Origin of the sequence: Serratia plymuthica NBRC 102599 (assembly GCF_001590925.1) — a bacterium.
GTDB lineage: Bacteria > Pseudomonadota > Gammaproteobacteria > Enterobacterales > Enterobacteriaceae > Serratia > Serratia plymuthica.
The window spans coordinates 1-57,671 of record NZ_BCTU01000022.1; the positions used below are offsets into that span (position 1 = coordinate 1).

Genomic DNA, 57,671 nt, shown 5'->3' on the forward strand with positions numbered 1-57,671 from the left:
CGGGCGCCGCGGCGCCCGTTTTTTTATTCTTCGCTTTCCCCCGCCGCCTTGCGGCTGCTGAGGCCATACTCGCGCAGCTTGTTGGCAATCGCGGTATGCGAAACCCCCAGGCGTTTCGCCAGTTTTCGCGTGCTCGGGTAAGTGCGGTATAGCCGCGTCAGCACCGAGCGCTCGAAGCGCTTGCTGATATCGTCCAGCGAGCCGTCCAGCACTTCGTCGCCCAGCGACATCTCGACCTCAAATTCCGGCAGCACGATGTCCTGCGGGCGCAGCTCAAAGCCTTCCGTTTGCGTCAACGCACGGTAGATGGCGTTTTTCAACTGCCGCACATTGCCCGGCCAGCCATACTTGCTGAGGAAACTCCCCAGATCGTTCGCCAACTTCGGCCGCGCCACACCCTGTTCGTCGGCAAAGCGCGCCACAAACAGCTCGGTCAACGGCATGATGTCCTGCGGACGTTCGCGCAGCGGCGGAATAGTGATGGTCAGCACGTTAAGGCGATAATAGAGATCCTCGCGGAATTCACCGCGTTGCACCAGCTCCGTCAAGTTTTTCTGGGTGGCGCAGATGACCCGCACATCCACGTGTACTTCGTGTTCTTCCCCTACGCGGCGGAAAGTGCCGTCGTTAATGAAACGCAGCAGTTTGGTTTGCATGCGCGGCGACATTTCACCGATCTCATCCAGCAGCACCGAGCCACCGTGCGCCTGTTCGAAGAAGCCTTTCTTGCCTTCCAGCGCATTGGGGTAAGCGCCAGGCGCATGGCCGAACAGCTCGCTTTCCACCACGTCATCCGGCAGTGCGGCGCAATTCAGCGCCAGGAACGGCTGTTTGCCGCGCGGGCTGCGCAGGTGGCAGGCGCGAGCCAGAATGTCTTTGCCGGTGCCGGTGTCGCCGACCAGCAGCAACGGCGCATCCAGCATCGCCAGTTTACGCGCCTGTTCCAGCACCTGGCGCATTTTCGGGCTGACGGCCACGATATGATCGAATTCGGTATCGTCGTTCACCGACAGGTTCTGTAGTTGGCGCCCCATACGTGCAGTCGACTTGAGCATGACTACCGCGCCAACGGTGGCGTTCTGCTGGTTTTCGTCTTCCAGGTAGATGGGGGTGATATCCATCAGGAAATCCTGGCTGCGGATCACGACCCGTTCGGAGTGCGGCGCCGTTTGTTCGCTCTCCAGCCAGCGGCTGAAGTTATAGCGGCCAATCAGAGCCGTAGCCGTTTGATTGCGGATTTTATCTTCGCTGAAGCTGAACAGCACCTGTGCCGCCGGGTTGGCCAACTCGACCTTGCCCCGCATATCAATCGAAAATACCGGCTCCGGCATCGACTCAAGCAGCGCCCGCAACGCACGGTGTTCACGCTCGGACGGCATGAAGTTAACGGTGCGCACGTCAGTCACGCCTGCAATGCGGCGGATCTCCGCCATCAGCGCGCGGAAGGTGTCAAAATCCAGTTGGGAAAAATTGAGGTAAATGCGGCCGATGGGATCGATTTCGATACCCCGTAAATCGATGCTGCGCGATACCAAAAGATCGAGTAATTCTCGAGTCAGACCGAGCCGGTCTTCGCAAAATACTTCCAAACGCATCAGTGTTGGCCTTATCTCTGCAGGTGCGGGGATGACTGACGATGATGATACTCTCTCACCCCGAGCGGTAGAAGCAATCTGTCAGCAAAAGTTGACAGAACTCTGATTTATCGCCGTTGTTGATGATTTTAAACGCAAGTAAATAACACCATCGGCGTCATTTTAGTTCATTTGCAGAGAGTTATCATAACCGGCAATAATTTTTTAGATAAATATAATGTGATTGCAGGGGGATCGTCTTTCGTCAACCAGGGGTTACGTATTGAGCTGTGCGGTGGCTATTGATGCAGAAACAAACCACTGCGCCCAGGGCGGGCGCAGTGGGTGAGTTACTTGGCTTTATTGTCGCTTTTTTTCATGGCGTCTTTCAGTTGACCGACCAACTGGCTGCGGAAATCTCCGAGTTTGGGCTTCTCACCTTCCAGCCACGGAAGCGGCCGGCACAGCTCCATCGCCTTGATGCCCAGCCTGGCGGTCAGCAAACCGGCGCCAATGCCTTGGGCTGCGCGGGCGGACAGCCGTGCAGCCAGATCCTGTGACATCCAATCCATCCCCACCTCGCGTACCAGTTCGGACGCACCGGCAAAGGCGATATTCAACAGCACCAAACGGAACAGCCGCAGACGGCTGAAATAACCCAGTTCAATGCCGTACAACGCCGCAATGCGGTTGATCAACCGAATGTTACGCCAGGCGATAAATGCCATATCCACCAGCGCCAGCGGGCTGACGGCGATCATTAATGTGGATTCTGCCGCCGAACGGCTGATTTCACGACGCGCCTGGTTATCCAATACCGGTTGCACCAGCTTGGCATAAAGCGCTACCACTTCGCGGTCATTTTGAGTTTCATGCAAGGAAGCCTGCCAGCGCTGTAACGCCGGGTGCCCCTGATCGAGGCCGGCCTGCCGCGCCAGCTTCTCGCAGAATTCGCGCCCCTTGCCCAACCCGTGGCTATGCAACAGTTCCCGCGCTACGTCGCGCTCTTCCGCACGCTGGCGCAGACGATACAACCGGCGCCATTCGGTCACGACCGACCCTACCCCGGCAAACACGATCAAGCCGCCAGCCACGCCGCCGCCCATGGCAATCCAATCCTGCTGCACCCAGGCGGTATGCACCCACTGCACGCCCTGCGCCACCACGCTGACGCCGAACAACGCCAACCCGGCAGTAACCATTTTGCGCCACAGGCTGCGTTTGGGTTTCAAGGCGGCATTGATAATGCCTTCGGCGCGCCCTTCTTCCTCTTCTTGTTCCAACTCAGGCGCGGCCGGGAAAAAACGCTCCGCCTGCTGTTCATCAAAGGCGACGTTGGCGCGCAATATCGGTTCTTGCGGCGGCTGCAACGGCTCTTCAAAATCGATACGCGGCTTTATCGGTTCGCTCATCGCAATTTATCTCCCAGTAAAAACTCCATCACCGCGTCCAGACGGATGTGCGGCAACGGGCTGTCTACGCTCATGGCGCGGGGACGAAACTCATCAAAGTGGAAACCCTGGTTTTGCCAGAAAGCCGGCCCCGGCAAACGCGCCGGTACTTCGCCGGGGAACACCGTCAACGGCGCGCCATCGACGAGGCGATTGCCCTTCAAGGCCGGGATCCGCTGCCCCTGGTGATCGACGATGCCGCTTTCGGTCGCCTGTACGGAGGCCAACCCCACGCAATCCATGCTGATGCCCTCAAACGCCGCGTTCTGCCACGCTTCCTGCACCAACTGCTGCAACAACGACACCAGATTGGCGTGCTGGTCGGCGGTAATGTGATCCGCTTTGGTGGCGGCAAACATCAGCTTGTCGATGGTCGGCGAGAACAAGCGACGGAACAGCGTGCGCTTGCCGTAGTGGAAACTTTGCATCAATTGGGTCAGTGCCAGCCGCATATCGTTGAACGCCTGTGGACCGCTGTTGAGCGGTTGCAGACAGTCAACCAGCACAATTTGCCGATCGAAACGGACGAAATGTTCTTTATAGAAGTTTTTGACGATGGATTGGCAGTAGTAATTGAAACGCGCCCGCAGCATACCGATGTTGGTGTGCTTGTCAGCCTGCGCCAGCTTCGATTCGCCGAGGCTGTCGACATTGGGCCACGGGAAGAACTGCAGTGCCGGCGCACCGGCCAGATCGCCCGGCAACACGAAGCGGCCCGGCTGGATAAAGTGCAAGCCTTCGCTTTTGCAACGCAACAGATAATCGGTGTAGGCCTGAGCAATGGCCGCCAACTTGTTTTCGTCGGCCGGCGCGAGCGGATCGCAACCTTTGCACAGTTCTAGCCAAGGTTTGGCCCACTCGGCGCGATCGCCCTGCAACAGACCGGCCATCTGGCGCGACCAGGCCAGATAGTCCTGTTCCAGCATGGGCAAATCCAGCAACCATTCACCGGGATAATCGACGATTTCCAGATACAGCGTCGAGGTATCTTTAAAATGCCGCAGCAACGAGTCGTTGGAACGGTAGCGCAGCGCCAGGCGAATTTCGCTGACGCCGCGCGTCGGGGTCGGCCAGCTTGGCGGGGTGCCATAAAGCTGTGCCAACCCTTCGTCATAGGTAAAACGCTGAATGCCAAGATCGCGCTGCGGAATGCGTTTCACGCCCAGAAGCCGCTCTTCGCGCACTGGCGAAAACAACGGCATGCGCGCACCGCTGTGAACGTGCAGCAACTGATTGACGAAGGCGGTGATAAAGGCGGTTTTGCCGCTGCGGCTAAGGCCGGTCACCGCCAGACGCAAATGGCGATCCATCCCGCGGTTGACCAGCGAGGTTAACTCATTTTGCAGTCGTTTCATTTTGCGTAGAGTGACTTCCTTTTGTTATATAAAACATGGATTTATATAAAATTCGTTAATCTCGGTAGCCTATGAGCATTATTATAGTCATAAGCCAGATTATTTTATGTCATGGATAAGGTCTTTCGCACCTGCACCGCTTGCCATACATGTTATTCGTTGTGTGGTATATAGCCGAACGACCTAATATCGCACCTCATAAAAAACCAAGATAGCATTATCTTGCTGGGAATAATCTCAATATTGCACCTTCAATCCGACAAAATTTGGCGTCAAAGATGCTTTCCCTAACATTTAATACTACCCGGAGAACTCTATGAGTGCAATTAATTTAGAGCAAAACATAGCCGCAGCAAGCACTATGAATGCATTAAGAAACACCTTGCCAAAATATGATGGGCAACGTATTTTTTTAACGGAGTACTATGCGGGAAAAGGTAAAGGCGGTGGCGTATTTACAGGTTATCTTAACATTGCCAATGCAATTGATGACGGCGGATACTCCACTGTTATAGTTAATCAATCAACAGCAGTGTGGCGACGAAACGATTTAACGCAACTTTCTTTATATGATGGCGGTTGCGATCCTACCCTAAGTGATAACAGCTCATTTATTCAAAACATTTCACTGATACAAGGCGAACGCTCGGTAAAAATCCCAAGCGGTTACTGGAACATTGCAAAACCGGTCATTTTTCCAGCTAACAGAGGGATCGCGCTCTACGGCGAAAACAATTTTAACGGGCGTGCAGTGTTAACCTACTCTGGGCCAGATCTAACTGATATTTCAGATGTTAGTGGAGTTATTACCGTTTCTGCCAACGCAGGGGAAATGACGCATAGTGGGATCAACTTCAGAAACTTTCAAATACGTGGCAATAATAAAATCATTAGTGGATTAAGCATAAAATACGCTGGTTACGTGCAAGTACAGAATGTAAGCATCCTCTATTGCAAAGGTGCTGGTCTCTATCTTGATAAAGTTCAGGATAGTTACTTTAAATTCCTTGAGGTCCAAGGCTGCGGCAGAACCTCCGGTGATTATAACAGTTATACCGACATTACAGATTATGAGAAAATGCTATTGGCCCCCGTTCATTTAACCTCAACCATCAAGGACGATGATTGTAACATGTTGCGCTTTGAAGATTGCCAATGGGAAGCCAACCTGATCAGCCCAACTATTTACATTCATGGCGGCATTGGATTGTGGTTCACGAAATTGCATATGGAACATCGTAGCGGCCCATTGAAAACATTAATTGGAGAAAATACCAATGCCAGCCGATTATTACACATGAACTCTGGGGAAGTTTATCTTAATGAAATTCAGGCGTCGGAAGTAAATGATTTAGTTTACAGTACGGGGTATGGTGTTTTGTATGTAACCAATATTAACCGTGCGGGGAATATTACGCATGCCGCATCCGGGAAACGGTTCAATATTTTCATGAGCGGATGCTGGTTACAAGACATGAACTTTTCCTCCAGCGTAAAGGCCATGATCAGCAACAGTTGGTTAGCGAATCTGACGTGGAGCCACCCTTCTTATCCGAGTACTATTTCTGACACCTATTTCTCCGGCAACGTTGCCCTTACCGGAGATGGCGCAAATACCCGGATCGATCTGGCCGACTGTCAGTACGGCAGCGTAAACTGTAACACCAGTAATCTGCGCTTCCTTGGCGGCCGCTGCCTGAGCGACTTTCGTTATGCCTCACTATCTGGCGCAGGTTCGGTCATCGATGTCGATGTCGAAGGCGCGACAACTATCAGTACTAGCTATGGCAGTTCATATCAACCAGGAAAAAGCAGCTATAGCGTGGCGCGTGTCGCCGATGTTCCAAAAGAGCTAGGGAGTGTAATGCGCCCTATCGGCTCCGAATGGTTCAATACAGCGGTAACCGGGGACCAGGAAGGCGCGATTTACAGTTGGGTGAAAACCGCTGCCGGCTGGCGGCCTAACAGTCGCATCAGTCGCTTTGGTACCAATTTGTCGTCAATGACCTTTTCTCAGCTTCCCGCTGCGATCTCCTGCAAAGGCACCGTTATTTTCTGTACCAATACTGCAGCCTCTCCCTCGGCTCAGGCCATTATCAGCGACGGTGCAGACTGGATCTATCTGGCAACACCGGGGACGAAAGTGACCGCCGCCCATTAAAGTTTATGCCACCCTATCTGGGTGGCATTTTTGCACCCGCTACGTAACGCCCAAATACCTTGTTCAGGCCTTTGCGAAACAGGGGTTCCAGCACCAGCGCCAGCACAAAGCGAATCGGTTTGCGGCCAACGGTCCGCAGCAGCCAGCCAGCCGCGCCGGCAGGGCCGTAATTCAGTAACGCCATGATGATCACTTTAGACAATGTCTTCAACACTGTACCTGCTCCTTGTTTGATTCCAGCGGATTTAACGGCGTTTGCGGCATAGGTTTTATTCATTTATCAATGCCCTCCGGCACGGTTGCTTGAAAAAGGATGATGGCAGGCGCAATGCCTGACCTGCGCCACGCGCAGGTCATTGCACGCGAGGCAGGATTACAGCTTGCGGAAACGGCTCTGTACGCCGAAGGTGTCCGACGTGACATAACGTTCAACCTGACGCAGTTGCTGTTCGCCGCTGCCCAACTCATACTCCAGTTGATCGAGCAATTGGCGCGGCGTTTTGTAGTTCTCGCCTTCGAAACGGCTGGCCGGCGCTTCATCGAGCACGAAAACCAGCGCGAAATAGGCCACCAGCGTGAAGAAAAACAGGCCGAAAATCATCGACAGCACCACTATTACGCGGATCAGACGCACCGGCACGTCGAAATAATGGGCCAGCCCGGCGCAGACGCCCTTCACCATGCCTTCCTCAGGTACGCGATAAAGTTTTTTACTGCCCAGAGTATTGCTCATCAAGACTGTCTCCAGTTCGGGTGTTCCGCATCGAGGATTTCTTCCAGCGCCTGAATGCGTTCACGCATGCGCTTGGCATCGTCGGCCAACTGCGCCAGACGCTGCATTTCCTGATGGCTCAGTTGAATGCCGCTTTGTTGCCGATTGCTGTAATGCAGCCAAAGCCAAATCGGTGCGACAAACAACACGAAGATTGTCAACGGAATGGCAAGTAGTAGAGCACTCATTTCTTTTCCTTCTTATTGCGTCTTTAATAGGCGGCCACCTCGCCGTGGCCGCTGTCGCCTTACTCAGTGCGGTTCATTTTGGCTTTCAGCGCCGCCAGTTGTTCGCTGATGGCATCGTCGGCTTTCAGTTCGGCAAATTCCTGGTCCAGAGACTTCTTTTTACCGATGATGACGCTTTCCGCTTCGGCTTCCATATGATCGATTCGGCGCTCAAACTGTTCGAAACGCGCCATCGCCTCATCCAGTTTGCCGCTGTCGAGCTGGCGGCGCACGTCGCGGGAAGAGGATGCTGCCTGATGGCGCAGCGTTAACGCCTGCTGGCGCGCACGGGTTTCGGTCAGCTTGTTTTCCAGCTCGCCGATTTCGCTTTTCATCCGGGCCAATGTCTCTTCCACGGTAGACACTTCGTGGGTCAGCGTGGAGATCAGGTCAGCCACCTTCTGTTTTTCGATCAGCGCCGCACGGGCCAGGTCTTCTTTATCTTTGCGCAGCGCCAGTTCGGCCTTGTCCTGCCAATCATTGAGCTGATTTTCACCCTGCTCAATGCGGCGCAACAGTTGCTTTTTCTCCGCCAGCGCACGCGCCGAGGTGGAACGAACTTCAACCAGCGTGTCTTCCATCTCCTGGATCATCAGGCGCACCAGTTTTTGCGGATCTTCCGCCTTATCCAGCAGCGTATTGATGTTGGCGTTCACGATGTCGGCAAAACGAGAAAAAATACCCATAATTCACTTCCTCTTGGTTCTGATGGCGTCTGAAGCGCCGCGTTAAATAATACAGCTTGCCCAAAGACTTAATCAAAACTCGTGCCAACTTTTATTTCATTGAATAATAAAGATTATTTATTTTTGACACTCCGTCAACTTGCTGTAGAGTGATTATTTTCACCAAACATTGGCGAATTTCATCATGAGCGAACAGTTAGAAAACCTGCTGGGCGAAGCGAACGCCTTTGTCGAAGTATTGGAGCAAGTCTCGCAACTGGCAAAATTGAACAAACCGGTGCTGGTGATCGGTGAACGCGGCACCGGTAAGGAGCTTATCGCCCACCGTCTGCACTACCTTTCCAACCGCTGGCAAGGGCCGTTTATCTCGCTTAACTGCGCGGCTTTGAATGAAAACTTACTGGATTCCGAGCTGTTCGGCCATGAAGCGGGAGCCTTTACCGGCGCGCAGAAACGCCACCTGGGCCGCTTTGAGCGCGCCGACGGTGGCACGCTGTTTCTTGACGAACTGGCCACTGCCCCCATGCTGGTGCAGGAAAAACTGCTGCGGGTGATTGAATACGGGCATCTGGAGCGCGTAGGCGGCAGCCAACCGCTGCAGGTTGATGTGCGGTTGGTGTGCGCCACCAACGATGACTTGCCTGCGCTGGCGGCAGCGGGGAAATTCCGCGCCGATCTGTTGGACCGGCTGGCGTTCGACGTCGTTCAACTGCCGCCGCTGCGCCAGCGGCAGCAAGACATCATGTTGCTGGCTGAACACTTTGCGATTCAGATGTGCCGCGAGCTGTCGCTGCAGCTGTTCCCCGGCTTTACTGAACGCGCCAGGGATACGCTGCTCGCCTATAGCTGGCCGGGCAACGTGCGGGAATTGAAAAACGTGGTGGAACGTTCCGTATACCGGCACGGCACCAGCGCCAACGCGCTCGATGGGATCGTTATCAATCCCTTTGCCCAACGGGAAAGCCCCTTCCCACTGCCGGAGCGCGAAACGCGCAATGACCGACCGACGCTACCGCTGGATTTAAAAACCTGGCAGTTGGAACAGGAAAAATCGTTGATCGAAGCGGCGCTGCAACAAGGGAAATTTAACCAACGCAAGGCGGCGGACCTGCTGGGGCTGACCTATCATCAATTGCGGGGGATGCTGAAAAAACATGCTCTCCTGCAAAATGGAGCTGCGGAAGAAGACTAATGGGCAAAAAAAAAGCCAGCACCCGAGCTGGCTTAAAAAACACTGGAAGCAATGTGAGCAATGTCGTGCCTTTCACAACAGAGCCACTGAGCGTGGCCTTTCGTGAACGGCAAGCAAATGATAATAGTTATCACTATCAACTGTAAAGCGCTTTGTTGAGAATACTTCTCATCACCACACTAATGTTGTGTACTTACCACTCAGGGAAGGGATCGGCCATCCTCCGCCAATAGTCCACACCGGCCACCATTTCGTCATCGGTCAATAAGCAGGCATCCAGCAAGCGGGTAATCTCCGCCTGTCGCAAATTCTGGCCGATAAACACCAGCTCCTGACGCATATCGCCAAACGGCTCCACCCATTTCGCCTGAATCTGCGCCCGGGTTTCTTCATCTTGTGGCCAGCTCTCCTGCGACAGCGCGCGCCAGAAGGTGCCCGCCAGTCCATAATGAGCGATGCCACCGGCCTGACTCCACTGCCCCGCTTGTCTCGGGCGCGTAGCCAGCCAGAAGAACCCCTTTGAACGCAACAACTTGCCGCCCCCCCAGTCGCCGTTGATCATCCGATAAAATTTATCCGGCGCAAACGGCCGCCGCGCCTGATAGACAAAGCTGCTGATGCCATAGTTTTCCGTCTCCGGAACATGTTCGCCTCGCAACTCCTTCAGCCAGCCCGGTGCCTGTTGGGCCTTTTCGAAGCTGAAACTGCCGGTGTTCAATACCGCCTCCAGCGGCAATTTACCGGGGGAGATGGGGATAATATTGGCATCCGGGTTAAGGCTGGCGAGCAGCGCCATGATTTCTCCCTGCTGTTCTGGCGTCAGCAAGTCGGTTTTACTCACCAGCATCACATCACAAAATTCGATTTGCTCGATAAGCAGGTCCGCCACGCTGCGCAGATCGTCCTCGCCCAGGCTTTGCCCGGCCTCCTGCAACGTTTGAGCCTGCTGGTATTGCTGCATAAAATTCACGCCATCCACCACCGTGACCAGCGTATCCAGCCGGGCGAACTGCGACAGGCTTTCACCCTGTTCGTCTTCAAAGGTGAAAGTTTCCGCCACCGGCAGTGGCTCTGAGATCCCACTGGATTCAATCAGCAGATAATCGAAGCGACCGGCCTGCGCCAGTTCGCGCACCGAGATCAACAGATCTTCGCGCAGCGTGCAGCAAATACAGCCATTGCTCATTTCCACCAGTTTTTCCTGTCGGCGATCGAGCTGGACCTGGTTTTCGATCAGTGCGGCATCAATGTTCACTTCGCTCATGTCATTAACGATCACCGCAACGCGCATGCCCTGACGGTTATTCAGAATATGGTTGAGCACCGTGGTTTTACCGGCGCCGAGAAAACCGGAAAGTACGGTAACGGGTAACGGATTCATCAGGTTCCTCACTTAAAACTCATTACGTAATGCCTGGTAGCCGCGAACCAGTTCGACGTTAGTGGCGGCCACTTCTTCAGAAAATTGCAGCGCGCCGCGATCAACCTGGCGATACAACGACAGATCGCTGTCGGCGCCTACGCGCTCGGTCGATGGGATATACAGGTTCTCCGGCAGCGTGACGCCATCCACCACCGCGTTGTACCGCACCACGCAGCCGGAACGGATATGGCAGTTGAACAGCACGCTGTTGAACCCGATAAACACCCGATCCTCGATGCGGCACGGGCCGTGAACAATCGCGCGATGTGCGATGGAGCTGTAGCTGCCGATGGTGACCGCCGCGCCGCTTTTCGAGTGGATCACTACGCCGTCTTGAATATTCGAGTGAGAACCGATAACGATCGGTTCCATGTCGCCGAGCGCATTCAGTTCATCGGCGCGGATCACCGCGTAGGGGCCGACGTAGACAAAATCTTCGACAATCACCCGACCACAAATAATGGCGGTAGGATCGATATAGGCCTTTGGCGATACCTGCGGCAGGTGGCCACTGGGGTTTTTACGCAGCATCGCCTTCCTCCCGCCAGCTCAGTTCGGCCACCGCATTGTGGGCGTGCAGGCTTTCCTGATGCTCCACCCGCAACGAAAATCCTCGCAGGTCGCATTGGCTGCGCAGCATCCGGTACAGACGGCGCGCGGCGTCCTCGCAAAACATCAGGTTTTGGCCATTAGCCAGGGCGAAGGCCTGCTCATCGCAACGCTTTACCAACGTTTGCGACGGCGTACCCAGCGCATGCTCAATACGATCGATTAAATTGACCACCGGTAACGCCGGTTCACTGCCACCGAGCGTCAGCGTCACCCAGGCCCAACTGCGCTGACTGTGCGGGGTCGCGGGCATTCCCTGCTCACCCAGCCAATCGATCACCTGCTGCCGATCGACCCTGTCCGGCTCCTGTTCAAAATCAAACTGAAACTGCTGTTGCGCCAGTTGACGGCTGAGCGCCGCCGAGCTGGGACAGGTGGAGGAATAGGGCACGCCGATCGTCAACGACAGCGTCATAACCCTGGCCAAGGTAGCGTCAATGCGCAGCGGATAGGCTTTCCAGCCGCGGTGCGGCGAGAGTAGCGCCGGACGTGACACCAGCAGTTCGCCGCGGATGCTCAGGCTGGCATGGTCGCTGTGTTCAGGCTGCGAAGCCAAAAAAGCATCCAGCGTTCGCCCGATGCGCTGCGGCGTCAGTTCGCCTTGCGCCAATTCATCCAGCGCGAGATACAGCCGCGACATGTGTATTCCCCGCACACCCTGCCGACCGGCACGCAGATTGATCCCGGCATTAACCTTCGCCATCAGCGGTTTGCCCGCAAGCTCCAACGGCAGCGCTATCTCTTGCATCCCGACCCAATCGAGCCCGACGTCACTCATCTCACCCCGCCAGGCCTGGGCATCCGGCAATGGCTGGCGGGGTGGAAGTGCAATCTTGTTCATACGTCCCCTTGCTGTTATTGATATCGTACCTGGGGACGGTAACATGAAATTGTTATGTTATAACATATCATTTTAAAGATTTTTTGCTTGTGGCGGCAAAGTGTTCAATCAAGTCGCAGAAAACTCTGCCATTTTGCTCAATGGATTGGGCAGTTCGCCAGAGTGCGATACACTAACGCTATTGCTTATTAACCCATGAAGCGTCTATGCGTGGTTTACCCCTTTGGATACTGTCATTGTGCCTTACGAGTTCTGCCCTGGCCTCAACACCGCCCCCGCCTACCGCGGCGGCGCCGTTGCCGGACATCCGCCAGAGCGGCTTTGTCTATTGCGTCAGCGGCATACTGAACACCTTTAATCCGCAGATGGCCAGCAGCGGGCTGACGGTCGATACCCTGGCCGCACAGCTGTACGATCGCCTGCTGGATGTCGACCCTTATACCTACCGGCTGATCCCCGAACTGGCACAAAGTTGGGAAGTGCTGGATAACGGCGCAACCTACCGCTTCCACCTGCGCAAGGACGTGCCGTTCCAGACCACCGCCTGGTTTACGCCAACCCGCAAATTGAATGCCGACGACGTGGTGTTCAGCTTTGAACGCATGTTTAACCAAAAGCATCCGTATCATGACGTCAACGGCGGCGAGTATCCGTACTTCGACAGTCTGCAGTTTGGCGACTCGGTGCAAAGCGTGAAGAAGCTCGACGACTACACGGTCGAGATCCGCCTGCAGGCGCCGGACGCCTCGTTTTTGTGGCATATCGCCACCCATTACGCCCCGGTTATGTCGGCAGAATATGCGGAAAACCTGACGCGTGAAGGCCATCAGGAAATGATCGATCGCGAGCCGGTCGGCACCGGGCCCTTCCTGTTGAATGAATATCGTTCGGGGCAATATATCCGTCTGGCGCGCAATGACGTTTACTGGAAAGGCCAACCGCGCATGCCACAGGTGGTGATCGATCTGGGCGCCGGCGGCACTGGCCGGCTATCGAAGTTGTTGACCGGTGAGTGCGACGTGCTCGCTTATCCCGCGGCCAGCCAGCTCTCGATCCTGCGCGACGATCCGCGCCTGCGCCTCACGCTGCGGCCGGGCATGAACATCGCCTATCTGGCCTTCAACACCCGCAAACCGCCACTGAACAATTTAAAAGTGCGTCAGGCCATTTCGCTGGCAATCAACAACCAGCGCCTGATGCAGTCGATTTACTACGGCACGGCGGAAACCGCCGCCTCCATTCTGCCGCGCGCGTCGTGGGCCTATGACAACGAAGCGCACGTTACCGAATTTGATCCTGCAAAATCGCGCGAAATGCTCAAGCAAGCGGGCATTGAATCGTTGAATCTGAAGCTGTGGGTACCCACCGCCTCGCAATCTTATAACCCCAGCCCGCTGAAGACCGCCGAACTGATCCAGGCCGATTTGGGTCAGGTTGGCATTAACGTCACTATCGTGCCGGTCGAGGGCCGCTTCCAGGAGGCGCGCCTGATGGAGATGAACCACGATCTCACACTCACCGGCTGGGCCACCGACAGTAACGACCCGGACAGTTTCTTCCGGCCGCTATTGAGTTGCGCTGCAATCCGCTCGCAAACCAACTATGCTCACTGGTGTGACCCGGGGTTTGACGAGGTGCTGCAAAATGCCCTGCTGTCACAGCAGTTGGCGCAGCGCATCGAAAACTACCAGAAGGCGCAAAAAATTCTTGAGCAGCAACTGCCGGTGTTGCCGCTGGCCTCCTCATTGCGCCTGCAGGCTTACCGCTACGACATCAAAGGACTGGTATTGAGCCCGTTCGGCAACGCGTCATTTGCCGGGGTGTACCGTGAATCCGCGGAGGGGCCGAAAAAGTGATTATCTTTACCTTGCGCCGCATCTTGTTGCTGTTGATCACGCTGTTCCTCCTGACTCTGGTCAGCTTTAGTCTGAGCTATTTCACGCCGCGCGCGCCGCTGTACGGCGCCGCCCTGCTGGATGCCTACCACTTTTACTTCGTCAGCCTGCTGCATTGGGACTTTGGCGTTTCCAGCATTAACGGCCAGGCGATCAGCGAGCAACTGCGCGAAGTGTTCCCCGCCACCATGGAACTGTGCCTCCTTGCTTTCACTCTGGCGTTGTTTATCGGCATTCCGCTGGGGATTATCGCCGGCGTGATGCGCGGCAAATGGCAAGACACCGCCATCAGCACCTTTGCCCTGATCGGATTTTCGATGCCGGTTTTCTGGTTGGCGTTGCTGTTAATGCTGTTTTTCTCGCTGCACCTTGGCTGGTTACCGGTCTCCGGCCGTTTCGACCTGCTGTATCAGGTCAGGCCCATCACCGGTTTTGCACTGATTGATGCCTGGCTGTCGGATTCGCCGTACCGTTCCGAGATGATCGGCAGCGCGTTGCGCCATATGATATTGCCGATTACCGCGCTGGCGGTGGCCCCTACCACCGAAGTGGTGCGCCTGATGCGGATCAGCACCGACGACGTGCTCAGCCAAAACTACATCAAAGCCGCCGCTACCCGGGGCTTGTCCCGCTTTACCATTATCCGTCGCCATGTGCTGCATAACGCGCTGCCGCCTATCGTTCCCAAGCTGGGGTTGCAGTTCTCCACCATGCTGACGCTGGCGATGATCACCGAAGTGGTCTTCAATTGGCCGGGCCTGGGGCGCTGGATGATTAACGCCATCCGCCAGCAGGATTATGCGGCAATCTCCGCCGGCGTGATGGTGGTCGGCACCTTGGTGATCGCCATTAACGTCCTGGCCGATATTTTGGGCGCAGCAACCAACCCACTGAAACATAAGGAATGGTATGCCCTTAGATAACGTATACCGCGAAAAGAAAATGCCCAGCCCGCTGCTTTACACCTGGCGGATTTTTTACGGCGATGCCCTGGCGATGATCGGCTTCTACGGCGTGATCGCGCTGCTGTTGCTGTGCGTATTCGGCAGCCTGCTGGCGCCTTATGCGCTCGATCAACAGTTCCTGGGCTATCAGTTGCTGCCGCCTTCCTGGTCGCGTTACGGCAACGTTTCCTTCTTTCTCGGCACTGACGATCTCGGCCGCGATATCCTGAGCCGTCTGTTGACCGGTACCGCCGCCACTTATGGTTCGGCGTTGTTGGTTACCGTCGCCGCCGCCTTTTTCGGGGTGATCCTCGGCGTGTTTGCCGGCGTGACCCACGGCCTGCGCTCGGCGGTGCTGAACCACATTCTCGACACCCTGCTCTCCATTCCCTCTCTGCTTCTGGCGATTGTGGTGGTGGCGTTCCTTGGGCCAAAGCTCGAGCACGCGATGCTGGCGGTCTGGCTGGCGTTGTTGCCGCGCATGGTGCGCACCATCTACAGCGCAGTGCACGACGAACTGGAAAAAGAGTATGTGGTGGCGGTGCGACTCGACGGTGCCTCGACGCCGCAAATCCTGTGGTATGCCGTGATGCCGAACATTGCGGCGGTGCTGGTGACCGAATTTACCCGCGCGCTGTCGATGGCGATCCTGGACATCGCCGCACTCGGTTTCCTCGACCTCGGCGCACAGTTGCCCTCTCCTGAATGGGGCGCCATGCTCGGCGATTCGCTGGAGCTGGTGTACGTCGCGCCCTGGACGGTGATGCTGCCCGGTGCGGCAATCCTGATCAGCGTGTTGCTGGTTAACCTGTTGGGCGACGGCATGCGCCGCGCAATCAACGCAGGAGTGGAATAATGCCGTTACTTGATATCCGCAACCTGACGATTGAATTTATGACCGCCGACGGGCCGGTCAAGGCGGTCGATCGCGTCAGCATGACGCTGACCGAAGGTGAAGTACGGGGTTTGGTGGGCGAATCGGGCTCGGGCAAAAGCCTGATCGCCAAAGCGATTTGCGGCGTAACCAAAGACAACTGGCGCGTCACCGCCGACCGTTTCCGCTTTGATGATATCGATCTGCTGCAATTGACGCCGCGCGAGCGACGCAAGCTGGTCGGGCATAACGTCTCGATGATTTTCCAGGAACCGCAGTCGTGCCTGGACCCTTCGGAGAGCATCGGCCGCCAACTGGCGCAGGCGATCCCCGGTTGGACCTATAAGGGACGCTGGTGGCAGCGTTTCAACTGGCGCAAACGTCGTGCCATTGAGTTGCTGCACCGCGTTGGTATCAAAGACCATGTCGACATCATGGGCAGCTTTCCCTACGAACTGACCGAAGGCGAATGCCAGAAAGTGATGATCGCCATCGCTCTGGCCAACCAGCCGCGCCTGCTGATTGCCGATGAACCGACCAACGCCATGGAGCCCACCACTCAGGCGCAAATTTTCCGCCTGTTGGCCCGGCTTAATCAAAACAACAACACCACCATTTTGTTGATCAGCCATGATTTGCAGATGATGAGCAAATGGGCCGATCGGGTGAACGTGCTGTACTGTGGGCAAACGGTGGAAAGCGCGCAGTGTGAAGATCTGCTGGCTGCCCCTCACCATCCGTACACGCAGGCGCTGATCCGCTCAATGCCGGATTTTGGTCGTTCATTGCCGCATAAAAGCCGGCTCAATACGCTGCCGGGCGCCATTCCATCGCTGGAACATCTGCCGATCGGTTGCCGGCTGGGGCCTCGCTGCCCCTACGCGCAGAAAAAGTGCATCGAGACGCCGCGCCTGCGCCCGGTGAAAAACCACTTATTCGCCTGCCACTTCCCGTTGAACATGGAGGAGCAATAACATGGAAACGCTGTTGGAAGTGCGCAACCTGACCAAAACCTACCGTTACCGCACCGGGCTGTTCCGTCGCCAGCACGTTGAGGCGGTGAAATCGGTCAGCTTTACCCTGCGTGAACGGCAGACGCTGGCGATCATCGGTGAAAACGGTTCCGGCAAATCGACGCTGGCCAAAATGCTGTCCGGCATGGTTGAACCTTCATCCGGGGAACTGCTGATTGACGATCACCGGCTCGGCTACGGCGATTATCGCTATCGCAGCCAGCGTATCCGCATGATATTTCAAGATCCGAGTACGTCGCTTAACCCGCGTCAGCGCATCGGCCAACTGCTTGACGCCCCGCTGCGGCTGAATACCGATCTGGAAGGCCCAGAGCGTGAACAGCGCATCTATCAGACGCTGCGCCAGGTGGGGATGCTGCCGGACCACGCCTATTACTATCCGCATATGCTGGCCTCCGGCCAGAAACAACGTGTGGCGCTGGCCCGTGCGCTGATCCTGCAGCCCAAGGTCATCGTCGCCGATGAGGCACTGGCTTCGCTGGATATGTCGATGCGTTCGCAGATCATCAACCTGATGCTGGAACTGCAGGAGAAGCACGGCATCTCGTACATCTATGTGACTCAGCATCTGGGCATGATGAAGCACATCAGCGATCAGGTTATGGTGATGCACGAAGGGGAAATCGTTGAGCGTGGCAGCACCGCCGAAGTGCTGGCCGCGCCATTGCACGATCTGACCAAGCGCCTGATCGCCAGCCATTTCGGTGAAGCGCTGACCGCAGACGCCTGGCGGCGCGACGGCGGCCGATTCTGACGCTTGCAGAAAAGCCGCTTTCGAGCGGGTTGAGTTTGATGACAAAGTTGTCTTTGAACCCGAGATACCCGGGCCTAGCGCACCGAGGGGCCATTATGGGACACATCCCTGTGTCCCACCCTGCGGGCCGACATGGAGTCGTTCCAATTTGCTCCAGGCAAATTGGTCGGCGGGCAAGCCGCTACGACCCCTTCGGCACGCTCTCCCTAATAACGGGCTTTATCAGCAGTCTGAACCCGCTTTCGAGCGGGTTTTTTATTGCCGAACAGCCCGCCGCGCTTATCCAATAACCTCAAATACAAATTACAATTTTGTTATATATCATTATATTTTATTCCATTCAGTTATTGATTAGCACTTAACATTATTTTATCTCGCCTATCTAATCGGTGAGGATATCCCCTACGTTGAGCTTATTAAACGACAGGATATCGCACTGATGAACAGCCCCCGCAATCGCCGACTCGCGCAGTTTCTGCTCGCTTTAGCCGCAGGTTTCTCTGTTTATGATCACGCATTGTGTTGCGATGACCGCCGCTGATCCTGCCATTCGATGCCCGCCCAGGGTATGCACCTCTTTTGTCTTGCCGCCGCTGCCTGTCGCACCGGTGGCTGTTGCTCATGATTAAGGATTACCGCCCTATGGAACTACTACGTCGACAACATAATGCCCAGTGGTATCACGAAACCCAAAGCAGCGTTCGCGGAGACCAGCCGCTTGAGCCGCAGGCTGCCACCGTCCGCGACAGATTCTTGCTGGGGCTGGGCGCATTTGCCGACGAAGCGTTGAACACCGCACTGACCGCGCGCGCCGGGGTATTTAATGCCTCGCACGCCTGCTATCACGTGCTGTTCCCGGATCATGTGGCACTGACAAGAATGGTGACATTGTCACCTTATGATCGCCTCAGTACCGCGCTGACCGTGGCTCAGGTGACCGGCGTTCAATCCCTTTGTAGCCATTACGCTGCTCGCCTCGCCCCGCTGCACAGCCCCGACGCCTCACGCGAAAGCAACATCCGCCTCGCCCAAATCACGCAATACGCCCGGCAGCTCGCCAGCCAACCGACCCTGATTTGCAACAAAGCGCTGCAACAGCTCAGCGATGTCGGATTAAGCCCGGCGGATATCGTGACCTTCTCGCAGATTATCGGTTTTGTCAGTTACCAGGCGCGCGTCGTCGCCGGCGTGGCTGCGCTGGCCGGGCGGCCAACGGGAGTAGTGCCCGGTTTCCCGAACATAGAGGATGCTGAAGGAGTGGAGTTCACCGAAGAGGAACTGGCGTGGCAATCGCGATTACCGCCGATAACCCTGGAAGACGCTCGCGCTGAACAGCTCGACGTGCTCGACCAAAGCCACCCGGACGCTCGCAGCGAGCCTTATTATCTGCTGCTGGCCCACGATGCCCCCGCGCTGCGCGAACGCAACGGCGTCTTTAACAGCATCAACGCGGACGGTTACGGGCTGTCGGCGCGGTTGAAAGCGCTGGCGACGCTGGCCGTTTCGCGCATTAACGGCAGCCGCTATTGCGCATCGACCGTGGCCCAGGATATTCAGGACACCGCATTGGCAGACGCCATCTTCACCGACATTAACCGCGGGCTGGAAAGCAGCGATAATCCCGTAGCCCAGGCGGTGATCCGCGTTGCCGCAGACCTGACCCGCACGCCGGAAAAGTTCACCCCGCGCAGCGTACAGCCGCTGTTTAACAGCGGGCTGAATCAGGCTCAAGCCCTGGACGTGATCCTCACCGGTGCCCTCTACGCCTGGGAGAACCGTTTACGTCAGACCCTCGGCGATACACAGACGATAGGCGAAAGCCAACCGGCATAATTACTGCTGCAGCAACCAATTGCCGGCGGCGTCAAAAAAGTGCTGAGCCAGCGGCGTTGCCCGCCCCGGCTCGGCAATCACTACTGCCGCATGACGTGACATGGCGGGAATGGCGACTGGCCGCCGCTGCAAGTCCGGCGTCATGGCCGGCAGCAGGTTACCTTGCGGAAACAGGCCGCAGCCCAAGCCAACAAAAATGCCTTCCAATAGTTGGAAAATAGACGTGGTTTCCATGCGCGCATGCAACGTCAACCCGGCTTCACGGAAGTGTTGATCGAGGTAACGACGGAAGTAACGTGTAGGTTCAGCCAGGCACAGCGGCAGCGCGGTGACCTCCGCCAAGGTCAAAGGTTTATCCCCCACCAAGTGCGGGAAGTGCTGCGGATGGAAGACCAGCTCGACGCCGGCGTCAGCCAAAGGCTGCGACTGAAAATGCAGCTCTTTCAGCGTCGCCAACTCAAAGAAACCGATGCCGATATCCACGGTATGCGCCGTCAAGGCTTCCAGCAACTGATCGGCGCTCAACACCGCGACCCGATAGTCTAACTGCGGGAAACGCTCGCTGACCGCTTTCAGCATTTGCGCCAGTGAAATGCTGCACTGCGGCACAGCACCGATACGCAGGGTGCCGTTAAAGCCGTGCTTGAGCGATTCCACCTCCAGTTTCAACCCCTGATAAACCGATACAATCTCGCGCGCCCACGCCAACACACGCTCGCCTTCCGCGGTAAAACCTCCGAAGTTATTACCGCGGTTGATCAACGAAACACCCAATTCTTTTTCCAGGTTTTTCAACCGCATGGATAACGTTGGCTGGCTAACGAAACTGGCTTCCGCCGCCCGGCCAAAGTGGCGCTCTCGTTCCAGATTACACAGGTAGATCAGTTGTTTAATATCCATAAGGCAGCTCGGAAAATAATGACTGTCCTTAGTATATCACTGCGGGAACTTTTGGGCGCTGTGCTCGATGGATCAGAGTTTCAGCTTCGCATAGTCCATCAGGCGCGAGAACATACCGCCGTTGTTTACTGGCTGCAGCGCCACCAGCGGCAGAGTTTTCAACAGCTTGCCGTTATCGCTGATGCGGATCTCCCCAATCGGCTGCCCCTGTGCCAACGGGGCCTCAAGACGCGAAGGTTTTATCACATACTGGGCTTTCAACTTGTCCGCCTCGCGCTTTGGCAGGCTGAGGTATTGATCCTGCTCACTGCCCACCGGCACAAGGTGGCGATCGCCATACCACACTTTTTCCTGCCCCAGAGGTTGCCCGGCGCTAAACAGATGCACGGTGGCGAAATCTCGCAGACCCCAGGTCAGCAGTTTGCGGGCCTGATCTTCTCTCCCTTTGGCGCTTTTACCGCCCATCACGACGGCAATCAAACGCCGGTCGCCTTCGGTTGCGGAGGCAATAATGTTAAAACCGGCCGATGCGGTATGACCCGTTTTCAGGCCGTCCACCCGCAGGTTTTTATCCCACAGCAGCCCGTTGCGGTTCTGTTGGGTGATCCCGTTCCAGGACAGCGATTTTTCGCTGTACATATGATATTCCGCCGGTTCGCTCATGATGATGGCGCGTGAAATCACCGCCAAATCGCCGGCCGTAGTGAACTGGCCAGGTGCGTCCAGCCCGTGGACGGTTTCAAAATGCGTATTTTGCAGGCCAAGTTGAGTGCTTTTTTCATTCATCAATTTGACGAATGCGGCCTGGCTGCCCGCCACGTAGTCCGCCATCGCCACACAAGCATCGTTGCCGGAGTCAATAATAATGCCGCGACTGAGATCGCGCACCGTGACCCTGTCACCGGGTTTCAGGAACATCAGCGAGGAGCCCTTGAACACCGGATTGCCCTGCGCCCAGGCGTCTTTGCCCACGGTCACTACGTCATCCAGGCCAATTTTGTGCTGATCGAGCGCATGATCAATCACCAATCCGGTCATCAGTTTGGTCAGGCTGGCCGGATTGCGTCGCTCGTCCGCATTGTTCTCCGCCAGTACCTGGCCGGTGGTGTAATCCATCAATACGTAAGAGGCCGCGTCTATCGCCGGCGGTGTATTGAGAGGGAAACTGAGTGGCGCATCCGCCGCCTGTACTGCCAACGGCAGCAGAACTCCGGTTATCACAGACAATACTGAACGCTTCACTCACCCATCCTTAAATAAAATTCTAATATAATCCGCGAGATAGACTGCACTAAAGGCACAGTCAGCGGAATCATTAGTCTTTTTCAGGGAATAACATAGTGCAACCATTTGTATGTCCGGCCGAGGACCGGGATAGCGAGCGATAAATCTGCTCTATGCCGCGATTACCTAATTCTATTAGACGCTCATGCCCTACCCACCTAAACTTGCGACATAAATACCTATAACGATTAAAGAATCGTTTACTTTTTAGCTACAACACATGCGAAAACAATCATGAAATTCAAACCGTCAATAAAGCCGTATACCGGCGCGGCAGGCGGCTGGGGTTCACTCGAAGCCACCACGCGCTACGTGCTCGACAGCAAACAGACGCTGAAAAACCTGCGCAATCTGATGCGCGTGAATAAGGTCCGCGGCTTCGACTGTCCGGGCTGCGCCTGGGGCGACGACAATCACAGCACCTTCAGCTTCTGCGAAAACGGCGCCAAGGCGGTCAGTTGGGAAGCTACGCGCAATGCGGTTGAACCGGCATTTTTCGCCACCCACAGCGTCAGTACCCTGCAACAGCAAAGCGACTATTTCCTCGAGTATCAGGGCCGCATTACCCATCCGATGCGCTATAACGCCGAAACTGACCATTACCAGCCGATCAGTTGGCCGGACGCGCTGGCGCTGATCGCCCGGCACATCCAACAGATGGATAATCCGAACCAGATCGAACTTTATACCTCCGGCCGCGCCAGCAACGAAGCCTCTTATCTGTATCAGCTGTTCGGCCGCATGCTCGGCACCAGCAATTTCCCCGATTGCTCGAACATGTGCCATGAGGCCAGCGGCGTCGGGCTGAAACAAAGCATCGGCGTGGGTAAAGGCACCATTCGCATGGATGACTTCGAAAAAGCCGACGCCATCTTTGTGTTCGGCCAAAATCCCGGCACCAACCATCCACGCATGCTGCACAGCCTGAAAAACGCCGCCGCTCGTGGCGCACGCATCGTTAGCTTTAACACCCTGCGCGAACGCGGCCTGGAGCGCTTCGCCGATCCGCAAAACCCGATTCAGATGCTGACGCCAACATCGTCACCAATAAGTTCAGCTTATTTTCAGCCCAACCTCGGCGGGGATATGGCGGCGGTACGCGGCATGGTGAAAGCGCTGCTCGAGAGCCATCGCCGGCGTTTGGCGGCCGGTGAGCCTGGCCTGTTCGATTTGGCGTTCATTGAGCAGCACAGCGTCGGCGTGGAGCGCTACCTGGCGCAGGTGGATGCCACCTCCTGGGCCCACATCATCCAACAGTCCGGCCTCAGCGAAGCGCAACTGCGGCAGGCGGCGGCGATTTATCAGGGCGCCGAACGGGTGATTTGCACCTGGGCGATGGGCATCACGCAACATAAGCATTCGGTGCCGACGGTGCGCGAGATAACCAACCTGCAACTGCTGTTCGGCCAGTTGGGCAAACCGGGCGCCGGCCTGTGCCCGGTGCGCGGCCACAGCAATGTACAGGGCAACCGCACCATGGGCATTGACGAGAAATCACCCAAGGCGCTGCTCGACAGCCTGGAACAACATTTCAACTTCTCCCCACGACGCGAGCCGGGCCATAACACGGTAGAGGCCATCGAAGCGATGCTGCGCGGTGAAGTGAAGGTGCTGCTGGCGCTGGGCGGCAACCTGGCGGCGGCCGCACCGGATACCGAACGCACCGCCCGCGCCCTGCGCTGCTGCGATCTGACGGTACATATCAGCACCAAGCTCAACCGCAGCCATCTGGTCACCGGTAAAGACGCGCTGATCCTGCCGACGTTGGGGCGTACCGAGCAGGATCTGCAGGCCAGTGGCCCGCAGTACATCACGGTGGAGGATTCATTCAGCATGGTTCACGCCTCCGAAGGCGTCGGTAAACCGCTGGCGGATACCCAAAGGTCGGAAACCGCCATTGTCTGCGGTATCGCCGATGCGGTGCTGGGCAACAAGCTATTGGATTGGCTGGCACTGGCAGATGACTATTCGTTGATCCGTGACCATATCGCCGCCACCGTTCCCGGCTTCGAGGATTTCAACCGTCGCTGCGATCAACCCGGCGGTTTCTATCTGGGCAATGCCGCCGCCGAATTGCGTTTCGCCACGCCTAGCGGTAAAGCGGAATTCAGCGCAGCCCCGCTGCCAAAAAGCCTGCTCCCGGAGTTCGACGGCCAAAAAGCGCCGTTCACGCTGCAGACTCTGCGTTCCCACGATCAATACAACACCACCATCTACGGATTGGATGACCGCTATCGCGGCGTGTATGGCCAGCGTGAAGTGCTGTTTATCCACCCGGAAGACCTGGCGGCGTTGGACATGCAGGACGGTGAGTTTGTGGAGATCGAAACCCTGTGGAATGACGGCGTCATTCGCAAGGTGAGCGGTTTCAAACTGGTGAGCTACGATATTCCGCGCGGCAACCTGGCGGCCTACTATCCGGAAACCAACCCGCTGGTGCCACTGGCCAGTTTTGGCGACGGTACCGGCACGCCGACCTCCAAATCCATTCCGGTGACGATCCGCCGCTGCGCGGCGCAACCGACGCGGCGTATCGCCTGACCTGATGCGCCCGGTTTACGCCGGGCGCATGACGCTCTGCGGCCGCCTTGCGCACGGCGGTTTTCTTTCCCGCCTTTTGATCGCCGGATATTCAGTAAAATCGCGTGCCAACGCAGGAAAACCGTGACGTTAGGCTTGCCCGCAGCGGGTGATTCGCGTAAAACTGTCTGCCGCAAATCTTGCCACTCACAACCCATTCACTGGACGATATGTTTCAAGATAACCCGCTGCTGGCGCAGCTTAAACAGCAACTTCACTCTCAGACCCCGCGCGTTGAAGGCGTAGTAAAAGGGACTGAGAAAGGCTTTGGCTTTCTTGAGGTCGACGGTCAAAAGAGCTATTTCATCCCACCGCCGTACATGAAGAAAGTCATGCATGGGGATCGCGTGATCGCCACCCTGCACACCGAGAAAGAACGCGAAATCGCCGAGCCGGAAACCCTGGTCGAGCCATTCCTGTCGCGCTTTGTCGGCCGCGTGCAGAAGCGTGATGACCGCCTGTCCATCGTGCCCGACCATCCGTTGCTGAAAGACGCGATTCAGTGCCGCCCGGTGCGTGAGCTGACCCATAACTTCCAGGCCGGTGACTGGGCGGTAGCGGAAATGCGCCGCCACCCGTTGAAAGGCGATCGCGGCTTCAACGCCGATCTGACCCACTTCATCACCGACGGCGAAGATCATCTGGCTCCTTGGTGGGTCACCCTGGCTCGCCATAATCTGGAAAAAGAAGCGCCTGAGATGGTGGCTATCAGCGAGCCGGACGCCGCGCTGCCTCGTGAAGATCTGACCGCGCTGAATTTTGTCACCATTGACAGCGCCAGCACCGAGGATATGGACGATGCGTTGTTCGTTCAGGACAACGGCGACGGCTCGCTGCAACTGACCATCGCCATTGCCGATCCTACCGCTTACGTAGCGCAAGGCAGCCCGTTGGATGATATCGCCCGCAAGCGCGCCTTCACTAACTACCTGCCGGGCTTCAACATTCCGATGTTGCCGCGCGATCTGTCTGATAACCTGTGCTCGCTGCGCCCGAACGAACGCCGTCCGGTACTGGCTTGCCGCGTCACCATAGGTACCGATGGCGCGTTGGCTGACGACATTCGTTTCTTCGCCGCCGAGATCGAGTCGAAAGCCAAACTGGTTTATGACGAAGTCTCTGACTGGCTGGAGGGCATTGCCGGCTGGCAGCCGCCAAGCGACGAGATTGCACAGCAAATCACCCTGTTGAAACGCGTCTGCGATGCCCGCAACGCCTGGCGCCATCAGCATGCGCTGGTGTTCAAGGATCGCCCTGATTACCGCTTTGTACTGGGCGAAAAAGGCGAAGTGCTGGATATCATCACCGAACAACGCCGCAGCGCCAACCGTATCGTTGAAGAGTGCATGATTGCCTCCAACGTGTGCGCCGCCATCGTTCTGCGCGATCGCCTGGGCTTCGGGATTTACAACGTGCATACCGGTTTCGATCCGGCGCTGGTTGAGCAGGCGGTGACCGTGCTGCAAGCCAACGGTGTGGAAGCCGATGCCGAGAAACTGCTGACGCTGGACGGGTTCTGCGAACTGCGCCGTCATCTGGACTCGCAACCTACCCAGTTCCTCGACAGCCGTATCCGCCGTTCCCAGACTTATGCCGAGATCAGCACCACGCCAGGCCCGCATTTCGGCCTGGGGCTGGAAGCCTATGCCACCTGGACCTCGCCGATCCGTAAATACGGCGATATGGTCAACCACCGCCTGCTGAAAGCCATCATCGCCGAACAGCCTGCCGAAAAACCGCAGGACGACGTGACGGTCCAATTGGCGGAACGCCGTCGTCTTAACCGTATGGCGGAGCGTGACGTCGGTGACTGGCTGTATGCACGCTACCTGCAAGACAAAGCCGGCACCGATGAACGCTTCAATGCGGAAATCATCGACGTGACCCGAGGCGGTCTGCGCGTGCGCCTGCTGGACAATGGTGCGGTCGCCTTTATCCCTGCACCGTTTATTCACTCGGTGCGTGATGAAATGGTCTGCAGCCAGGATACCGGCACGGTGCAAGTGAAAGGCGAAGTCGTCTATCGTCAAAGCGATACTCTGCAGGTCAACATCGCCGAAGTGCGTATGGAAACCCGCAGCGTGATCGCCAAACCGGCGGCATAATCTTGCGCGAGTAGCCCAACGTAATGTAAACACCGGCAGGGAAACCTCCGGTGTTTTTTTTCGTCGGTCGACAGGCCATACCGGTGAAAAGATCCGGATGATGCGAGGCTTCGTTATCGCCCTCTTACGTCCCTTGCAGCTCTCCGCAACAGCGACATCACATTGTTTTTACGCTATTACTCAACCAGCATCACATTTCTCATCCGACCTGCTACTTTTCGCGCGCAAAACTCCTATTTTTAATCTGTATTCATTCTCCATAAGAACATCTCTTTCTTTATCTCTGCACACCAAGGAGTTGTTGATCATGAAAAACGTCAAGTCCGGGATCATCTGGCTGGTGGTGGCGTTAGTCGGTGCATTTGCCTTCGCCATGCTGGCGCTCAGCCGCGGAGAGCATGTTAACGCAGTCTGGCTGGTGGTGGCTGCCGTCGCCTGTTACAGCATCGCTTACCGTTTCTATAGCCTGTTCATCGCCAAGAAAGTGTTTGAGCTTGACGACCGCCGTATGACGCCGGCGGAACGTCGTAACGATGGCCTGGACTATGTCCCGACCAACAAGTGGGTGCTGTTTGGTCACCACTTTGCCGCCATCGCTGGCGCCGGGCCACTGGTGGGGCCGATTTTGGCCGCGCAGATGGGCTTTTTACCGGGCACCATCTGGATCCTGGTCGGCGTAATGCTGGCCGGTGCGGTGCAAGACTTCCTGATCCTGTTCATCTCTACCCGCCGCGACGGCCGCTCGCTGGGTGAAATGGCCAAACAGGAACTTGGCGCCTTCGCTGGGGTGATCACCATGCTTGGTGCTCTGGGCGTAATGATCATCATTTTGTCTGCACTGGCTTTGGTGGTGGTAAAGGCGCTGGCCGACAGCCCGTGGGGGCTGTTCACCATCGCCGCCACCATTCCTATCGCGCTGTTTATGGGCGTGTACATGCGTTTTATCCGGCCGGGGAAAATCGCCGAAATCTCGGTGGTCGGCTTCGTGCTGATGCTGCTGGCGATCATTTACGGCGGCAATGTGGCGCAACACCCTTACTGGGGCCCCTTCTTTACGCTGCATGGCACCACGCTGACCTGGGTGTTGGTGATCTACGGTTTCGTCGCTTCGGTGCTGCCGGTATGGCTGTTGTTGGCGCCCCGTGACTACCTTTCCACCTTTATGAAGATTGGCGTCATTATCGGGCTGGCGATAGGCATCGTCTTTGCCATGCCGGAAATGAAAATGCCTGCGGTATCGCGGTTTATCGACGGCAGCGGCCCGGTATTCGCCGGTTCACTGTTCCCGTTCCTGTTTATCACCATCGCCTGCGGCTCGATTTCCGGCTTCCATGCGCTGGTGTCCAGCGGCACTACGCCGAAACTGGTGGAGCGCGAAAGCCACATCCGTTTTATCGGCTATGGTGCCATGCTGATGGAGTCCTTCGTGGCCATCATGGCGCTGATTTGCGCCTCGGTGATCGACCCCGGAGTTTACTTCGCCATGAACTCTCCGGCGGCGCTGATTGGCACCACGGTGGAAAATGCTTCGCAGGTCATCAACAGCTGGGGCTTTATCATCACGCCGGAAACCCTGACGATGATCGCCAAAGACGTGGGTGAGCATTCGATCCTGTCGCGCGCTGGCGGCGCACCGACCTTTGCTGTGGGGATGGCTCACATCATCACCGAAGTGTTTAACAGCCGCGCTATGATGGCGTTCTGGTATCACTTCGCCATTTTGTTTGAGGCGCTGTTCATTTTGACCGCCGTCGATGCCGGCACCCGCGCCTGCCGTTTTATGGTGCAGGATCTGGTTGGCGTGGCGATCCCTCGGCTGGCCAACAACCGCTCATGGTTCGGTAATCTGGCAGGTACGACGGTGGCCGTCGCCGGTTGGGGTTTCTTTGTTTATCAAGGCGTGGTCGATCCGCTCGGCGGCATCAACACCCTGTGGCCGCTGTTCGGCATCGGCAACCAGATGCTGGCCTCAATGGCGTTGATCCTCGGTACCGTGGTGCTGTTTAAAATGAAAAAACAGCGCTACGCCTGGGTGACCATTCTGCCAACCGTCTGGTTGTTCATTACCTCGATGACCGCCGGCTGGCAAAAAATCTTCCACGAGAAACCCAGCATCGGCTTCCTGGCGCAGGCGAAGAAATTCTCCACCGGCATTGAACAAGGCACACTGATTGCCCCGGCCAAATCGCTGAAAGATATGGAAACCATTGTCTTCAGCAACCAGATTAACGCGGCTTTGTGTGCGTTCTTTATGCTGGTGGCGGTAACCATGCTGGTTTCTGCGTTCTTTGTGATCCGCCGGGCGCTGAATGCCAGCCGACCTACGGCAAATGAGTCGCCAGTCGTCTTGCGTGAAGAAACTAGTTAAGCAGGTTGGTGCCGAATGCTCCCTGCCAATCCTGTTCGAACTGTTCGACCGCCGCCTGTACCGCCGGAGCGGCAAGGAACTGTTCGGCCACATCGACAGGCAAGGTAATGGCCTGGCACCCCGCCAGCAGGCACGCCAGTGCCTGCCGCGGGGTCTTGAAACTGGCGGCCAGCACCCGGGAGCCCGGTGCATGCAACGTCAGCAATTGCTGCAGTTCATGCACCATTTCGATGCCGTCACCGCCCTGCGCGTCCAGCCGGTTAACGTAGGGGGCTACGTATTCCGCGCCGGCCAGCGCCGCCAACAACCCCTGGCCGGCACCGTAGACTGCGGTGCCCAGCGTTGGGATCGACATCGATTTCAGTTTTTTAATCGCCGCCAACCCTTCTGCGGTCGCCGGAATCTTGACCACCAACCCAGGCACTCGCTGATGAAGCAGCGCCGCCTCCGCCACCATGCGCTCGGCATCGTTGGCCATCACTTGGGCAAACAGCTTGCCGGTCCCACCCAGTGCATCACGCAGCGCCGGCAGTACCTCCCAAATGGGTTTCCCCTCTTTGGCGACAATGCTCGGATTGGTAGTGACGCCGTGCAGCGGCAGAATGCGTGCCAGGCGTTTTACAGCATTCACATCAGCGGTATCGAGATAAAGCTCCATTACGAACTCCTGAATCTTCTGTGGGCGAATTCAAACTCTCATCATAGTAGGACAAAAGAACTTATGATTTTTGATCGCAATCAAATCAATTTTCATTCAAAACACCTTTAATATGAAAAATGGCGTAGTTGAATGACGGGTCACTTGCGTTCCCCACTCTGCAGCGCTATTCAATCCCTGCCGATCCGAGCATTCGCAGCGTAGTCTGCTCGCATCGCTGGATATTCCGCTTTCTTTACCGCATCATCTTCTGACGCGCAGGATGGTATTATTGCGCGAACAGAACATACTATTTAAACAATAAATATTAGCGGCCGCACATTGGTAGCCGCACATCAGGTCGATATGAATTCAAGACAACAAACAATTCTGCAATTGGTGAACGAACGCCGAAGGATCAGCGTCAGCGATCTGTCGCGCACCACCGGTGTTTCAGAGGTCACTATCCGTCAGGATTTGAACCTGCTGGAGAAGCGCAGCTATCTGAAACGGGTGCATGGCTCTGCGTTGGCGCTGGAAAGCGACGACGTCGATGCCCGCATGATGTCCAATTTTTCTCTCAAGCAGAAGTTGGCGCGATTTGCCGCTGCGCAGGTTAACGACGGCGAAACCATCTTTATAGAAAGTGGCAGCACCAACGCCCTGTTGGCGCGCTATATCGCCGAGCGCAAAACCATCACGCTGATCACCGTCAGCCATTATATCGCCAACCTGCTAAAAGAGAGCGATTGCGAGGTAATAGTGCTGGGCGGCATGTATCAGAAAAAGAGCGAGACCGTGGTCGGGCCGCTGACGCGCATGTGCATTCAGCAAGTGCATTTCAGCAAGGCGTTCATCGGCATTGACGGTTACCATGCGGAAACCGGCTTTACCGGCCGCGATATGATGCGCGCCGACGTGGTCAACGCCGTGCTGGCGAAGGGCGTGGAAAATATCGTGCTGACAGACTCGTCTAAATTTGGTCAGATCCAGCCCAATCCTTTGGCATTGCATGGCAAGGTTGATCGGGTGATCACCGATTCACGCCTGGAATTGGAGTATCAACATCAGTTGAAACGCCAGGGAATACGGCTGGATAGGGTCGGCGATTAATCGCCTCGAGGAACGGCGGGCATGACTTGCCCGCCTGATGATCACTGTCCGTAATAAGCATTTTTACCGTGCTTGCGCAGGTAGTGCTTATCCAGCAGCGTTTGCTGCATGTTCGCCAGCCCTGGCGTCAACTGGCGTGAAAAAATCCCCATATAGGCAATCTCCTCCAGCACGACGGCATTGTGCACCGCGTTCTCCGCGTCTTTGCCCCAGGTAAACGGCCCGTGCGAATGTACCAGTACCGCCGGCATGCTGGCCGGATCCAATCGCCTTTCGCGGAAGGTTTCGACGATCACCCTGCCGGTCTCCCATTCATAACGCCCGGCGATTTCCTCATCCCGCATTGTTCGCGTACAAGGAATGTCACCGTAGAAGTAATCGGCATGAGTCGTGCCCCAGGCGGGAATATCCTGGCCGGCCTGCGCCCAGATGGTGGCATGTCGCGAATGGGTGTGCACGATGCCGCCGACCGCGTCGAACTCGAGATACAATGCCCGGTGGGTATCACTGTCTGAAGAGGGTTTTTTATTGCCCTCCACCACCTTGCCGCTTTCGAGCTCCACCACAACCATGTCGTCGCGGGTCATCACCCCATACTCCACCCCCGAAGGTTTGATCACCATCAGCCCTGCATGGCGATCAACGGCACTGACGTTGCCCCAGGTGAAGGTCACCAGATGATGGCGTGGCAATGCCAGATTAGCGTCCAATACCTGCTGTTTGAGATCGTTGAGCATTTGTCTTTCCCGGTTAAGCCTGTCTGCGAATATTGTCTGTAGGCCGGCGACGGGGCGGTATGGCATAAATCGCTAAAGACCGCGTAGGCTTCTGCTGGATGCGGAGTTCTGTGGGGTTAGCGGCGATTCGCTCATATCAACGAAGGAGAGGCATCTGGAATTTCGGACTATTTACCTGTTTATTGACCAACGGAAGCTTATAGTGAATTTGGGCAGAGAGACCGCTTTCAACTTTTTATTGTTCTGCCTTTAACAAATAATGCCATTTTTTATATCGATACTGTATGGGAGCCGATAGCAGGCCGAATTTATGGTTCACGCCTATACTTAAAGGGCACTTCCATATAGCCAATGCTAAGGAGAAGTCATTATGATGATTATCAATAAACGTTTCGCCACCGCCGCTCTGGCACTGACTCTGGCGTTTTCACTCAGCGCTTGTTCCAACATGTCCAAACGCGACCGTAACACCGCAATTGGTGCCGGCGCAGGGGCCGTAGGCGGCGCAGTGCTGACCGATGGCAGCGCATTGGGTACGCTTGGTGGGGCCGCCGTTGGGGGTATCATTGGTCATCAGGTAGGTAAATAACCTGCCCGGCCACTTCATCTACCTCTGCCGACAGGCTGGCAAAAGCGCTTTCGCTTTGACGTATTAAGCATAATAAAGATTATTTCAGGTCTGTTTTACCTTCAAGCCATGGCATTTTCGCCATCGACGGGCTCCGGTCCGACAGCTCGACCTAAGCCATGCCGCAGCTATTGCACCGCGGCATGGCACTCCGCCTGCGGCAGTTAACCGCCCGCCAGCTTGACCTTCATTCCTTTGGCTTCCAGCAACTGCTTAAGCAGATCGCGCTTATCGCCCTGGATCTCGATCACCGCGTCTTTGACCGAACCGCCACAGCCACATTTCTTCTTCAGCTCTGCCGCCAGCTTTTCCATCGCCGCATCGTCCAAATCAATTCCGGTGATCAGGCAAACGCCTTTCCCCTTGCGTCCGCTGGTCTGGCGCTGAATGCGCACGATGCCGTCTCCCTTGGCTCGCTGCGGTTTGGCCTCTTCTTGCTTGATACGTCCGCTGTCGGTGGAATAAACCAGCCGGCTATTGTCGTCATTCATCTCGAGCCCCTCAGACCAGGGAAGCGCGAATAGCGCTCAGCGTAGCGGCAGGATCGGCGGATTGGGTGATCGGACGCCCAATCACCATATAATCTACCCCGGCGGCCTGCGCCTGCACCGGCGTCATAATGCGGCGCTGATCGCCGGCTGCGCTGCCCTCTGGACGAATGCCTGGCGTGACCAGTTGGAACTGACGCCCGCAGGCCGCTTTCAACCGTTCAGCTTCATGCGCCGAACAGACAACGCCGTCCAGCCCGCAATCACGGGTCAAACGCGCCAGCCGCTCAGCCTGTTCAGCCGGGGAAATGTTGATGCCGATAGCTTGCAGATCCTCCGCCTCCATACTGGTAAGAACGGTAACGGCGATCAACAGCGGCGCCTCTGCGCCATAAGGCAGCAACGCTTCTTTAGCCGCGGTCATCATACGTGCGCCGCCGCTGGCGTGGACGTTAACCATCCATACGCCCAGTTCGGCCGCGGCCGCTACCGCATGGGCCGTGGTATTGGGGATATCGTGGAATTTTAAATCCAGGAATACGTCGAAGCCACGAGCGTGCAAGTCACGCACCAATTGCGGCCCAAACAGGGTGAACATTTCTTTGCCCACTTTTAACCGGCAGTCCTGTGGATTAATGCGATCGACAAACGCCAATGCGGCGCCAATATCTGCGTAATCCAACGCAACGATGATTGGAGATGATCTTAAGTCATTGTTATTAATGTTATTTTCAGACTTCATTTCTTCTACCTTCTTTAAAATGGACATAACCAGGTAACAACCCACCAAACTGACCGCCGCATTCTACATGCCGGCCGGCAGAAATCCCAGCCGCAGCGCACCCTGCCGTTAAGTAATGTTAATCCATCGTTCGTCATCAAGCGTCAATAAAGCCTCAAAACCAATAGCGCAGGCTGCGTAAAGCGCCGTAAAGATGCGTAAATTATCAATCAGATATTTTGAACAAGATACTCAGCATTATCAGATTTTAAATCCTCATGGATGCTTTATTATTCAACTCATCGGAAGCGAACTGCTTCCAACCTAAAAAAACTGACTGGAGTCACCCATGAAAACCATCAAATATTTTGCAACTGCTGCCGCCATCGCCCTGACCTCTTTCGCTACCTTCGCCGCTGAGCCGGTTAATTTGCAGCAGGCTAACGACCTGGCCCCTGCCGGCGTAGTCTCCGCAGGCCACGCGACGACCCTGAGCGGTCTGGAAGCCAAACTGGCGGCGAAAGCAGAAGCCCAGGGCGCCAGCAGCTACCGTATTATCTCCGCCGGTGGTAACAACTTGCTGAGCGGTACTGCCATCATTTACAAGTAATTCTCTTCGCTATAGGGCCCGGCACGCCGGGCTCTGCCTATTTCCCCGCCATTACGTTCATTATTCCCGCGCTCAATGTTACATAAATATTAAATTTTTATTACACTCTAGACTCTTACTCATTACTGGCTTAGCTTGAAGGTATCTTCCCGCAGAAAGGCTTCAAAATGAGCGAGATATCTACACTAACCATCAAAATCCCTCTGGAACTCAAAGAGAAAATTCGTGCTATTGCCGCTGATAACCAACTCTCTCTGAGTGCTGAGGTGTGTCAACGCCTTGAAAGCAGCTTCGAAGCGCCGGTTAAAGCGGAAAAAACCGCTAAAAAATCGGATGAGCTGCACCACGGCGAAATCGATAATCAGGGGATTGAAGAAGAAATCGAACAGCCTCTGAATCAAAAAGAATTGAAAAAGCTGCGTCAGTTGCTGAAAGGCGGCGTGAAAGCAGGCAAGAAAAAGTAATTCCGTCTACTACGAAAAACGGGGCGTTCATCGCCCCGTTTTTTATTGCCCATCCAGCCCTCGAATCGGCTTAACCGATGCCCAGGCCCGACATGACGGGCAATGCCAATAAAGTGAATGCGCGGTAAAACCGCATTTATGGCAACGATAGCGCGGCTTGGTGCGGATTTGCTCACCCACCATGTCCCGCAGCAGCAGCAGGCTCTCTTTTGCGCGCCCATCTTCGGCGTCCGCAAGGTGGTAATCCATCAGGCGGTAAAACACGCGCATGGTCGGATGACGCTGTAACTGACGGTTGATATACACCTGAACTACGTCGCGCCCTTCATGCTGTTCGATGATCTCCGCCAGCATCAGTTCGGCGGTCGCGCCCGTATTTTCCTCAACGCAACGTTTGAGGAACTCCGCCCAATCCTGCTGGTTTTCCAAATGCTGATAACATTCATGCAGCATAGGCAGCGTTTCGCTTACCAGCTCTTTATCCTGATTCAGCACCCGCTGCAGAGACTCGACCGCTTTGGCGTATTCAGCCTGCGCCATGTAAATGCGGCCGACCATAATCGACACACGGGCGCACTGTTTATCCGCCGAGGCCGCACGTTTCAGCAGGCTCATCGCCTTATCGAGATCGTCACTGCCCATTGCCTGGAGCGCCAGCTCACAGTAGAAATGCGCGATCTCGATACGTTGTTTGTCTTTACCCAGCTTGACCAGTTTTTCCGCCACGTCGATCGCTTTCAGCCAGTCGCTGGTTGCCTGGTGGATAACCAGTAATTGCTGCAGCGCCGAGATACGGAAATCCTCTTCACCGACCAACTGGCCAAACATGTCTTCCGCGCGATCGTACATGCCGGCGGCCATATAGTCGCGGCCCAGCTGTTGTACCGCCAGCAGGCGTTGTTCGAAAGTGAGAGAAGCGCTTTCCATCAGCGCCTGATGGATGCGTATTGCGCGGTCGACCTCGCCGCGCGAGCGGAACAGGTTACCCAGCGTCAGGTGGGCCTCAACGGTGGTGCTGTCCTCTTTCAACATATCGAGGAACAGATCGACCGCTTTATCCTGCTGATTGGAAAGCAGGAAGTTAACCCCGGCCACGTACTCACGCGACAGGCGGTTGGCTTCCTGTTGTTTATCCTGTTGAGCACTTCTGCGCCCCATGTACCAACCGTACGCGGCAGCCACGGGCAGCAACAGAAACAACAGCTCTAACATAGAAGATTATTCCTTGCTGACAACGGACTGAGCTGCCGGCTCAGCAGGTTGTTCAAGCTGCAGTTCCAGCCTCTTGATTTTGCGTTCGGCTCGCCCCAACGCAATGCGGGTACGCAGATAAAACAGGCCGCAAATGACCCAGCCGAGAACAAAACCGGCGCCAAACAACGCAGCCAACAGGGTCGATATACGATAATCACCCTGCGCAACCAGGTAATTAAAACTCACAACCTGATCGTTATGCGCGCCCAACGTGACAGAAATCACGAAAACCACCAGAACCAACAAAAAAATCAGCAAATATTTCACATTCTTTCCCGCGATGCCGAGTTAATCGGATGAATTATACCCGATGTATTTCAAGTTGCCGCCTGGCGGCGACTTGAAAGACGAAAGGTATATGCCAATACGTGGCGTCCCTCCCATTAAGTTAGCATTTCCCATCGTGCCAGGGAAACCCTGCGGCACGATAAAACCAGATATCTGCCGGCATATTCGGCAGTAAATGGCGCTCCCGGGGAAATTAATGAGAAAGCTTCTCAAAATAATGAATTTATAAAGATATGGGGGCAATCATAGCAATTGCAATGATTGGCGAATGTAAGAGATTAATACGGCGCCTTATCGGCGCCGTATTAAGTGACAATGTCACCTAATGTTTCCTTCCGGACGTTCTTTCCACCACTTCCTGTTGCTCCTGAGGAGGCAGCGTCAGCGGGCCAAACCAGCGCTGCGCCAGCCAGCAGGCAATCGTCACCAGCAGCCAACTGATCAATGTCGCCATCGCCAGGTCGCGTGGCCAGTGCATGCCCAGCAGCAAACGGCTGCCCATCACGCCGCTCGCCCACAGCATCAGCAATGCGACGGTTTTGTAATGACGGCGCGGCCACAACAGCCCCACTCCCAGCAATGCCCAGGTGGCGGCGAACAGGGTATGCCCTGAAGGAAAGGCAAAGCCGGTTTCAAACTGCCAGTGCTTGCGCAGCCAGACGGGCACCAGCGGCTGATCATGCAACTGTTCCGCCACCAGCGCGCTGCGCTCTTTGCGAGGCAGCGAGTAAAAGTATTTTTCGTCCACGCCGTGATTTTGCTCCAGCCAGACGACAAAAGGCCGTGGCTCCTGTACACGATCCTTGATCATTGATTTAACGCCCTGGCCGATCAATACCGCGGCAGAGAGTAAAATGACCAGACCTATGGCTGCCTTGAGGCGAAAGCGCAGACACCAAAGAAACCAGGCGGAGAGAATGATGCTGGTGATGATTCCCCACGGCGAGGTCACGGTTTCGGTGATCCAATAAAGGCCTTTCAGCAAGGGGTCGTTACCGCCCGGCTGCCATTGCCAGCCGGATAACCACACGGCCAGCGGCATCAGCAACAGCACTATCGCCCCCGCTGCCGTACGTTTTGCTATCTCAAACATTCCAGGTTTCCTTTGTTTAAGCCAAAGGTCAGTGTAACAATCTTGCAATATCGATAACACTCGAAAAATTAAACAGATAACAAACCTGTCGCAATAATAATGAGCTGAAAACGCCGGATGCTGGTTTGCTGAGCACCTCAGGGCAAGAAGTTATGGCAAAATAACCGATAATTAACGAAATAGAGATCGTCGTTGCGCGTTTTAATACTGGTCAGGTCACTGCGTCGGACGTAGGATGCGCAACAATGATTGAATCGGATGTGTTTGTGGAGAGCAACATGCAGCTTAAACGGGTGGCAGAGGCAAAACTGCCAACACCTTGGGGCGATTTCCTGATGGTAGGATTCGAAGAACTGGCTACCGGGCACGATCATCTGGCGCTGGTCTTCGGTGATATTACCGGCGCGACGCCGGTACTCTCACGCGTACATTCTGAATGTCTGACCGGCGATGCGTTATTCAGCCTGCGCTGCGACTGCGGTTTCCAGCTGGAAGCGGCGTTGGAGCATATCGCAGAAGAAGGCCGCGGCATCCTGCTCTATCACCGCCAGGAAGGTCGCAATATCGGTTTGCTGAACAAGATCCGCGCTTATGCCTTGCAGGACAAGGGCGCCGATACCGTAGAGGCCAACCATCAACTCGGCTTTGCCGCTGATGAGCGTGATTTCACCCTGTGTGCGGACATGTTCAAATTGCTGGGCGTGGACGCGGTGCGTTTGTTGACCAACAACCCGAAAAAGGTTGAGATCCTGACCGAGGCGGGGATCAACATCACCGAGCGCGTGCCGTTGATCGTCGGCCGCAATCCAAAAAATGAACGCTACCTGGCGACCAAAGCCGCCAAAATGGGCCATTTGCTGGACCAGAAGTAATTTCCCTTCAAAAAATCAGGGCGCCATCAAAGGCGCCCTTTCTTATTACCCTACTCTTACAGCATTTTCCTGATCACATAGTGCAGAATGCCGTCGTTCTCGTAGTAGGTCAGCTCATTGCCGGTATCGATACGGCAGCGGGTATTGACCACGTCCTGACGACCATCCGCATAAGTGATATGCACCGGCACCGTCTGCCCCGGCTTCAGCGTTTGCAAGCCGCTTACGCTGATCTGCTCATCCCCGCTCAGCCCCAGTGTTTTGCGGTTGACGCCTGCCGGGAACTCCAGCGGCAGAATGCCCATACCGATCAGGTTCGAACGATGGATACGCTCGAAGGACTCGGCAATCACCACCCTCACGCCCAGCAGACGCGGCCCCTTCGCCGCCCAGTCACGGCTGGAGCCGGAGCCATACTCTTTCCCGGCAATGACCGCCAGCGGCACCTGCTCCTGCTGATACTGCATGGCGGCATCGTAGATCGACAGCTGATTTTGCGACGGAATATGGCGGGTGTAGCCTCCTTCAACCCCCGGCACCATTTCGTTGCGGATACGGATATTGGCAAAGGTGCCGCGCATCATCACTTCGTGGTTACCACGACGCGAACCGTATGAGTTGAAGTCCTGCGCCGCGACACCGCGATCGCTCAGGTAGCGCCCCGCGGGGCTGTCACGCTTGATATTCCCCGCCGGGGAGATGTGGTCGGTGGTCACAGAATCCGCCAGAATGGCAAGAATGCGCGCATTCTTGATATCCTGCACCGGATCCGGTTTCACCTGCATGGTGCTGAAGAACGGCGGGTGGCGGATATAGGTGGAATCAGCCTGCCATTGATAGGTGGCCGATCCGGTTACCTGAATCGCCTGCCAATTGGCGTCGCCGTCAAACACCGCGCCATATTCCTTGTGGAACATTTCGGTGCGAACCTGCTCCACCGCCAGAGCAATGTCCTGGCTACTCGGCCAGATATCCTTCAGATAAACCGGCTTGCCGTCACGCCCGTCACCTAGCGGCTCTTTGGTCAGATCAATCTTCATGCTGCCTGCCAGCGCATAGGCCACCACCAGCGGCGGCGAGGCCAGCCAGTTGGTTTTCACCAGTGGGTGGATGCGTCCTTCAAAGTTGCGGTTACCCGACAGCACCGCGCCCACGGTAAGATCGCCCTCTTTGATCGCCTGCTCGATGGGCTCAGGCAATGGCCCTGAGTTGCCGATACAGGTGGTGCATCCATAACCCACCAGATTAAAACCCAGCTCTTCAAGGTATGGCGTCAGTTTGGCGCTGTCGAAATAATCGGTGACGACCTTGGAGCCTGGCGCCAGAGAAGTCTTCACCCAAGGCTTGGTCCGCAACCCTTTGTTCACCGCATTCTTCGCCAACAGGCCGGCGGCCATCATCACGCTGGGGTTGGAGGTATTGGTGCATGAGGTGATCGCCGCGATCACGACCGCACCATTGTGCAGTTCGTGCTCCCGGCCACTGAGGGTAAAGGATTTGAATTCCGACTTGCTCTTCTGGCTGGCGATGTCCAATTCGGTTGCAGCATTAAACGCCTTCGGCACATCCGGTAGCGCCACCCGATCCTGCGGGCGTTTCGGCCCGGCGAGGCTGGCTACCACCGTCGACATATCTAAAGCCAAGGTACTGGTAAATACCGGTTCGTCGCCCGGATGGCGCCACATGCCCTGCACTTTGGCGTAGGTTTCCACCAGCACAATTTGCTCATCGCTACGGCCGCTCAATTTCATGTAGCCGAGTGTGACTTCATCCACCGGGAAGAAACCGCAGGTGGCGCCAAACTCCGGCGACATATTGGCGATGGTCGCCCGATCGGCCAACGGCAAGCTGGCCAGCCCATCACCGTAGAATTCAACGAATTTGCCGACCACGCCGTGCTTGCGCAGCATTTGGGTCACCGTCAACACCAGGTCAGTAGCGGTGATGCCTTCGCTGAGTTTGCCCGTCAGCTTGAAACCCACCACATCTGGGATCAGCATGGATACAGGCTGGCCGAGCATCGCCGCTTCAGCCTCAATGCCGCCAACGCCCCAACCGAGAATACCCAGACCGTTAATCATGGTGGTGTGAGAGTCGGTGCCGACCAGGGTGTCCGGGTAGGCAACGTGCCTGCCGCTTTCGTCAGTGTGCCACACCGTCTGGCCGAGATATTCCAGGTTAACCTGGTGACAGATGCCGGTGCCTGGCGGCACCACGCGGAAGCGGTTGAAGGCTTTCTGCCCCCAACGCAGGAAAGTGTAGCGCTCGTGATTGCGCTCCATTTCGATACGCACGTTTTCTTCAAACGCATCGTCGTCACCGAACTCATCCACGGTGACCGAGTGGTCAATCACCAGATCAACCGGCGACAGCGGGTTAACCTGGTCAACATTGCCCCCCAACCGCTGCACCGCTTCGCGCATGGCGGCCAGATCCACCACCGCAGGCACGCCGGTAAAGTCCTGCATCAAGACGCGCGCCGGGCGGTAGGCAATTTCGCGATCGGCATGGCCGGTTTGCAACCAATCGACGATGGCTTGCAGATCCTCAACCTGCACGGTGTCGCCATCCACATGACGCAGCAGGTTTTCCAACAGCACTTTCATTGATTTTGGCAGCCGGTCGATATCACCCAACTGTTTCGCCGCCAATGGCAGACTGTAGTAGTAATACTCGCTGTTCAACGCAACCAGCTTATCCAGACTCGTTTCTCTAAGATCGGACGACATAGCTCCTCCATTTCTTATTATGACTAAAACAGGGTAATCACTGAGGTCTTGTTTAAAGATACCACATAGAGAAATTAACGTTTTGATAACAACACGTTTTGATCAGAACGATAGGCAGAAGCAATCAAGTGAGCGAAGTGACGTTGGCTCAACAAGTTAATCGCCAATGTTTATTGAACCCTGACAGGGCCCGAACAAAGTGCCTCTCCTTTCCCCCGACGCTACTCTTCACAGGCAAAGTCATGCAGCAGGTACAACCATCTGGCCCCCCTGCCTTGCATGTCAATTTTTCATTACATGGGAAGAAAAATATGGCCGAGACTAAAATCAATACGCTTGCAGATGTGGCTGCATTAAGGGCTACCGAACCAGAATCAGAAGGTCAGGTGATTTTGTTACGCGGCACTGCCGATCGCGTGCTTTTCTATGTTTATAAAGCAGGCGACAACACGGCTGATGACGGTACATTGACGGTAGTCACTCAGGCGGGCAAACGCTGGCGTTTGGTTCGAGACGGTAATACGCTCGAACTTGTCTGGTTTAAGACCGTCAATAACAGTTGGGACCAAGCAATGGAGACATTGCTCAACCATGCCTCGACGATCAATGGGAATGCAGCCAAAATTGTGTTTCCGCGTGGAACAGTGAATTTTAAAAAACCTATAGTGCTGGATTACAGCAAAGATTGGTTTTTGGAAGGGCAAGGCGGCCACGGCGCTTCAGGTACCGTGCTCGACTTTAATATTCCGCGCAGCGCAGGCTATGGTGATTACGGTGCTATCCATTGCTGGGGCGAACCTTTTGGATTCCAACAGCTCACTCTGCGCAACCTGATGGTACAAGGGATTGGTACCAGCATCGTTGATCCCACCCAAGACGAAAAAGGTCGGGCATACTGCCACGGCGTCTATTGTCGTACCACTGCCACCATGTGGGAAGATGTCGCTATACAAAACTTCCGGGGTTCAGCGTTGTACCTCGACAATGCCTTCGATAACAACTTCAACCGGGTTTCCGTTTTTGCCTCTGGCCGTATGAAGGACGGTTACAGCTACACCAACCTTGACGATGTCGCCAACCCAGACGCTACCGCTTACCCACCCTTGTTAATCATGAGCACCCGCCCTGGCGATCAAAGTAATTTTAACCGCTTTTTTGATGGTTCTATCGAGCTGAACAACGTTACGCCGTTTGTTGAGGTCCGTGGCGGCATTCAAATGCACTTTACGCGAATGCACGCTGAACGCCCCGGTGGGGGTGACGCTGAAGGCCATTGGCCATTAGGGACCTTCATCAAAGTGGGGGGGGAGATTTGGCTAACCGAATGCGGCATTAGCAATTTCACGCGCGCCGTTTCTTACGGTCCATATGCTCAAATGGTGATCAATGGTTGTCACCGCCTTTCAGGGGATATTTATCCTTACGATACGACAACGATTGGCAACGGTCGTATCAAACTCGATAACACCCTCTGCAGCGGTTTGTATATATCAGGCAATATTCAGGGCGATTACCAGATCAGCAACAGCGTGCTGAATTACCTGAGGACAGTTGTGATATCGGGTTCAACTCTGGTTACCAACTGCAGGATCAACGGCGATGTGACGGTCGCTGCAGCAGCAGGCACACCGCTCGGTTCCGCTGGCGGAGTCAAAATTAGCAATAGTCAGATTACCGGTAGCCTTATCGCGGGCACCACGGCACAGCGAGTTAGCGTTGCCGGCTGCCATATTTTCGGCGATCTGACGTTACCGGGCGCCAATTGCAGCGCTGTACATAACGTGGTGATCGGGAAAGAATCCATTGCGGCTACGGGAAATAACATCAGCATCGGCAAAACCTCTCCGGCCATTATTTATGTTGATAACAGCTATACCGAAATCAGCGGCACCATTCAAAAAGGAGCACTAATTCTGAAGCGTGAGGCGTTGGCCAACCAGTCACCAGGCTGGGTGTGTACATTCAGCGGTGCTCAGGGTTCTGGACTGAAAGTGGCGCCATTAGCCACTTTGGGGGCAGAGGTTTGACATTTCAGCAGCCTTGTTATTCACGGGATTGCCCGTATGAACTGGAGACTTTTTGACCAGTTATGGTATTACCAACTTACTGATTGCTGATACGCGGTAAAAAGCAAAAACGGGAGGGGGAACCCTCCCGTTTCTCTAAGTGAAAGCGGGTATACGGCGTTTACTTAATCGGCAGCTTGATGTCTTTGAACATCGCTTCGATCTCTTCGTTGGATCGCAGTGCTACCGCGTTGTCGACCACGTCGCGAGTCAGGTGCGGTGCAAAGCGCTGGATAAAATCGTACATGTAGCTGCGCAGGAAGGTGCTGCGACGGAAGCCGATTTTGGTGGTGCTGTAAGTGAAGATATCACGCGCATCCACGGTCACCAGATCCGGATCCTGCACCGGATCCACCGCCATGCTGGCGATCACCCCGACCCCTAATCCCAGACGCACGTAAGTTTTGATCACATCGGCATCCGTTGCGGTGAATACGATGCGTGGCGTCAGGCCGGCACGGTTGAACGCCGTGTCCAACTCGGAGCGACCGGTAAAGCCGAAGGTATAGGTGACGATCGGGTACGCCGCCAATTCTTCAATGGTGATATGACTTTTGCCGGCCAATGGGTGATCGGGCTTCACTACCACCGCACGGTTCCAGTGGTAACAAGGCAGCATGATTAAGTCGTCGTAAAGATGCAGCGCTTCGGTGGCAATGGCAAAGTCTGCATTGCCTTTAGATACCGCTTCCGCTATTTGGGTCGGCGACCCCTGGTGCATGTGCAACGAAACGCGCGGATAACGCTCGATAAAGCCTTTGATGACGTTAGGCAACGCATAACGCGCCTGGGTATGGGTAGTCGCGACGTACAGCGAACCTTTATCCGGATAGGTGTGCTCGCCGGCGACGGCTTTGATCGCATCCACTTTGGACAGAACTTCACGCGCGATGCGGATGATTTCCTGGCCTGCGGGGGTAACCTGGGTAAGGTGTTTTCCGCTGCGAGCGAAAATCTGGATACCCAACTCATCTTCCAGCATTCGCACTTGCTTGCTGATACCGGGTTGTGAAGTGTAAAGCCCTTCTGCCGTCGAGGAGACATTCAGGTTGTGGTTAACCACTTCCACAATGTAACGAAGCTGCTGCAATTTCATATCTTATACCATCCTAGGTTAAACACTGCGGCTTACCCGCAGCCAGGTATATCGGTGTCGCCCCGGTATGCTGAAAACTAACAAGCCTTAACACAGTGTCTCACCCAGATGCTGAAGAAAACGCCGTTATTAATAAGCTTTAATCATAAAAAAACTTTTTATATAACCACTATATCACGTAGCAGCTTCAAGTATAGATCCACGTCACACCATGATAACGATTATTTTGCATTGCTATCAACGCGAAACCCCGGCCCAGTGAAGGAAAAACGGCAAAAAATAGACCCGCTACCGTTCAGGCAACAAAAAACCAGCCACAAGGGCTGGTTTTTATTATTGCATTCAGGCTGCAAACTTACTTTTTGCCTTCAACCCATTTGCCGTCAACGTAGAAAGCGGACCACCCCGTGGCCTTACCGTCTTTCTCTGAAGAGACATACTGCTGTTTGGTTTTACGGCTGAAACGCACCATCGTTTTGTTGCCTTCGCCATCCGCTACCGGCGCATCCGCCAGGTAACGCAGTTTTTCCGGCAGACGATCCTTGAAACGGGCCAGCTCTTCTACCAGCGGCGCACGAGTCTCGCGCGATTTAGGGAAGGTGTTGGCCGCCAAGAACACGCCGGCTGCACCGTCGCGCAGAACAAAGTAAGCGTCTGACTTTTCGCACGGCAATTCCGGTAATGGAACCGGATCTTCCTTCGGCGGCGCAACATCGCCGTTACGCAGGATTTTACGGGTGTTTTTGCACGTCTCGTTGGTGCAGCCCATGTACTTACCGAAGCGCCCCATTTTCAGGTGCATTTCGGAACCACATTTGTCGCACTCAACTACCGGGCCGTCATACCCTTTCAGGCGGAATTCGCCCTCTTCGATTTCATAGCCGTCACACGCAGGGTTATTACCGCAGACGTGCAGCTTACGCTGGTTATCGATCAGGTAGCTGTCCATCGCCGTGCCGCATTTTTGGCAACGATGGCGGGCACGCAACGCGTTGGTTTCTGCATCATCCCCTTCGAGGATATTCAGCACTTCCGTTTCCGGCACCAGGTTAATGGTGGTTTTGCAGCGCTCCTTCGGCGGCAGCGCATAACCGGAACAACCGAGGAACACGCCGGTACTGGCGGTACGGATGCCCATTTTACGGCCGCAGGTCGGGCAATCGATGCTGGTCATGACCATCTGATTCGGACGCATACCGCCGTCTTCAGGATCTTTCTCCGCCGTTTCCAACTGTTCGCTGAACTCGGCAAAAAACTCATCCAGCACCGCTTTCCACTCGGCGTGGTTATTGGCTACCTGGTCAAGGCCGTCTTCCATGCGCGCTGTAAAGTCATAGTTCATCAGCTCACGGAAGTTTTCTTCCAGACGGTCAGTAACGATCTCACCCATTTTCTCGGCGTAGAAACGGCGGCTTTCGACCCGCACATAGCCACGGTCCTGAATGGTCGAGATGATCGACGCATAGGTCGATGGGCGGCCGATGCCGCGTTTTTCCAGCTCTTTCACCAGCGAGGCTTCGCTGTAACGCGCAGGCGGCTTGGTGAAGTGCTGGCTCGGGATCAGCTTTTGCAGTTCCAGATCGCTGCCTACTTCAACATACGGCAGGGTGCGGTCTTCATCACCCTTGCGCAGAGCAGGCATCACTTTGGTCCAGCCATCGAAACGCAACGTACGGCCTTTGGCACGCAGTTGATAATCGCCGGCCTTCACTGACAGCGTAGTGGAATCGTACTGCGCAGGCGTCATCTGACAGGCCACGAACTGGCGCCAGATCAGCTGATACAGCTTTTGCGCATCTGCTTCCATATCTTTCAACTGCTCGGCCAGCACGTTCACGTCCGACGGACGGATAGCTTCGTGCGCTTCCTGCGAGTTTTCTTTGCTGCTGTACTGGTTTGGCGCTTTCGGCAAGTACTTGTCACCGAAATTGTCGCCGATATAGCCACGCACCATGTTGAGCGCATCCTGGCTCAGGTTGGTGGAGTCAGTACGCATGTAGGTGATGTGGCCGGCTTCATACAGCCGCTGAGCCATCATCATGGTTTTCTTCACGCCAAAACTCAGACGGGTGCTGGCCGCCTGTTGCAGCGTAGAGGTAATGAAAGGCGCGCCCGGCTTGCTGCTGGTAGGTTTGTCTTCGCGATCCAGCACCGTATAACGGGCTTTCTCCAGCAGTTTGAGGGCGGCGTGGGTCTGCTCACGGTTAACCGGTTTGAATGGCTTGTCGTGGGCATGCGTCACTTCCATCTGCAGCGCGGTATCATTCTTCGCCAGCAGATCGGCGTGCAGTTCCCAGTACTCTTCCGGCACGAAGGCTTTGATGTCGCGTTCGCGCTCCACCACCAACCGTACCGCAACGGATTGCACGCGCCCAGCGGACAGGCCGCGGGCAATTTTCTTCCACAGCAGCGGCGATACCATGTAACCCACCACGCGGTCCATAAAGCGACGCGCCTGCTGTGCGTTAACACGATCGATATTCAACTCGCCCGGTTGTTTAAAAGCCTGTTGGATCGCGTTCTTGGTGATTTCGTTGAACACCACGCGGCTAAAGCGTTTGTCGTCACCGCCGATCACTTCCCGCAGGTGCCAGGCAATGGCTTCCCCTTCGCGGTCAAGGTCCGTTGCGAGATAAATGTGGTCGGCGTTTTCCGCTAACGATTTTAACTCTGCGACAACTTTTTCTTTACCTGGCAGAATTTCGTAATCCGCTTTCCAGCCATGGTAAGGATCGACGCCCATTCGATTTACCAGCGCCGTTTTCTCATCTTTTTTAACTTTCTTCTTGGCTTTGTCTTCGGTTGAGTCAGCGCTCTTTTTGCTGGCTGAGCCACTGGTCGGCAAATCACGGATATGACCGACGCTGGACTTCACCACGTAGTCATTACCTAAGTATTTATTAATAGTTTTGGCTTTTGCCGGGGACTCAACTATTACGAGAGCTTTACCCATATTTACCTTTACCTAAATTTGTTTCTTCTAAAAAGAAGTCTTTTATCTCGCCGTGCCGCAGCGATTCATATCTCTTTTTTATATTGCGGCAGTCTGGCAAGAGATCAACATGTTTTTTTCTTTTGGTTGCTTAACTGCTCAACCTGAACGCAAGTTGTTGATCCCGCCAGCTAATCACCCATGCCCCAGAAGTATGGCCGTGTGAGACTCATTCATGGCGTAAACAAAACCTTCCACCTGACGCCGCAAAATCCCACACTGTACCTGATAAAAAGCGTCACGCAACCTAATTAGCACGGAAACAGCGATTTCGCCAATCGACAGATACCGCTAGCCATCCAGACGGCAAATAAACCTTAGTCTGTTTGCGGATAAATGCGAACCGGCGTTAGAATACGCGCAGAATTTATGATTGGAGTGTAATAATGTGCACTAATACTACCCCCATTGGCCGTGAGGCTCTGTTGCAAGAAGCAAATAATATTATCCGACAACATGAAGATTATCTGCAGGGCATGGTGGCTAACGACGTTGAACAAAAAGGCAGCGTTTTAGTTTTCCGCGGCGAATTCTTTTTGGATCAGGATGGATTACCTACGGTAAAAACCACTGCTGTATTTAATATGTTTAAACATTTGGCCCACGTGCTTTCCGAAAAATATCATTTGGTCGATTAAGAAAAAAACGGGGGTTTTTAGCCCCCGTTATGTTTAATCAAAACGCTTAAAGCAACGGTTTTTCACCGCGCTGCCACCAGCGCAGCAGCAAACGGTCGACGCTTTCCGCAGCGCTGCCGGTAAATCGATCCATCAGACGTTTACGACGCGTATAGCGCACCCCGACCACTTCGTGATTTTCCATTTCGGCGATCAGCAGATCGTCACTGGTGCCAATCGCATCAATCAGCCCTTTCTCTTTCGCCTGAGAGCCAAACCAGTGCTCGCCGGTCGCCACGCTGTCGATATCCAGCGAAGGCCGTTGCTGGTGTACAAATTCTTTGAACAGTTCATGGGTTTCATTCAGATCTTCGCGGAATTTCTCACGCCCCTGTTCGGTGTTTTCCCCAAACAGCGTCAGCGTCCGTTTGAACTGGCCTGCCGTATGCAACTCCACATCAATATCGTTCTTTTTCAGCAGGCGATGGAAGTTGGGGATTTGCGCCACGACGCCGATAGAGCCGATGATGGCAAAGGGTGCCGCGACGATGCGATCCGCCACGCAGGCCATCATATAGCCGCCGCTGGCCGCCACCTTGTCTACCGCTACCGTCAGGCGGATGCCGCCGGTACGCAGACGCGCCAACTGTGACGACGCCAGACCATAACCATGCACTACCCCGCCCGGGCTTTCCAGCCGTAGCAGTACTTCGTCCTGCGGCGTTGCCACTGCCAACACCGCCGAGATTTCTTCGCGCAGCGAAGTCACTTCATGGGCATCCATGCTGCCTTTGAAGTCCAGGACATACAGGCAGGGTTTGGTTGCTTCAACGGCACCGGCTTTAGCGCGTTGTTTCTTCAGTTTATCGTCGGCTTTGGTCTGTTTTTTAAACTGTTTACTCCAGGCTTTTTGTTCCGCTTCACCCATACGCGCCAGGCGCATGTCGCGTTGCATCTCGCGATATTGCTCCCCGAGATCAGTCAGCTGAAGCTCACCTTTCTGACGGGTCTTACGTTGCCCAATGCTGACCGCCAGCAACGCCAGCGCAGCGATGGCAATCACTACCGTCGCGACTTTGGCCAGAAACAGGCCGTAAATAGATATAAACTCCACAGATTCCGCCTTTATTTACAGGTTGTTAGTATGATCTCGTTCATTCTAGCCAACCGACGCGGTGGCTGTCGCGGCTAAATAAAAATTCCTTGTGATGCCTCTTTACTATGTGGGCGCATTTTGACTTAACCAAGCCGGCGCTGTTCCATTTTTGTTACAAAAGAATGCCGATTCTGCTGCCTAATCATTGAAAATACGATCCATTTGAGGCATATAACACGGATTATTCATCAACATGATGAGCCAAATTCGCTGCGGGGCCCTGCATGCGGTCGAGCCTTTGCTCCCGCCTGGGTCTCTTAATCCACACCACTCCCCGATGCAAGCGGGAGACAGCCACCACGGCGCGAGGAATTATTGTGCATTACCAACCTAAACATGACCTGCTGGAACAAAGAATCATCCTGGTCACCGGTGCCGGTGACGGCATCGGACGCGAAGCCGCACTTACCTATGCCAAATTTGGCGCACAACTGGTGCTGCTGGGCCGTACCGAAAGCAAGCTACGGGCGGTACAAAGCGAGATCGCGCGGCTGGGCGGCGCACCCAGTTTCACCGTTACGCTGGATTTGCTGCACACCACGCAGGAACAGTGCAAACAGGTTGCGGATGATCTGGCCACCCAGATCCCGCGCCTCGACGGTGTTTTGCATAACGCCGGGCTGTTGGGGGATATCGCTCCAATGGCTGACTTGTCGATGGAGATGTGGCACGACGTCATGCAGGTCAACGTCAATGCAACCTTTATGCTCACCCAGGCGCTGCTGCCGCTGCTGCTGAAATCCAACTCGGGATCGCTGGTATTTACCAGTTCCAGCGTGGGTCGTACGGGCCGCGCCAACTGGGGCGCCTACGCGGTGTCCAAATTTGCCACGGAGGGCATGATGCAGGTGTTGGCCGAAGAATACAAAAGCCGCCATCTTCGGGTAAATTGCATCAATCCTGGCGGAACGCGCACTCAAATGCGCGCATCGGCCTTCCCGAACGAAGATAAAAACAAGCTGAAAACACCGGCGGATATTATGCCGCTTTACCTCTATTTAATGGGCGATGACAGCCGCCGAAAAACCGGCATGAGCTTCGATGCTCAACCCAATCGTAAACCCGGCGCCGCTGAATAAAGGAGGCTTTATCATGGCCGAAGACCGCCATCAACAACGTCAGCAGCGCCTGAAAGAACAGGTCGACGCTCGTATCGCCGCCGCCCAGCAAGTCCGCGGTTTAGTGCTGGTATTCACCGGTAACGGTAAAGGCAAAACTACCGCGGCGTTCGGCACAGTAACGCGCGCCGTCGGCCACGGTATGAAAGCCGCCGTTATTCAGTTCATCAAAGGCGAGTGGCCGAACGGGGAGAAAAACCTGCTACAGCAACACGGGGTAGAATTCCAGGTAATGGCAACCGGCTTTACCTGGGAAACCCAGAATAAAGCCGGCGATACCGCAGCCTGTCAGGCGGTATGGCAGCACGGCAAACGCATGCTCGCCGACAGCAGCCTGGATCTGGTGCTGTTGGATGAGCTGACCTATATGGTCAGTTACGGCTATCTTGAGCTGGATGAACTGCTGGAAGCGTTGCGGCAGCGCCCTGCGCACCAAACGGTCATTATCACCGGGCGTGGCTGCCATCGCGATCTGCTGGAGCTGGCGGATACGGTGACGGAAATGCGGCCGGTAAAACATGCGTTCGACGCAGGTATCATGGCGCAACAGGGCATTGACTGGTAACGAAAAGAAAACGCCGCAGCCCAGAGAGGGTTGCGGCGTAATGATTAGCTGCGCTTGCTTGGTTTGCCGGACTTGCTGCCTGGCGCGCTGCGGCGGCCGCTGCCCGCCACCTGGGTATGGCGTTTGACCGCACGACGGATCTGATTCGCTTTCACGCGGCGACGCTCGCGCTCCACCGGCATCTTGCTGACCGTTTCCGGCTTCAGCTCAACCAATTCGCGCAGATAGTTAATCGCCGGCAGTTCCAGCTCGGTCCAACCGCCACGCGGCAGGCCTTTAGGCAGATCGATATCGCCGTAACGTACGCGGATCAGGCGACTGACCTGCACGCCAACCGCTTCCCAAAGACGACGCACCTCACGGTTACGCCCTTCGGTCAGGGTCACGTTGTACCATTGGTTAATGCCTTCGCCGCCCTGGAAAGTGATGGTGCGGAAGGCGGCCGGGCCATCTTCCAACTGAACGCCCTTGCTCAGTTGCTTCACTTTTTCATCGTCAATCTGGCCAAAGACACGCACCGCATATTCGCGTTCGACTTCACGGCTAGGGTGCATCAGGCGGTTTGCCAGCTCACCGTCGGTGGTGAACAGCAGCAGGCCTGAGGTATTGACGTCCAGACGCCCCACCGCTACCCAGCGAGAGCCACGCAGCTTAGGCAGGCGATCAAACACCGTCGGACGGCCTTCAGGATCGCTACGGGTACAGAGTTCACCTTCCGGCTTGTAATAAGCCAGCACGCGGCAAACCGTTTCTTCGGATTCTTTAATTGAAAGTACGTGACCATCCAGACGAATTTTCATCGAGGCAGTCACTTCAACGCGGTCGCCCAGTTTGGCGACTTTACCGTCAACGCTGACGCGGCCGGCTTCAATTATGGTTTCGATTTCACGACGCGAACCATGGCCGGCGCGCGCTAAAACTTTTTGTAACTTTTCGCTCATTGAGCAACCTCTAGTGTCGCCTTCACAGGCGTCGGGGGGATGACCACTGCGGCGACAGGCACCACAGCAGTAACAATACGTTTACTTGGATCGAACCGCGCATTATACAGGCTTTCTATAGTGTTGGAACCCACTTTATTAGCAGACCGATTATCGAAATCTATTAGCCGCGGGCTCAGACCCGCATCAGGTTAAGCCAGGCAAAAGGTTAATCGCCAAGAAAGTTAACCACCGCCCGATACACTTCATCCGGCCGCTCGAGGATCCCCAGGTGCGTTCGGGCATGTTCCAGCCGCAAGACCGAGAAGAACGGATGGTCGGTAGCAAAAGCCTGCTGTTGCCTCAGATAATTTTCATCACGATCCAGCGAGTAAATATGCCTGCACGGGAGCGGCGAGCCAAGTTCGCTCAACCGGTTAAGCGGCGATTGGTATTGCCGATAAGCGTGTTCTATCGCCACGCCGGCGGCTTGCCAGAGGCGAAAGTCCTCACGGGCCATTTCAACGGTCAGATGATGCTTCACCGGCTGATGGTCAACCCCGCCTTGCCAGAAGGCAAACAGGGCATCGCGCGCCGCCAGCCATTGCTCTGGCCGTTGCATTTGCTGCACCGACTGGAAAAATGCCGGCGCGGGTTGCGTCATGATCCAATCGAGAAATACCAGGCCTTTGACCTGCTGCGGCATGAGCTCTGCCAAGGCAACGGCAATCCAACTGGCGTGTGCCACCGAAAGCGTCACAAAGCTTTCCACCTGCAGGGCAACCAGCAACTGATGGATGTCCGCCAGTAAGTCTTCGGCGCCAAGCGTAAGCGCGTCATCACAGGAAGACAGGCCATGCCCACGCCAGTCGAAGCTAATCACCCGGTATCGCTCACTCGCCAGCGCGCTGAAGGGGGAAAATACCGTTTTTGGCTCACACCAGCCGGGCAGCAAGACCAGCGTCAACGGGCCGGAACCGGCATCATGATAATCGAGGGAGTGGGTACCAAAGTGAAACGCTGTCATTTTACCTCCTGAAGCGTCATGTCCTCAAAGCGGTTAAGAGGGCTTGTGCGCAGGAAGTAAACTGACAGCGTTTGGCGATTTAATCTATTGAAGAACGTGCTAAAAAACGGGGAGCGCACCAAATGAAAATATACGCACCAAACGAACGGATTTAGTGCCTTTCACAAGGATAAGCCGCGGTTAACGCCAACATGATCACTGAAGGTGCAGAATAATGCAGCTGTTCCGGGTGTTCATTTAAATAATGCATTACCGCATCGGAAGCCATGCCTACGCTCATGCCGGCGTCCGGGCAAATATTGCGGTTACCCTGCATCGAATAGGTGTCAAAGACGCCGGCCACATAGCCCATGAACATTCCGCCATCGAGCGCTTCCGCAACGGTAGCAGCCCCATTTTTGTTTTTCACATAGCCGCCCGTTTCAGACAGCAAGGCGTTACCGGAATAAAAACCGGCATTGGCCACAGAGGAAAACAATAAGACCGCTAAAAGAGAACCCCGTTTAATCATCGCTATGCATCCTGCCTATTTTCAGTTTTTGATTGTGTAGAATAGCGGCTTTCACGATAAATGACGTCGTTTCAGCCACTTTTCAGAAAATGAGCAACCGCCGCAGCGATACAATCAACGGAAAGGCGTTATGTCGCCCGCACCTTCGCGCACCACTTCCGGCGCCGACTCAGTCAGATCAATCACCGTGGTCGGCTGCTGGCCCAGGAAACCGCCGTGGATCACCAGATCCACTTGCTTGCCCAGATGCTCGCTGATCTCTTCCGGATCGGACTCGGCGAAATCGTTGCCTGGTAACATCAGCGTGGTCGACATCATCGGCTCGTTCAGCACTTCCAACAGCGCCAGTGCAATCGGGTTCGAGGGTACACGCAGGCCGATGGTTTTGCGTTTGTCATTCATCAGGCGGCGTGGCACTTCTTTGGTCGCTTTCAGGATGAAGGTGTAGTTGCCGGGCGTGTTGTTTTTGATCAAACGGAATGCGGTATTGTCGACATAGGCGTAAGTCGAAAGCTCGGACAAATCGCGGCACATCAGAGTAAAGTTGTGGTTACCGTCCAACTGGCGAATACGGCAAATACGTTCCATCGCCGATTTTTCTTCCAGCTTGCAGCCCAGCGCATAACCGGAATCTGTCGGGTAGACAATCACTCCGCCCTTGCGCAGCACGTCCACCGCCTGGTTGACCAAACGCGGTTGAGGATTATCTGGATGAATATAAAAAAGCTGACTCATGACTTGCTCCTAAAATGATGCACGCGGGCGCATCCGCCCCCGTTAAATCAATATACTGCAGCCTGCTGCGGTTGCGGCCAGTCACGCCACACCGGCTCAACGCCACCGGGTAACCACAGTTTACGGCCCAGTTCGATCCACGCGCAGGGCTGATGAAAATCAGACCCCTGCGATGCCAGTAATTGATACTCTTGCGCATACTTCGCCAGTAGCGAACGCTCATGCGGTGCTTGCTGACACTGGGCCACTTCCATCGCGTCGCCGCCGTGTTCGGCAAAATGCGCAAACAGCCGCTTCAGCCATTTGGCCGTCAGATCGTAACGGCCCGGATGCGCTATCACCGCCTGCCCGCCAGATTGATGAATCACATCAATGGCTTGTTTTATTGTACACCACTGTGGCGGAACATAACCGGTTTTGCCCTTGGCCAGATATTTCTTGAACACCTGCGCCATGTTGTCGGCAATGCCGATCTGCACCAGATAACGCGCAAAGTGCCCACGCGTCACCGCCCCGCCGTCCGCCAATTTTTGCGCGCCTTCGAAGGCGTCATCGATGCGTGCTTTTGCCAGCCGTACGCCAATCTCCTGCGCACGCAGGTTGCGACGTTCAGTCTGTTCGGCCAATAACTGCACCATCGCCGGATGGGCGATATCAATCCCCAGGCCGACGATATGAATTTCGTGGTTTTCCCACAGCGTGGAGATTTCTACCCCATTCACCAGTTGCAACGGCAGCGACAACTCGGCAATAGTGGCGGCGGCCGCAGCCAGCCCATCGGTGGTGTCGTGATCGGTGATCGCCAATACGCCAACCCGCATTTCAACCGCCCGCTGCACCAGTTGCGCCGGTGTCAGGTAGCCGTCAGAGGCGGTGGTATGGCTGTGGAGGTCGTAAAGGGTAAACGCGGAAGGCTGGGGGTTGCTGTCTGTCAAAAGAAATATCCGGCAATGGCTTGGCCTTCTATCATACCCGCGATCGTCGGCCGGACGGAAATCTATTCTGGCCCGCTCACATTCGCCCTGATGAAAATAACTCACGTTTGCCGCTAAAACATTGTGTAAAAAGAGGGTTGACTTTATTCCTGCGAACCAGTTAACTAGTACACAAGTTCAGGGGTATCCCCTGGTTGGATGATAATCGAGAGAGCAAAGATATGAACAAGCAAACTTCTCTTCTTCGTTGGTGGCGTACTTCCCTTTCGCGGGCGGTGTAATCACGCATACCTGTCATCTGACACTGCAGATTCCCTAAGCCCGCTGGTAATGCGGGCTTTTTTATGGACAAAATCTAACTGGAACCACCCATGATGAACATCAAACCACAACTCACACTGCTGAAGGCGGAAACCCACTACCGGGGCGATCCGACGACCATTTTCCATCAGTTGTGCGGCGCGCGCCCGGCCACCCTGCTGCTGGAGTCTGCCGAAATAAACAGCAAGCAAAACCTGCAAAGCCTGCTGGTGATCGACAGCGCCCTGCGCATCACCGCGCTGGGCCGCAGCGTCACGCTGCAGGCACTGACCGCCAACGGTGCGGCGATGCTGCCGCTGCTCGATGAAGCATTGCCGGCGGAAGTGCAGATTCAGGTTCGCCCAAACGGCCGCGAACTGACCTTCCCGGTCATCGATGCGGTGCAGGATGAGGATGCCCGTCTGCGCTCACTGTCAGTGTTTGACGCACTGCGCACTCTGCTGACACTGGTTGACGCCCCGGCGGACGAACGTGAAGCGGTCATGCTCGGCGGCCTGTTTGCCTATGATCTGGTTGCCGGTTTCGAAGATCTGCCGGCGCTGCGCCAGGATCAACGTTGCCCGGACTTCTGCTTCTACCTGGCGGAAACCCTGCTGGTGCTGGACCACCAGCGCGGCGTGGCTCGCCTGCAGGCCAGCGTGTTTACCGCCGATGCGGCGGAAGAACAGCGCCTGCAACAGCGTCTTGAGCAGTTGCAGACCCAGTTGAAGCAGACCCCGCAACCCATTCCGCATCAGAAGCTGGAAAACATGCAGTTGAGCTGCAACCAGACCGATGAGGAATACAGCGCCGTGGTCAGCGGACTGCAGCAGGCCATTCGCCAGGGCGAGATTTTCCAGGTAGTGCCGTCACGCCGCTTCTCGCTGCCATGCCCAGCCCCGCTGGCGGCCTACCAAACCTTGAAAGACAGCAACCCAAGCCCTTACATGTTCTTTATGCAGGACGACGAGTTCACCCTGTTCGGCGCCTCTCCGGAAAGCGCATTGAAATACGACGCAAGCAACCGTCAGATCGAAATTTACCCTATTGCCGGTACCCGTCCGCGTGGCCGCCGCGCTGATGGCTCGCTGGATCTGGATCTCGACAGCCGCATCGAATTGGAAATGCGCACCGATCACAAAGAACTGGCCGAGCATCTGATGCTGGTCGATCTGGCGCGCAACGATCTGGCGCGCATCTGCCAGGCCGGTAGCCGCTACGTGGCGGACCTGACCAAAGTGGACCGTTACTCTTTCGTGATGCACCTGGTTTCCCGAGTGATCGGTACCTTGCGCGCCGACCTTGACGTGCTGCACGCCTACCAGGCTTGCATGAACATGGGGACCCTGAGCGGCGCCCCCAAGGTTCGCGCCATGCAGTTGATCGCTGCCTCTGAAGGCTCCCGCCGCGGCAGCTACGGCGGTGCTGTGGGGTATTTCACCGCCACCGGCGATCTGGATACCTGTATTGTCATCCGCTCCGCATATGTTGAAGACGGTATTGCCACCGTGCAAGCCGGCGCCGGCGTGGTGCTGGATTCTGTTCCTCAGGCGGAAGCCGATGAAACCCGTAATAAGGCACGTGCCGTGCTGCGTGCCATTGCCAGCGCGCACCAAGCCAAGGAGGTGTTCTGATGGCCGATATCTTACTGCTCGACAACGTCGATTCCTTTACCTATAACCTGGTCGATCAACTGCGTGCCAGCGGCCACCAGGTGGTGATTTACCGCAACCAGATCTCTGCGGACGTGATTATCGAGCGCCTGCAACAGTTGGAGCAACCGGTGTTGATGCTGTCACCGGGCCCAGGTACGCCATCCGAAGCCGGCTGCATGCCGGAGTTGCTGCAACGCCTGCGCGGCCAGTTACCGATTATCGGCATCTGCCTGGGGCACCAGGCGATTGTAGAGGCCTACGGTGGGCACGTCGGCCAGGCGGGCGAGATCCTGCACGGTAAAGCCTCGGCCATTAGCCACGATGGCGAAGGCATGTTTGCCGGTATGGTGAACCCGCTGCCGGTGGCTCGCTACCATTCACTGGTCGGCAGCAATATCCCGGCCGAACTCACCGTTAACGCTCGCTTCGGCGACATGGTGATGGCAGTACGTAATGACCGGCACCGCGTATGTGGTTTCCAATTCCATCCGGAATCGATCCTCACCACCCACGGCGCACGTTTGCTTGAGCAAACTCTGGCCTGGGCGCTGGCGAAATAATAAGGGAAACGACGATGCAACCTATTCTTGAAAAACTGTACCGCTCAGAATCAATGAGCCAAGAGGAAAGCCAGCAGTTGTTCAGCGCCATCGTGCGAGGCGAGCTGGAACCCAGCCAACTGGCAGCGGCACTGATCAGCATGAAAATCCGCGGAGAGCGCCCGGAAGAGATTGCCGGTGCCGCCAAGGCCCTGCTGGCCGACGCCCTGCCGTTCCCACGCCCGGATTATCCGTTTGCCGATATCGTCGGCACCGGCGGCGACGGCACCAACAGCATCAATATCTCTACCGCCAGCGCCTTTGTGGCGGCGGCATGCGGTGCCAAAGTGGCAAAACACGGTAACCGCAGCGTCTCCAGCCGTTCCGGTTCTTCGGACCTGTTGGCGGCATTCGGCATCCGCCTGGATCTGCCGGCGGAAGAGTCCCGCCAGGCGCTGGATGAACTGGGCGTGTGTTTCCTGTTTGCACCGCAATATCACACCGGTTTCCGCCATGCGATGCCGGTACGCCAACAGTTGAAAACCCGTACGGTATTTAACGTGCTCGGCCCGTTGATCAACCCGGCACGTCCACCGCTGGCGCTGATCGGCGTTTACAGCCCGGAGCTGGTGCTGCCGATAGCCCAAACTCTGCGTGTGCTGGGTTATCAGCGTGCCGCCGTGGTGCACGGCGGTGGCATGGACGAAGTGGCAATTCACACCGCGACCCACGTGGCGGAGCTGAACAACGGTGAGATTGAAAGCTACCAATTAACGCCAGAGTCCTTTGGCCTGCAACGCTACCCGCTGGAAGCCCTGCAGGGCGGATCGCCGGAAGAAAACCGTGACATTCTGGCACGGTTGTTACAAGGTAAAGGCGACCCGGCGCACGCCGCAGCGGTAGCGGCTAACGTGGCGCTGTTACTGAAGTTATTCGGGCATGA

The 57,671-nt window shown here is 55.6% G+C and carries 49 protein-coding genes, 2 pseudogenes and 1 other annotated feature (1 of these 52 running past the window's edge); of the genes and pseudogenes, 23 read left to right on the forward strand and 28 right to left on the reverse strand.

The genetic code is table 11. The features are described 5' to 3' along the window. Nucleotides 1–23: 23 nt before the first annotated feature. From tyrR to SPL01S_RS15400, 3 genes are all read right to left on the reverse strand, one after another. Nucleotides 24–1,595, reverse strand: coding sequence for a transcriptional regulator TyrR (gene tyrR, locus SPL01S_RS15390; protein ID WP_063201018.1), 1,572 nt, complete (start codon nucleotides 1,593–1,595; stop codon nucleotides 24–26). 329 nt (nucleotides 1,596–1,924) lie between these two features. Then, nucleotides 1,925–2,986 carry a YcjF family protein gene (locus SPL01S_RS15395; RefSeq protein WP_062870999.1) on the reverse strand — a complete coding sequence of 354 codons (1,062 nt, stop codon included), beginning with the start codon at nucleotides 2,984–2,986 and terminating at the stop codon, nucleotides 1,925–1,927. Continuing rightward, nucleotides 2,983–4,380 carry a YcjX family GTP-binding protein gene (locus SPL01S_RS15400; protein WP_006325650.1) on the reverse strand — a complete coding sequence of 466 codons (1,398 nt, stop codon included), beginning with the start codon at nucleotides 4,378–4,380 and terminating at the stop codon, nucleotides 2,983–2,985. The genes SPL01S_RS15395 and SPL01S_RS15400 overlap by 4 nt, the downstream gene beginning before the upstream one ends. A gap of 316 nt (nucleotides 4,381–4,696) precedes the next feature. On the opposite strand from SPL01S_RS15400, the gene SPL01S_RS15405 reads away from it, so the two are divergent. Further along, nucleotides 4,697–6,541 carry a putative phage tail protein gene (locus tag SPL01S_RS15405; protein WP_063201019.1) on the forward strand — a complete coding sequence of 615 codons (1,845 nt, stop codon included), beginning with the start codon at nucleotides 4,697–4,699 and terminating at the stop codon, nucleotides 6,539–6,541. Nucleotides 6,542–6,554: 13 nt separating this feature from the next. Here the strand turns inward: SPL01S_RS15405 and pspD are convergent, their stop codons facing one another. From pspD to pspA, 4 genes are all read right to left on the reverse strand, one after another. Then, nucleotides 6,555–6,818, reverse strand: coding sequence for a phage shock protein PspD (pspD, locus tag SPL01S_RS15410; RefSeq protein ID WP_013813111.1), 264 nt, complete (start codon nucleotides 6,816–6,818; stop codon nucleotides 6,555–6,557). 96 nt (nucleotides 6,819–6,914) lie between these two features. Continuing rightward, nucleotides 6,915–7,274: an envelope stress response membrane protein PspC gene (gene pspC, locus SPL01S_RS15415; protein WP_004945110.1), complete on the reverse strand. Its 360-nt coding sequence runs from the start codon at nucleotides 7,272–7,274 to the stop codon at nucleotides 6,915–6,917. After that, the gene (gene pspB, locus SPL01S_RS15420; RefSeq protein ID WP_004945113.1) at nucleotides 7,274–7,501 is read right to left on the reverse strand and encodes an envelope stress response membrane protein PspB; all 228 of its coding nucleotides are present in this window, start codon (nucleotides 7,499–7,501) and stop codon (nucleotides 7,274–7,276) included. The genes pspC and pspB overlap by 1 nt, the downstream gene beginning before the upstream one ends. Nucleotides 7,502–7,560: 59 nt before the next feature. Then, the gene (gene pspA, locus SPL01S_RS15425) at nucleotides 7,561–8,226 is read right to left on the reverse strand and encodes a phage shock protein PspA (RefSeq protein WP_004945117.1); all 666 of its coding nucleotides are present in this window, start codon (nucleotides 8,224–8,226) and stop codon (nucleotides 7,561–7,563) included. 184 nt (nucleotides 8,227–8,410) lie between these two features. Between pspA and pspF the strand changes: the two genes are divergently transcribed. Then, nucleotides 8,411–9,418, forward strand: coding sequence for a phage shock protein operon transcriptional activator (pspF, locus tag SPL01S_RS15430; RefSeq protein WP_063201020.1), 1,008 nt, complete (start codon nucleotides 8,411–8,413; stop codon nucleotides 9,416–9,418). Between the two features lie 193 nt (nucleotides 9,419–9,611). On the opposite strand, the gene zigA is transcribed toward pspF, so the two are convergent. Genes zigA through folE2 form a run of 3 tightly spaced genes read right to left on the reverse strand, consistent with a single transcriptional unit; the run spans nucleotide 9,612 to nucleotide 12,291 of the window. Beyond that, nucleotides 9,612–10,799, reverse strand: a complete 1,188-nt coding sequence (gene zigA, locus SPL01S_RS15435; protein WP_063201021.1) for a zinc metallochaperone GTPase ZigA — start codon at nucleotides 10,797–10,799, stop codon at nucleotides 9,612–9,614. A 12-nt stretch (nucleotides 10,800–10,811) separates the two neighbouring features. After that, on the reverse strand, nucleotides 10,812–11,372 hold the full coding sequence (locus tag SPL01S_RS15440; protein ID WP_063201024.1) for an LbetaH domain-containing protein: 561 nt from the start codon (nucleotides 11,370–11,372) through the stop codon (nucleotides 10,812–10,814). Next, nucleotides 11,362–12,291, reverse strand: a complete 930-nt coding sequence (gene folE2, locus SPL01S_RS15445) for a GTP cyclohydrolase FolE2 (protein ID WP_063201029.1) — start codon at nucleotides 12,289–12,291, stop codon at nucleotides 11,362–11,364. The genes SPL01S_RS15440 and folE2 overlap by 11 nt, the downstream gene beginning before the upstream one ends. Before the next feature lie 206 nt (nucleotides 12,292–12,497). Here folE2 and sapA point away from each other — a divergent pair, with 206 nt between their 5' ends. The 6 genes from sapA (at nucleotide 12,498) to SPL01S_RS15475 (ending at nucleotide 19,625) form a co-directional block, all read left to right on the forward strand. Continuing rightward, nucleotides 12,498–14,147 (forward strand): ABC transporter substrate-binding protein SapA, encoded by a 1,650-nt coding sequence (sapA, locus tag SPL01S_RS15450; protein WP_063201032.1) that lies wholly within the window; start codon nucleotides 12,498–12,500, stop codon nucleotides 14,145–14,147. After that, complete coding sequence (sapB, locus tag SPL01S_RS15455; protein ID WP_004945135.1) at nucleotides 14,144–15,109, forward strand: putrescine export ABC transporter permease SapB; 966 nt, start codon at nucleotides 14,144–14,146, stop codon at nucleotides 15,107–15,109. Before sapA ends, sapB begins: the two co-directional genes overlap by 4 nt. Then, nucleotides 15,096–15,986, forward strand: coding sequence for a putrescine export ABC transporter permease SapC (gene sapC, locus SPL01S_RS15460; protein WP_006325668.1), 891 nt, complete (start codon nucleotides 15,096–15,098; stop codon nucleotides 15,984–15,986). Before sapB ends, sapC begins: the two co-directional genes overlap by 14 nt. Beyond that, a complete protein-coding gene (gene sapD / locus SPL01S_RS15465) occupies nucleotides 15,986–16,978 on the forward strand; it encodes a putrescine export ABC transporter ATP-binding protein SapD (protein WP_004945143.1) in 993 nt (330 codons plus the stop codon). The genes sapC and sapD overlap by 1 nt, the downstream gene beginning before the upstream one ends. 1 nt (nucleotide 16,979) lies before the next feature. After that, nucleotides 16,980–17,792 (forward strand): putrescine export ABC transporter ATP-binding protein SapF, encoded by an 813-nt coding sequence (sapF, locus tag SPL01S_RS15470; RefSeq protein WP_004945147.1) that lies wholly within the window; start codon nucleotides 16,980–16,982, stop codon nucleotides 17,790–17,792. Nucleotides 17,793–18,434: 642 nt separating this feature from the next. After that, the gene (locus tag SPL01S_RS15475) at nucleotides 18,435–19,625 is read left to right on the forward strand and encodes a CMD domain-containing protein (RefSeq protein WP_063201037.1); all 1,191 of its coding nucleotides are present in this window, start codon (nucleotides 18,435–18,437) and stop codon (nucleotides 19,623–19,625) included. Here the strand turns inward: SPL01S_RS15475 and SPL01S_RS15480 are convergent, their stop codons facing one another. After that, on the reverse strand, nucleotides 19,626–20,525 hold the full coding sequence (locus SPL01S_RS15480) for a LysR family transcriptional regulator (RefSeq protein ID WP_062871008.1): 900 nt from the start codon (nucleotides 20,523–20,525) through the stop codon (nucleotides 19,626–19,628). Between the two features lie 72 nt (nucleotides 20,526–20,597). Then, entirely contained in the window at nucleotides 20,598–21,767 is a 1,170-nt protein-coding gene (dacD, locus tag SPL01S_RS15485; protein WP_063201041.1) for a serine-type D-Ala-D-Ala carboxypeptidase DacD, read from the reverse strand. Between the two features lie 276 nt (nucleotides 21,768–22,043). Between dacD and SPL01S_RS15490 the strand changes: the two genes are divergently transcribed. The 3 genes from SPL01S_RS15490 to SPL01S_RS15500 all read left to right on the forward strand — a co-directional run bounded on the left by SPL01S_RS15490 (nucleotide 22,044) and on the right by SPL01S_RS15500 (nucleotide 28,862). Next, a complete protein-coding gene (locus SPL01S_RS15490; RefSeq protein WP_063201045.1) occupies nucleotides 22,044–24,350 on the forward strand; it encodes an FdhF/YdeP family oxidoreductase in 2,307 nt (768 codons plus the stop codon). A gap of 209 nt (nucleotides 24,351–24,559) precedes the next feature. Further along, on the forward strand, nucleotides 24,560–26,494 hold the full coding sequence (locus SPL01S_RS15495; RefSeq protein WP_063201048.1) for an exoribonuclease II: 1,935 nt from the start codon (nucleotides 24,560–24,562) through the stop codon (nucleotides 26,492–26,494). A gap of 307 nt (nucleotides 26,495–26,801) precedes the next feature. Next, nucleotides 26,802–28,862, forward strand: a complete 2,061-nt coding sequence (locus tag SPL01S_RS15500) for a carbon starvation CstA family protein (protein WP_062871012.1) — start codon at nucleotides 26,802–26,804, stop codon at nucleotides 28,860–28,862. Here SPL01S_RS15500 and fsa read toward each other — a convergent pair. Continuing rightward, the gene (gene fsa, locus SPL01S_RS15505; protein WP_004945165.1) at nucleotides 28,855–29,520 is read right to left on the reverse strand and encodes a fructose-6-phosphate aldolase; all 666 of its coding nucleotides are present in this window, start codon (nucleotides 29,518–29,520) and stop codon (nucleotides 28,855–28,857) included. The genes SPL01S_RS15500 and fsa overlap by 8 nt on opposite strands. 210 nt (nucleotides 29,521–29,730) lie before the next feature. On the opposite strand from fsa, the pseudogene SPL01S_RS25850 reads away from it, so the two are divergent. Together SPL01S_RS25850 and SPL01S_RS15510 are read left to right on the forward strand one after the other, a co-directional pair. Beyond that, nucleotides 29,731–29,817: pseudogene (locus SPL01S_RS25850) on the forward strand (hypothetical protein); the annotation flags it as partial. Nucleotides 29,818–29,865: 48 nt separating this feature from the next. Continuing rightward, complete coding sequence (locus SPL01S_RS15510; RefSeq protein ID WP_020439138.1) at nucleotides 29,866–30,612, forward strand: DeoR/GlpR family DNA-binding transcription regulator; 747 nt, start codon at nucleotides 29,866–29,868, stop codon at nucleotides 30,610–30,612. A 41-nt stretch (nucleotides 30,613–30,653) separates the two neighbouring features. On the opposite strand, the gene araD is transcribed toward SPL01S_RS15510, so the two are convergent. Further along, on the reverse strand, nucleotides 30,654–31,349 hold the full coding sequence (araD, locus tag SPL01S_RS15515; protein WP_063201051.1) for an L-ribulose-5-phosphate 4-epimerase: 696 nt from the start codon (nucleotides 31,347–31,349) through the stop codon (nucleotides 30,654–30,656). A 370-nt stretch (nucleotides 31,350–31,719) separates the two neighbouring features. Between araD and osmB the strand changes: the two genes are divergently transcribed. Beyond that, nucleotides 31,720–31,938 carry an osmotically-inducible lipoprotein OsmB gene (osmB, locus tag SPL01S_RS15520; RefSeq protein ID WP_004945176.1) on the forward strand — a complete coding sequence of 73 codons (219 nt, stop codon included), beginning with the start codon at nucleotides 31,720–31,722 and terminating at the stop codon, nucleotides 31,936–31,938. A 203-nt stretch (nucleotides 31,939–32,141) separates the two neighbouring features. On the opposite strand, the gene yciH is transcribed toward osmB, so the two are convergent. After that, the gene (gene yciH / locus SPL01S_RS15525) at nucleotides 32,142–32,468 is read right to left on the reverse strand and encodes a stress response translation initiation inhibitor YciH (RefSeq protein ID WP_063201055.1); all 327 of its coding nucleotides are present in this window, start codon (nucleotides 32,466–32,468) and stop codon (nucleotides 32,142–32,144) included. Nucleotides 32,469–32,478: 10 nt separating this feature from the next. After that, nucleotides 32,479–33,207 (reverse strand): orotidine-5'-phosphate decarboxylase, encoded by a 729-nt coding sequence (pyrF, locus tag SPL01S_RS15530; RefSeq protein ID WP_020439140.1) that lies wholly within the window; start codon nucleotides 33,205–33,207, stop codon nucleotides 32,479–32,481. Between the two features lie 328 nt (nucleotides 33,208–33,535). Between pyrF and bhsA the strand changes: the two genes are divergently transcribed. Both bhsA and SPL01S_RS15540 read left to right on the forward strand, forming a co-directional pair. Beyond that, nucleotides 33,536–33,796 (forward strand): multiple stress resistance protein BhsA, encoded by a 261-nt coding sequence (gene bhsA / locus SPL01S_RS15535; RefSeq protein WP_004945185.1) that lies wholly within the window; start codon nucleotides 33,536–33,538, stop codon nucleotides 33,794–33,796. 167 nt (nucleotides 33,797–33,963) lie between these two features. Beyond that, the gene (locus SPL01S_RS15540) at nucleotides 33,964–34,260 is read left to right on the forward strand and encodes an Arc family DNA-binding protein (protein ID WP_004945188.1); all 297 of its coding nucleotides are present in this window, start codon (nucleotides 33,964–33,966) and stop codon (nucleotides 34,258–34,260) included. A gap of 42 nt (nucleotides 34,261–34,302) precedes the next feature. Here SPL01S_RS15540 and lapB read toward each other — a convergent pair whose 3' ends face one another. From lapB to pgpB, 3 genes are all read right to left on the reverse strand, one after another. Further along, a complete protein-coding gene (lapB, locus tag SPL01S_RS15545) occupies nucleotides 34,303–35,472 on the reverse strand; it encodes a lipopolysaccharide assembly protein LapB (protein WP_004945190.1) in 1,170 nt (389 codons plus the stop codon). 6 nt (nucleotides 35,473–35,478) lie between these two features. Further along, nucleotides 35,479–35,781, reverse strand: coding sequence for a LapA family protein (locus SPL01S_RS15550; protein ID WP_020439141.1), 303 nt, complete (start codon nucleotides 35,779–35,781; stop codon nucleotides 35,479–35,481). Between the two features lie 343 nt (nucleotides 35,782–36,124). Beyond that, on the reverse strand, nucleotides 36,125–36,895 hold the full coding sequence (gene pgpB / locus SPL01S_RS15555) for a phosphatidylglycerophosphatase B (protein WP_063201058.1): 771 nt from the start codon (nucleotides 36,893–36,895) through the stop codon (nucleotides 36,125–36,127). A gap of 278 nt (nucleotides 36,896–37,173) precedes the next feature. Here pgpB and ribA point away from each other — a divergent pair, with 278 nt between their 5' ends. Continuing rightward, nucleotides 37,174–37,767: a GTP cyclohydrolase II gene (ribA, locus tag SPL01S_RS15560; RefSeq protein ID WP_006325706.1), complete on the forward strand. Its 594-nt coding sequence runs from the start codon at nucleotides 37,174–37,176 to the stop codon at nucleotides 37,765–37,767. Nucleotides 37,768–37,823: 56 nt separating this feature from the next. Here ribA and acnA read toward each other — a convergent pair whose 3' ends face one another. Beyond that, complete coding sequence (acnA, locus tag SPL01S_RS15565; RefSeq protein ID WP_063201061.1) at nucleotides 37,824–40,496, reverse strand: aconitate hydratase AcnA; 2,673 nt, start codon at nucleotides 40,494–40,496, stop codon at nucleotides 37,824–37,826. A 242-nt stretch (nucleotides 40,497–40,738) separates the two neighbouring features. Here acnA and SPL01S_RS15570 point away from each other — a divergent pair, with 242 nt between their 5' ends. Beyond that, complete coding sequence (locus tag SPL01S_RS15570; RefSeq protein WP_147424936.1) at nucleotides 40,739–42,523, forward strand: putative phage tail protein; 1,785 nt, start codon at nucleotides 40,739–40,741, stop codon at nucleotides 42,521–42,523. A 160-nt stretch (nucleotides 42,524–42,683) separates the two neighbouring features. Here SPL01S_RS15570 and cysB read toward each other — a convergent pair whose 3' ends face one another. Together cysB and topA are read right to left on the reverse strand one after the other, a co-directional pair. After that, nucleotides 42,684–43,658, reverse strand: coding sequence for an HTH-type transcriptional regulator CysB (cysB, locus tag SPL01S_RS15575; protein ID WP_004945202.1), 975 nt, complete (start codon nucleotides 43,656–43,658; stop codon nucleotides 42,684–42,686). A 355-nt stretch (nucleotides 43,659–44,013) separates the two neighbouring features. Then, nucleotides 44,014–46,611: a type I DNA topoisomerase gene (gene topA / locus SPL01S_RS15580; RefSeq protein ID WP_004945205.1), complete on the reverse strand. Its 2,598-nt coding sequence runs from the start codon at nucleotides 46,609–46,611 to the stop codon at nucleotides 44,014–44,016. Nucleotides 46,612–47,036: 425 nt separating this feature from the next. On the opposite strand from topA, the gene SPL01S_RS15585 reads away from it, so the two are divergent. Beyond that, nucleotides 47,037–47,288 (forward strand): YciN family protein, encoded by a 252-nt coding sequence (locus SPL01S_RS15585; RefSeq protein ID WP_063201068.1) that lies wholly within the window; start codon nucleotides 47,037–47,039, stop codon nucleotides 47,286–47,288. A gap of 46 nt (nucleotides 47,289–47,334) precedes the next feature. On the opposite strand, the gene sohB is transcribed toward SPL01S_RS15585, so the two are convergent. Next, nucleotides 47,335–48,381, reverse strand: coding sequence for a protease SohB (sohB, locus tag SPL01S_RS15590; RefSeq protein WP_062871018.1), 1,047 nt, complete (start codon nucleotides 48,379–48,381; stop codon nucleotides 47,335–47,337). A 359-nt stretch (nucleotides 48,382–48,740) separates the two neighbouring features. Between sohB and SPL01S_RS15595 the strand changes: the two genes are divergently transcribed. After that, on the forward strand, nucleotides 48,741–49,502 hold the full coding sequence (locus SPL01S_RS15595; protein WP_063201071.1) for a YciK family oxidoreductase: 762 nt from the start codon (nucleotides 48,741–48,743) through the stop codon (nucleotides 49,500–49,502). A gap of 13 nt (nucleotides 49,503–49,515) precedes the next feature. Beyond that, the gene (cobO, locus tag SPL01S_RS15600) at nucleotides 49,516–50,106 is read left to right on the forward strand and encodes a cob(I)yrinic acid a,c-diamide adenosyltransferase (protein WP_004945218.1); all 591 of its coding nucleotides are present in this window, start codon (nucleotides 49,516–49,518) and stop codon (nucleotides 50,104–50,106) included. Nucleotides 50,107–50,150: 44 nt separating this feature from the next. Here cobO and rluB read toward each other — a convergent pair whose 3' ends face one another. From rluB to rnm, 5 genes are all read right to left on the reverse strand, one after another. After that, a complete protein-coding gene (gene rluB, locus SPL01S_RS15605; protein WP_004945221.1) occupies nucleotides 50,151–51,047 on the reverse strand; it encodes a 23S rRNA pseudouridine(2605) synthase RluB in 897 nt (298 codons plus the stop codon). A 208-nt stretch (nucleotides 51,048–51,255) separates the two neighbouring features. Further along, complete coding sequence (locus SPL01S_RS15610; RefSeq protein ID WP_063201074.1) at nucleotides 51,256–52,053, reverse strand: alpha/beta fold hydrolase; 798 nt, start codon at nucleotides 52,051–52,053, stop codon at nucleotides 51,256–51,258. A 151-nt stretch (nucleotides 52,054–52,204) separates the two neighbouring features. Continuing rightward, nucleotides 52,205–52,564, reverse strand: a complete 360-nt coding sequence (locus tag SPL01S_RS15615) for a Rap1a/Tai family immunity protein (protein WP_004945227.1) — start codon at nucleotides 52,562–52,564, stop codon at nucleotides 52,205–52,207. A 114-nt stretch (nucleotides 52,565–52,678) separates the two neighbouring features. Further along, on the reverse strand, nucleotides 52,679–53,299 hold the full coding sequence (locus SPL01S_RS15620; protein ID WP_063201078.1) for an L-threonylcarbamoyladenylate synthase: 621 nt from the start codon (nucleotides 53,297–53,299) through the stop codon (nucleotides 52,679–52,681). 47 nt (nucleotides 53,300–53,346) lie between these two features. Beyond that, nucleotides 53,347–54,234, reverse strand: coding sequence for an RNase RNM (gene rnm / locus SPL01S_RS15625; protein ID WP_020439146.1), 888 nt, complete (start codon nucleotides 54,232–54,234; stop codon nucleotides 53,347–53,349). Nucleotides 54,235–54,476: 242 nt separating this feature from the next. After that, nucleotides 54,477–54,580, forward strand: a sequence feature (Trp leader region). Nucleotides 54,581–54,605: 25 nt separating this feature from the next. Between rnm and SPL01S_RS15630 the strand changes: the two genes are divergently transcribed. Then, nucleotides 54,606–56,168, forward strand: coding sequence for an anthranilate synthase component 1 (locus SPL01S_RS15630; RefSeq protein ID WP_062871021.1), 1,563 nt, complete (start codon nucleotides 54,606–54,608; stop codon nucleotides 56,166–56,168). Then, nucleotides 56,168–57,671 (forward strand): annotated as a pseudogene (gene trpD, locus SPL01S_RS25730) (bifunctional anthranilate synthase glutamate amidotransferase component TrpG/anthranilate phosphoribosyltransferase TrpD) (it continues 91 nt past the right edge of the window). Before SPL01S_RS15630 ends, trpD begins: the two are co-directional and overlap by 1 nt.

Bases quoted from the DNA above. Each gene is read 5' to 3' on its own strand.
- sapC (WP_006325668.1), top strand. From the start codon at position 15,096: ATGCCCTTAGATAACGTATACCGCGAAAAGAAAATGCCCAGCCCGCTG.
- pspB (WP_004945113.1), bottom strand. From the start codon at position 7,501: ATGAGTGCTCTACTACTTGCCATTCCGTTGACAATCTTCGTGTTGTTT.
- SPL01S_RS15400 (WP_006325650.1), bottom strand. From the start codon at position 4,380: ATGAAACGACTGCAAAATGAGTTAACCTCGCTGGTCAACCGCGGGATG.
- bhsA (WP_004945185.1), top strand. From the start codon at position 33,536: ATGAAAACCATCAAATATTTTGCAACTGCTGCCGCCATCGCCCTGACC.
- cysB (WP_004945202.1), bottom strand. From the start codon at position 43,658: ATGAAATTGCAGCAGCTTCGTTACATTGTGGAAGTGGTTAACCACAAC.
- SPL01S_RS15490 (WP_063201045.1), top strand. From the start codon at position 22,044: ATGAAATTCAAACCGTCAATAAAGCCGTATACCGGCGCGGCAGGCGGC.
- SPL01S_RS15540 (WP_004945188.1), top strand. From the start codon at position 33,964: ATGAGCGAGATATCTACACTAACCATCAAAATCCCTCTGGAACTCAAA.
- tyrR (WP_063201018.1), bottom strand. From the start codon at position 1,595: ATGCGTTTGGAAGTATTTTGCGAAGACCGGCTCGGTCTGACTCGAGAA.
- folE2 (WP_063201029.1), bottom strand. From the start codon at position 12,291: ATGAACAAGATTGCACTTCCACCCCGCCAGCCATTGCCGGATGCCCAG.
- SPL01S_RS15395 (WP_062870999.1), bottom strand. From the start codon at position 2,986: ATGAGCGAACCGATAAAGCCGCGTATCGATTTTGAAGAGCCGTTGCAG.
- SPL01S_RS15620 (WP_063201078.1), bottom strand. From the start codon at position 53,299: ATGAGTCAGCTTTTTTATATTCATCCAGATAATCCTCAACCGCGTTTG.
- SPL01S_RS15630 (WP_062871021.1), top strand. From the start codon at position 54,606: ATGATGAACATCAAACCACAACTCACACTGCTGAAGGCGGAAACCCAC.
- araD (WP_063201051.1), bottom strand. From the start codon at position 31,349: ATGCTCAACGATCTCAAACAGCAGGTATTGGACGCTAATCTGGCATTG.
- SPL01S_RS15405 (WP_063201019.1), top strand. From the start codon at position 4,697: ATGAGTGCAATTAATTTAGAGCAAAACATAGCCGCAGCAAGCACTATG.
- acnA (WP_063201061.1), bottom strand. From the start codon at position 40,496: ATGTCGTCCGATCTTAGAGAAACGAGTCTGGATAAGCTGGTTGCGTTG.
- SPL01S_RS15585 (WP_063201068.1), top strand. From the start codon at position 47,037: ATGTGCACTAATACTACCCCCATTGGCCGTGAGGCTCTGTTGCAAGAA.
- osmB (WP_004945176.1), top strand. From the start codon at position 31,720: ATGATGATTATCAATAAACGTTTCGCCACCGCCGCTCTGGCACTGACT.
- SPL01S_RS15500 (WP_062871012.1), top strand. From the start codon at position 26,802: ATGAAAAACGTCAAGTCCGGGATCATCTGGCTGGTGGTGGCGTTAGTC.
- SPL01S_RS15495 (WP_063201048.1), top strand. From the start codon at position 24,560: ATGTTTCAAGATAACCCGCTGCTGGCGCAGCTTAAACAGCAACTTCAC.
- pspF (WP_063201020.1), top strand. From the start codon at position 8,411: ATGAGCGAACAGTTAGAAAACCTGCTGGGCGAAGCGAACGCCTTTGTC.
- sapA (WP_063201032.1), top strand. From the start codon at position 12,498: ATGCGTGGTTTACCCCTTTGGATACTGTCATTGTGCCTTACGAGTTCT.
- sapD (WP_004945143.1), top strand. From the start codon at position 15,986: ATGCCGTTACTTGATATCCGCAACCTGACGATTGAATTTATGACCGCC.
- yciH (WP_063201055.1), bottom strand. From the start codon at position 32,468: ATGAATGACGACAATAGCCGGCTGGTTTATTCCACCGACAGCGGACGT.
- SPL01S_RS15475 (WP_063201037.1), top strand. From the start codon at position 18,435: ATGGAACTACTACGTCGACAACATAATGCCCAGTGGTATCACGAAACC.
- cobO (WP_004945218.1), top strand. From the start codon at position 49,516: ATGGCCGAAGACCGCCATCAACAACGTCAGCAGCGCCTGAAAGAACAG.
- pgpB (WP_063201058.1), bottom strand. From the start codon at position 36,895: ATGTTTGAGATAGCAAAACGTACGGCAGCGGGGGCGATAGTGCTGTTG.
- sapF (WP_004945147.1), top strand. From the start codon at position 16,980: ATGGAAACGCTGTTGGAAGTGCGCAACCTGACCAAAACCTACCGTTAC.
- SPL01S_RS15440 (WP_063201024.1), bottom strand. From the start codon at position 11,372: ATGCTGCGTAAAAACCCCAGTGGCCACCTGCCGCAGGTATCGCCAAAG.
- SPL01S_RS15510 (WP_020439138.1), top strand. From the start codon at position 29,866: ATGAATTCAAGACAACAAACAATTCTGCAATTGGTGAACGAACGCCGA.
- SPL01S_RS15480 (WP_062871008.1), bottom strand. From the start codon at position 20,525: ATGGATATTAAACAACTGATCTACCTGTGTAATCTGGAACGAGAGCGC.
- pspC (WP_004945110.1), bottom strand. From the start codon at position 7,274: ATGAGCAATACTCTGGGCAGTAAAAAACTTTATCGCGTACCTGAGGAA.
- pspD (WP_013813111.1), bottom strand. From the start codon at position 6,818: ATGAATAAAACCTATGCCGCAAACGCCGTTAAATCCGCTGGAATCAAA.
- zigA (WP_063201021.1), bottom strand. From the start codon at position 10,799: ATGAATCCGTTACCCGTTACCGTACTTTCCGGTTTTCTCGGCGCCGGT.
- ribA (WP_006325706.1), top strand. From the start codon at position 37,174: ATGCAGCTTAAACGGGTGGCAGAGGCAAAACTGCCAACACCTTGGGGC.
- topA (WP_004945205.1), bottom strand. From the start codon at position 46,611: ATGGGTAAAGCTCTCGTAATAGTTGAGTCCCCGGCAAAAGCCAAAACT.
- pyrF (WP_020439140.1), bottom strand. From the start codon at position 33,207: ATGAAGTCTGAAAATAACATTAATAACAATGACTTAAGATCATCTCCA.
- SPL01S_RS15615 (WP_004945227.1), bottom strand. From the start codon at position 52,564: ATGATTAAACGGGGTTCTCTTTTAGCGGTCTTATTGTTTTCCTCTGTG.
- lapB (WP_004945190.1), bottom strand. From the start codon at position 35,472: ATGTTAGAGCTGTTGTTTCTGTTGCTGCCCGTGGCTGCCGCGTACGGT.
- SPL01S_RS15610 (WP_063201074.1), bottom strand. From the start codon at position 52,053: ATGACAGCGTTTCACTTTGGTACCCACTCCCTCGATTATCATGATGCC.
- SPL01S_RS15570 (WP_147424936.1), top strand. From the start codon at position 40,739: ATGCAGCAGGTACAACCATCTGGCCCCCCTGCCTTGCATGTCAATTTT.
- pspA (WP_004945117.1), bottom strand. From the start codon at position 8,226: ATGGGTATTTTTTCTCGTTTTGCCGACATCGTGAACGCCAACATCAAT.
- fsa (WP_004945165.1), bottom strand. From the start codon at position 29,520: ATGGAGCTTTATCTCGATACCGCTGATGTGAATGCTGTAAAACGCCTG.
- rluB (WP_004945221.1), bottom strand. From the start codon at position 51,047: ATGAGCGAAAAGTTACAAAAAGTTTTAGCGCGCGCCGGCCATGGTTCG.